Genomic DNA, 57,671 nt, shown 5'->3' with positions numbered 1-57,671 from the left:
TCGAGAGGAAAAGATAAAGGCCTTCTGCGATAAGGACCTCGATTTTCACAGGTCTCTCGCAGAGCTTTCCGGAAGGGTATGGACCGCCAAGGTTCTCGAGACCCTTTACTGTCAACTTCATCTGGCCCTCCTCAGAGAATTGGAGGAAGCGGAGACTTTAGCGGATCTGGTTAGACTCCATTATTCCATAGTGGAAAACCTCGCAGCTGGAGATCTGGAAAAACTGACCGTCGACCGCAGATACAGTTATTTCTCCCGTAGAAATACGGTTCTTAGCAAAAAAAAGGGGGTGAAAGGATAAACAAATTGCGCCCTAGGTCTGAGGTTTTGTGGACGTTATTTCGACGGAGGTAATACTATGAATGCACGGATACGTACGACCCTGTGTCTCGCAGTCACCGCGGTTATTCTAGCTATGCCCGTATCGTCCGCGGTCGCGGATGAGATAAAACTGTCCAACCAGCTGCCGCCTTCACATCACATATCAAAGGCATTGGATTTCTTTGCCGATAAGGTAGAGGAATATTCCGGAGGCAAGACGACGGTAAAGGTTTTCCATTCGGCCCAGCTCTTCAAGGATACCGAGGTTGTCGAAGCTCTTCAGGAGAACCTGGTACCTATAGCCCTAGTTCCGGTAAATAAATGGTCCGGCATGATCCCCGCTACCGACGTTTTCGAGATGCCCTTCGTATTCAAGGAGCTCGACTCTATAAAAAAATTCATAGAGGCAGGAGCTGGAGAACTGCTGAACGAGGAGTTCAATAAAAAAGGCGTTACCGATCTATTCTGGGCCGATTATGGCTTCGTACAGTTTTTCAACAGCAAACGGCCCCTTATGGCTCCCGCCGATTTCGAGGGACTCAAGATAAGGACCTTCAGCAACGGAACGGCCGAGACTGTCTCCGCCCTAGGAGGAACTCCGGTTGTTATGAGCTCTTCCGAGATGTATATGGCCCTCCAGCGTAAGACGGTGGACGGAGCTACTACCGGCATGCCCGCGGCGGTTTCCAGAAAGATCTTCGAGGTCCAGAACTACCTCACCGTGTGTAACTACACGACGGCTCAGTTCGTAGTCCAGTGTAACCTGGAATGGTGGGACAAGCTCGGCGACGAGGAAAAGGAGATGCTCAAAAAGGCCGGCGTCGAGGCAGAGGAATGGCTTCGCGGACAGATAGCCCAGTCGGAGAAAGACGCTCAGAAGGTCATAGCCGATGCTGGACTGGAGATTACCGTATTAAACGCCGACCAGAGAGATGCCTTTATAGAGGCTACCGAGCCGGTAAGATCCGGATTCATGAAAAAGACCCCTCTCTGTAAAAAGCTCGTCGAGATCGCCTTGGGATCGAATTAGGTGGTTGTTTGGAGGTAAGGCGGGAAGCTCTCTTCCCGCCTTATTTCGAAGTATCCTTTGGAGGGATTTGTGATGATCACATTATATAAAAAGACGATCAACGGTCTCAGTGCCGCGATGGGTTGGCTTTGCGGAATAGGGACTTTGGTTATGGGCTTGATCCTATTCTACGAGGTCGTGCGGAGATATTTCTTCAACTCTCCGACCATATGGACCCAGGAAGTCTCGGTCTATATCTTCATGTGGTGCATGTTCGGCGGAGCTTCCTACGCCCTTCAGAGGGGCAAACACGTCAACATCGATCTTCTCACCGTCAAGCTTTCTCCCAAGGCTCAGAGCAAGCTTAAAGTTATCACAAGCTTTTTCGGAGCTCTGTTCTGTTCGGAGATAGCCGTCCAGGGATGGAACATGATAGAGAGTGCGGTCAAGTACCAGAAACACTCTCCCACGCCTCTGCACGTACCCCTCTGGATTCCTCAATCCGCGCTGTTTCTCGGGTTCACCTTGCTCGCTCTTCAGTTCGTCGTCCTGATAATAGAGGAGATCGCTTTCATAAGGAGCGGCGAGAGAGATTCGGTTCAGGAGGTAAATCACTGATGGGTTCCTTCATGTTCGTGATCCTGCTTTTATTGGTGGTACTTTTCATGGGGATGCCGGTAGCCTTTTCCCTGGGAGCTACATCGGTGTTGCTGACCTTGATATACGATCTTCCCATGAAGATCCTGTCTCAGTCGATATTCACCTCTCTGGAGGGGTTCGTGCTTTTGTCGATTCCTCTCTTCGTGCTCATGAGTCAGGTCCTTTTGGACGGGCGGATAGGGGACGACCTCTTCGAGGTTATGAACGCCTGGGTTAGACATCTTCCTGGAGGATTGGCCATCGCGACCATACTCGCCTGTGCCTTCTTCGCCGCAATAACCGGATCCAGCGCCGCCACAGCGGCTACCATAGGGATGGTTGCCTACCCGGCCATGCTGGACAGGGGCTACGATAAAAAATTCACCCTCGGTTTGTTGGCGGCTGGGGGAACCCTTGGTATCCTCATTCCTCCCAGCATACCTCTCATACTCTATGGTGCCATCACGGAGGAGTCGGTAGGCAAGTTGTTTATCGCCGGAATAATCCCGGGGTTGATACTGACGGCAATATTCGTGGTCTATTCGGTGATAAAAAGCAAAAACGGCGGTTTTACACCTATGCCTAAGGCTTCCTGGAAAGAACGTCTTTCCATAACGGCCAGAAACATATGGGGCATCATATTGCCCATATTGGTGGTAGGCGGAATTTATTCCGGAGCATTTACCCCGACCGAGGCCGCTGCGGTAGGTCTGGTCTACAGTCTCTTCATAACGCTGGTTATATACAGGACCATCAAGTTCAAGGATATTCCCTCTATCTGCATGAAGGCCCTTGGAACATCCTGCATGATAGCCATGGTTATAGCCGGAGCCATATTGTTCGGCAGGGTTATGACCTTGCTTATGATCCCCCAAAAGCTTACTGAGCTGATCATAGAGAACAACCTTTCTCCGATGATGTTCATCATCGCGATGAACTTCCTGATGATAATTCTGGGCATGGTGCTGGAGACTGTGTCCATCGTCCTGTTGACCATGCCTCTGGTCACACCTATTCTGATGGCTCTTCATATAGATCCCATATGGTATGCCATCATATTGACGGTGAACATGACCATGGCCCTGATAACCCCGCCGGTAGGGATGAACCTCTACGTAATAAACGGGTTGCGAAAGGATATAACGATGGGAGAGATCATCTCCGGCGTGCTGCCCTTCATGCTGCTTCTGGTCTTTATGCTCGTCGTGGTAATGGCTTTCCCGTCTTTAAGTACCTGGTTGCCTTCCGTGATGCACTGACCCCCCTTTGCGAGTGGGGAGAAAGTCCGCTGCCGATATAAAGTTGTTCGCTGAAAAGGAGATGTGACGGTTTTGAATAAAGGAGCCTTGTCCAATTTGGTGGTTCTAGATCTTACCAGGGTCTTGGCTGGTCCTTTCTGTACCATGTTGCTGGCCGATATGGGGGCCGACGTCGTCAAGATAGAGCGTCCCGATACGGGGGACGATACCAGACAGATGGGGCCGTTCGTAAACGGCGAAAGCGCCTACTACATGAACCTGAACCGCAACAAACGGGGTGTCACCCTAAATCTTAAGTCCGAGAAAGGCAAGAAGATATTCCTGAATATGGTGAAGAAAGCCGATCTCGTGGTCGAAAATTATCGTCCCGGAACCATGGAGAAACTAGGCCTTGGATACGACGAGCTAAGGAAGGTCAACGACAGAATAATATATGCCGCGGTCTCCGGATTCGGTCACACCGGTCCCTATAAGATGAAACCGGGCTACGACATAATAGCTCAGGCCATGAGCGGTCTCATGAGCACTACCGGATGGCCCGGAGGGGAGCCCACGAGAACCGGAACCGCCATGGGAGACGTACTGGCTGGGCTTTCCTGCGCCATAGGGATTCTGGCGGCGGTAAACTCCAGGGAGATGACCGGTATGGGACAGAAGGTGGATGTCGCCCTGGTAGACTCTGCAGTTGCCAGCCTGGAGATAATAAACATGATTTATCTCGTTGAGGGAAGGGTTCCCCAGAGGATCGGAAACCGCTACGAATCGACCTATCCCTACGATTCCTTCAAGGCTATGGACGGAGGTTTGGTAATAGGAGCCGCTAACGACAAGCTGTGGCATAGTCTGTGCGAGGTCATGGAACGCCCCGATCTGGCGGAGGATTCCAGATATTTGAGGGTTCGGGACAGGGTGGCGCGTCATGAGGAGATAAAACCAGTAGTCGAGGAGTGGACCAAAAAACACACGGTGGAGGACGCCTGTCGGCTGATCGATCAGGCGGGGATACCCTGTGCTCCGATAATGTCCATCGACCAGGTGACCAGCGATCCTCACATTGCGGGAGATAGGGAGATGTTCGTGCCTGTAGAGCATCCGGTTGCTGGAAAGACTACCCTGACAGGCAATCACATAAAGCTTTCAGGGACGCCCGCCGGTATAAGGACCGCATCCCCGACCCTCGGAGAACACAATCGGGAGGTGTTTGGCGAAATGCTTGGAATAGGCGATACGGATCTCCAGTTGCTCCGTTCCGAGGGGGTTATGTGATGACCAGAGGAAGCCTACCGTGCAGGGTGGAGATAAGGGAGGTCTGTCCGAGAGACGGCTTCCAAAGCCTGAAGGACAGGATAGCCACGGAGGACAAGATCTCCTTGATCGACGCTATGGCCGAGACCGGCCTATCCGTTATGGAGGTCACCTCCTTCGTGAGTCCCAAGGCCATACCTCAGATGTCAGATGCCTCGGAGGTCATGACCCATTTCAACGAGAGATGGAGTGGAAAGGTAAAGTCCGTCGTTTTAGTTCCCAACGTGAGAGGAGCCGAGAACGCACTTAAGGTCTCTCCTGACTCGCTGAACTTCGTGCTCTCCGCCAGCGCCTCTCACAACAGGGCAAACACCAGGAGGACCATAGAGGAGTCGTTGGCCGAGTTGAAAGAGGTCAAGTCCCTCTGCGGAGATGTGGAGCTCGGACTTTCGGTGGCTACCTCCTTTCAGTGTCCCTTCGAGGGGGCTATCTCTCCTGATGCCGTAGTGGATATAGTCGAGAAGGCTATGGAGATCGGAGTGGGGTCTGTCACCCTTGCCGATACTATAGGCACCTGTGATCCGGTCTATCTGAGTTCGACTCTGTCGCAGATAAAAAAGGTCTTCGGTGACTATCCCTTCTTTCTTCACCTCCACGATACCCACGGCATGGCCATGGTCAACACTATGGCCGCTATGGAGATGGGGTTTTACCGTTTCGACTCGGCTACCGGCGGTCTCGGAGGATGTCCCTTCGCACCGGGCGCGGCGGGAAATTCTGCCACCGAGGACATGGTAAATTTCTTCGACCGTGTAGGTATCGCCAGTGGAGTGGATCTGGAAAGAGTCCTTGCCGTAGCCGATAGAATGAAGACCATGGGGCTTCCGGTGAACAGCCACATGTCCTCCTACAGGGCCGGGTGCAGCAGCCTTTCCTGCGAGAGGTGAGAGAGTCTTGGGGATGGGAAAAAGGCTCAGAGAGAGGCTGGAACGTCCCGGTATCATAGTAGCCCCCGGGGTGTTCGATGCATTGAGCGCCCGTATCTGCGAGATAGCCGGTTTCGAGGTCTTACAGCATACCGGCTATGGAACTGCGGCCTCTCTCCTTGCCAAACCGGACGTCGGACTCCTCAGTTTCGGTGAGATGAGGGATCAGCTTTATAGGATGGTCCATGCGGTCGATATACCGGTAATAGGAGACGGAGACAACGGTTTCGGCAACGCCGTAAACGTGGACAGGACCGTTAGAGAGTACATCTGGGCCGGAGCGGCCGGGCTGTTCGTGGAGGATCAGGTTATACCGAAGCGATGCGGGCATATGTCCGGAAAGGCGGTCATCTTGGAGGATGAGATGATGGGCAAGCTTCGGGCGGCTATGTCGGCCCGAGACCAGGAGGATAGATCTACTCTGATCGTCTACAGGACCGATGCCGTGGCGGTCAATGGCCTCGAGGATGCGCTTAGTCGTGCCAAAAGGGCGGCCGATCTCGGTGTGGACATGGTCTTCGTTGAGGCCTTGGAATCGTTGGATCAGATGGAGAGGGCGGTAGAGGAGGTCCCTGTTCCCCTGATGCTGAACCTGGTGGAGGGAGGCCGAACACCTCTCGTAAGTCCTTCCATGGCCGAGCAGATGGGGTTCAAGTATCTAATGTATCCTGTTACCCCCCTTTTCGCAGGGGCTAAGGCCATGCTGGACGTCATGTCCGATGTGAGAAAGAACGGGTTGTCCGACTCCAAGGTGTCCCTGTCCATGGACTTTGCCGAGTTCGCCGACGTGGTAAGGCTTGACCGTATAAGGGAGATCGAAGACGATTTCTTGCCAGAGGAAAGCCTGAACAGATACGGAGACAATAGGGGAATACTGTAGGGTACCTTTAAAAACCCACATCCGAGTCTCCTCGGAGAGATCGTTCCGACTTCGCCCTGTCTCGCCCAAACATATTTCCGACCGGCCTGTTTTGTACGGACCGCCTCGGAGGGCACGTCCTGTGCCCCTCGGCTTGGGGCGACGTCCTATCGCCCCATTGGTACTACACGACGGCAGGTCGGAAATATGGGCTCGAACGGGCTCCGTCGGAGCGACCTCTCCGAGGAGTAGCGTTTTTAGAGATGCCCTTTAGAGATTCTCTGTGATTGGTTGAAAGTCATGCGCTCTTTCAGGAGGGGCTCGAGTTTATCCTCGAGTTTCTCCTTTTCTTTGTCTGTGAGGCCCCTTGATATGCTATGATGTTTTTTGTCTGGCCTATTGATATGCTTCTGCTGTGTACAGGGACAGGCTAAAACTAAAAACAAGGAGAGGTTGTCTTTATGTTTGACAATAAAACCATGGAGATTGTTCTGTCTAAGGAGGTGAATAAAATATAGAAACCTATTCGCCTCCTTTCAGATTGAATCCGAGGAGGTAGCAAATATGAAAATAGATATGAAAGAATTGGGGCTCACCTCGAGCCTGATAGAGGAAGCGTCGAATTACCCGGGGCTTTTCGTAGGTAGAGTGACATCGCAATACAGGGATCTTTACAGAGTAGTCATGAAAAGAGGAGATATCAAGGGAGAAGTCTCCGGGAAGTTCCGCTTCGAGGTTAGATCTCAGAGAGATTACCCGGCGGTGGGGGATTTCGTCATGGTCGATCGTGATAACGACGACGCCGGAAACGGAATTATCCACGCCGTATTGACAAGAAAGAGCGTCTTCATAAGAAGAGCTGCCGGAACGTCCAATCAGGAGCAGGTAGTGGCCTCGAATATCGATATCGTATTCGTGTGTATGTCCCTGAACAACGACTATAACCTGAGACGCCTTGAGCGCTATCTGGGCGTCGCCTGGGATAGCGGAGCGATTCCAGTGGTCGTGTTGACCAAGGCGGATCTCTGTGAAGATCTATCAGGCAGGCTTTCCGATTTGAGATCGATCGTATGCGGCTGCGATGTTTTGGTCTCGTCCGGATTGACCGAGGAGGGCCTCGAATCGGTGAAGGGATATATGGCACCAGGCAAGACCGTAGCCTTGATAGGATCGTCGGGAGTGGGGAAGTCCACCTTGATAAACGGGTTGGCCGGTAGCGAACTCCTCCGGACTCGGGGTTTAAGAGGAGACCATAAGGGCAGACATACTACGACCAGACGGGATTTGGTGGTCTTGCCCGGTGGAGGTATCGTGATAGATACCCCTGGGATGAGGGAGCTTGGCATAGAGGGTCTAGATCTTTCAAGGGCTTTCGAGGACGTGGAGGATCTGGCCGTAAAGTGTAGATTTAGAGACTGTAGTCATAACGGAGAGCCGGGATGTGCCGTTCGTAGGGCCATGGACGAAGGTTCTCTTTCTCCCGATCGACTTGCCAGTTACATGAAGCTGAAGAGAGAGGCAAGATATGAAGGTTTGAATTCCAAACAGATAGAGGCGGAGAAAAACGCCTCCATGTACAAAGAGGTCGGAGGGATAAAGAACGCTCGAAAGTTAGCTAAATCCAAAAATAAATCTAGAGGTTGATGATCCGCTTGTCGGTGCGGATTGAATTGGGCCTCCATTCGCTCTTTCAATGGGCGGATGGGGGCCTTTTGTCTACCTCGTGGGTGTCGATTCAAGAAACATAAGTTTCTTTTATTAGGTCTTAGTGCTTGACAGTGCATTGCCTGGAGTGTATCATACCTGCCATGCTAAACAATATTTTATATTTCTCAGAAGGAGGAAACTAGGATGAAGGTATCTTGCGTAGTGTGCGAAGGCAGCGTGGCTCTTCCCGACGATGCCATGATAGGTGAATTGCTTATATGCGACGACTGTGGAACGGAGCTCGAACTGGTGAGTCTGGATCCTCTCAAGGTGGAGGAGGCTCCTGAGATCCAGGAGGACTGGGGCGAATAGCCTATGCACGAGCTTTGGATTCTGTACAGCCGTCTGAGAACGGAGGAGAAACTTCTCAAAAAGGCGGCGGATAAAACGGGAGTGCGGTGCAATTTTGTGGATTTGAGAGGAGTCTCCTGGCCGCATGGACTTAAGGTCGGTGAGAACGACGTCGTCCTCTGCCGTTGCGTCTCTCAGGCCCACAACCTCGCGATCGCACGCCTTCTAGAATCTCGAGGTATCCGTACGGTCAACCGTTCTTCGGTCATTGAGGCCTGTGGCGATAAGATCTTTACCGCCGGACTTCTCGATATGGCCGGTTTAAGACAACCTCGCTATTCAGTGGCTTTCTCTCCGGAGGAAGCGGTGAAGACATCGGAATCCATGGGGTTTCCCGTAGTTTTCAAGCCTCCCGTCGGCAGCTGGGGCAGGCTTCTTTCCAAGGTCAACGACGTGGATTCGGCTGAGACTGTAGTGGAACATAAGTCCTTCATGGGTCCTCAGCATCAGACTTTCTTCATTCAGGAATACGTAGAAAAGGATGGATACGATGTCAGGGCTCTGGTGTTGGGAGGAAAGCCTATAACGGCTATTAAGCGAAAGAGCCCTCACTGGATAACGAACACCGCAAGAGGCGGAGACGTAGAGGGAATGGAGATCGATCAAACCATGGCGGATGTGCTGAAAAAGGTCCACGACGTGTTCAAAGGTGATCTTTTGGCCGTGGATCTGTTTCACGACGATCAGGGATGGTCGGTAAACGAGGTCAACGGGCAGGCCGAGTTTCATGGGTCGGTCGAGGGTACCGAGGTGGACGTCGCCGGGATGTTGGTGGATCACTGCATCTCACTTATGGAAAGGAGCCTCTGATATGTTCGAGGTGATCGTATGGGGGGCCAGCGGAATGGCCGGAGGAGAGCTTTTGAGGATTCTCTCCGGTCACGACGGGATTACTGTGGTCGCTGCCGTGTCCAGAAGGTCTCCTGGAAAGACGGTCTGGCACGACCATCCTCATCTTAGAGGCTGCTATCCCGACATGGTCTACTCGTCTCCGGAGGAGGCGCTGAAGCTTAAGAGCGACTTGGTTTTTCTTGCACTGCCTCACGGAGGGGCCTGGAGAATTGCGGTCGACTATCGCGAGAAGGGTATACCTGTCGTCGATCTGTCCGGAGATTTCAGGCTCAAGGATCCTGCGGATTACTTTCGGTGGTATGGGTTGGAGCACGGGGCTCCCGAGTACCTTCAGGAAGCCGTGTACGGTCTTCCCGAGTTGCATAGAGAGGATTTGGTCGGGGCGTCCCTGGCCAGCGGCGTAGGATGCAATGCGTCATGTGCAATTCTCGGCCTGGCCCCTCTGGCCTCCACAGGTCTCGTCGAGTCGGTTCGAATGGAGATGAGGGTCGGTTCCTCCGAGGCCGGGGCATCTCCCAGCAAGGGTTCTCATCATCCCTATAGGACCAGGACCATGAGAGTGTTCGAGCCCTTCAGGCACAGACACCTGGCGGAGGTTATCCAGGAGACCGGATTGCCGGAGGAAAGGCTTTCCATGACCATGACCGCCGTCGAGATGGTAAGAGGAGTCCAGATGTTGGCTCAGGTTTCTCTGACCGAACCGATCAAGGAAGCGGTTTTGTGGAAGGCCTACAGAAAGGCGGTCGAAGGACATCCCTTTTGGTCCCTTTGTCCCGCCAGACCCAGCCATCTTCGTCTTCCCGATCCCAGATTCGTGTTGGGCAGCAACTCCGCTTCGGTGGGATTCGTTCTCCACGAGGACGGCCGGAGGCTCCTGATCGTGTCCGCTCTGGACAACCTGATGAAGGGAGCCTCCGGAACGGCGGTTCAGGCGGCCAACCTGATGTTGGGGCTCGACGAGACGACGGGGTTGCTTACATCGCCCCTCTATCCCGCCTAGGAGGCGATGCGGTTGAACTTCAAAGGAGTTGTCAAGATCGGTGGTGCCAGGGGGAACGACCCTACGCCGCTTCTGCGGGAGCTTTCCGAACGGGCGGCCTTGGGAGAAAAATGGTTGCTCGTTCACGGAGGTAGCGGAAAGATGGAGGAACTGTGTCTGTCGTCGGGCATAGAACCCAAGTACGTGTACAGCCCAAGCGGATTCAGGAGCCGTTTCACCGGTAAGAGGGAGATGGCGCTTTTCGAGGGAGCCTGTTCTTCCGTCTCCATTGATTTGATCTCGTCCCTCTGGTCCATGGGAACCCCCGCTTGTCCCGTGTGGCCCAGCGATGGTTTCGGTGCCACTGCAAAGGCGAAGGACGCCTTGAGAAGCGTGGAGGACGGTCGAGTAATGGTGTTGAGGGGGAACAGGAGCGGTTCGGTAAGACGGTTCTTCGGCGATGCCGTTGAGGCCGCCTGGAGAGCCCAGGCGATACCGGTGATGCCCCCTTTGGCGGTGGACGAGGATGACGGAGGTCTGCTGAACGTGGATGGCGATCGTTTAGCCGCTCTTGCCGCTGCGTCTTTGGGAGCTTCCGTTCTCGTGATACTGAGCAACGTTCCGGGGGTTCTCAAGGACGTCGAAGACCCCTCGTCTTTGATGCGCTCGGGAACCTTGGAGGAGTTGATGTCCCTGTCGAAGGGCAACATGAAGAGAAAAATGGTCGCAGTCCAGGAGGCTCTGGAGGGCGGAGTGGACAAGGTAATCCTATCGGACAGCCGGGTAGAATCTCCTTTGTCCGGAGCTTTGGAGGGAAGGGGGACGACCGTATGTCGGGCCTGTACGGCGGAAGAGGGTTGAGGATGGCCTCCGGCAAGGGGGCGGAACTCTTCGACGATGGGGGCAAGAGGTATGTGGATTTCATGGCCGGTCACGGATCGTCTCTTTTCGGGCACTGTCATCCAGATTTGATCGCCGCGGTTGAAAGTGCCTCTCGAAGTCCCTGGTCGATAGGGCTCGGGATCGACTCCCATTCCAGGGACCGTTTTCTGTCGGTTCTGAGGTCCCTGCTCCCCGATGGACGGGTTTTTATGTGCAACAGCGGAACCGAGGCAGTCGAGGCGGCCTTGAAGCTGGTGCTGGCCCATTCGGACAGGCCCAGGATATTGGCCTTGAAGATGGGTTTCCACGGTAGGACGTTGGGGGCCCTGGGACTGACCTTCAACCCCAAGTACAGAAAACCCTGGATGTCATCACTGCTTCCGGTGGAGCATCTTTCCGCCGAGGAGCTTCTGGACTCCGTCGATCAAAGGACGGCGGCGGTCTTCGTCGAGCCGGTCCAGGGTGAAGGAGGAGTCTACCCGATGGACCCCGATTACGGCAGGGCTCTGAGCGATCTATGCAAGGAAAACGGGGTTCTGCTCGTGGCGGACGAGATTCAGTCCGGATGGGGGCGTTGCGGTTCCGTCTTGGCCTCTACCTTGGTGGGGCTAGATCCGGACGTCGTGTGTCTCGCTAAGGGGTTGGCGGGAGGTCTTCCCGCCGGGGCGACAATATGGAAGGGATCGGTCGGGGATTTCCCCTCCGGGGGACATGGCACGACATACGGTGGCAATCCCTTCATCTCGGCGGTCGGATTGGCCGCCTGGAATCTTCTGGAGGAACGAAAATATCCCCTTCAGGCCGAGACCAAGGGAGTCGGTTTTATGGAGGCTCTCAAGGGCATAGATTCCCCTCAACTCAGAGATGTTCGGGGACTGGGGCTTTTAGTGGGGGTCGAGACGGCCAGGCGTTCCACCGAGTTTGTCAGAATGCTTCAGGACCGAGGGGTCCTGGCGCTTCCCGCCGGTCCCAAGGTGCTCCGCTTTCTGCCTCCGTTCGTGGCGGAGAGGAGCCATTTCGACGAAGTCGTCCATGCTTTGGAGGAGGTCTGCCGTGAGTTGGATCGAAGGTGACGGAGGCTTTCTCAGGGAGTTGGTCGAGTGCAGAAGCGAGAGCGGAGATGAAGAGAGTTGCTGTGTCCTTCTCTCCTCTCGACTTCCTGCATTGGGCTGGGAGTCGGTGGTACGGGACGAGGTAGGCAACGTCGTAGCGTCCAGAGGGGCCGGTCCCAGGGAGCTGTTGATGATGGGGCATATAGACACAGTGCCTGGAGGTCCGAAAACCGAGGTAGAAGGGGATGTCCTGTGGGGGAGGGGGTCGGTCGATGCCAAGGGGCCTCTGGCGTCGTTCTCCTTGGCAGGAGGTCGGGCCATCGTTCCAGACGGTTGGCGGTACACGTTGATCGCCGCGGTCGGAGAGGAAAGGGACTCCAGAGGTGCCAGATACGTAATGGATAGCAGAAAAGCTCCTATGGGCTGCATCATAGGAGAGCCCTCCGGAGGGGACGGCGTTACGTTGGCCTACCGGGGTTGCCTCTTCCTCAGCCTGGAGGCCTTCGACGGAGGAGCCCATAGGAGCGGAGGCTCCGGTCCTCTCACCGAGACCCTTTCGTCGGCGTCGGAGATCCTCAGGATGGTCGAGTCGATGGACGAGGATGGTCCGATCATTCGAAGATATTCAGCCGCCGTGGCCTCCATGTATGGGGTGGAGAAAGGTGAAAGGTGTGCCTCTATAGACCTTGACGTTCGTCTTCCATTGGGAGCCGATCCATCGTCGCTTGCTCGGAGTTTTCAAGAGATCTGCTCTGCCAGAGCGGTGGATATGTCGGTACGACAATCGGTGTCGGCCCATATGTCCGACAGGAGGGATCCCGTGGTAAGGGCCTTATCCACCTCCGTCAGGGAGGAGGGATTATCTCCCAGGCTACTTGCCAAGGGGGGAACCGCCGACTTCAACGTGGTGGCCCCGTGGGGAGTTCCGATGGCGGCCTACGGTCCGGGAGATTCAGGACTGGATCACGGTCCGGACGAGAGGCTTTCGATCGGCGAGCTGAAGACGGCGATAAGGGTGTTGGAGAGGGCGCTGCCGAGGGCCTGTATGCTTCTCGGTGGTTAGGCTTTTTTTATCACAGGAACGGCTATTTCCGTTCGGAGATCCGCAGGAGACGGCACCGTATCGGGGCAATTCAGGTATATCTCCCGATCCGGCCCCGTCTTCTCGTAGCCGTTCTCTCCTATCCAGTCGTACAGTGCTCCGTAGGCCGTCTGAATTCCCTCGTAGGGTCCGCAGTGAAGGACGCTCGCCGCGGTGCACCCCTCTAGTTTTCTGCACTTGAAGGGCTGGGCGGTCTCCACGATCCGGTCCGTCGTCATGGCCACCTCCACGTCCATGTGTTCCGGGTCGAATTCCTTGCAGTGGTAGAGAGCCACTCCTACGCCTTCGGTCGGTAACCCGAGGGAGTCCATATAGGAGCACACTTCCCCATAAGCGGCCATCATATCCTCCCCTATTCTTGGAAGAGCCGTCATGAGTCTCTTGGATATCACGATCATTTCCTCCATTTCCCTGACTATAACCTTGTAGTCCACGAAAATCTCCTCCTTTTTCATGGTAAGTTGGTCCAGCATGTCCAGCGTCCTCCTCATGGAGGATACCTTTCTTTCAAGTCTTCCCCGGTAGTTGTCGAGTCTTTCGGCTAGAACCTCGGGGTTTCTCTCGGCCAGAAATCCCCGGATCTCGTCCAGCGGCATGTCGAGAAGTCTCAGGACCCTTATTCGCTCCGATTCGACTACCTGTATAGGAGCGTAATATCGGTATCCGGTCATGGGATCCACCGAGACGGGGTTAAGCAATCCTTGCTCGTCATATATCCTGAGGGCTTTTTTCGACAGCCGGCTCAACCTGGAAAACTCTCCTATGGTCATTTTGTAGCTCATACAGCGCCCTCCCATTTATACAGAATGTTAGACCTTCCCCTAAGGGTAAGGTCAAGCCTAGTGAACGATTATGTCCGACTGGGCACCGCATTCGGAACATCGTCCGTCCTCAAGTAGCCCCATCGCGTCGACCCGATAGCCCGCCCTCGTGACCAGAGGCGCTCCGCAGCTCAGGCATCTGGTGATGGAGCCAAGGCCCCTGTTTCCCTGATAGACCCTCATGAGTTCCGAGGAGGCCAGGTCTGCCATCCGGTCCATCAGCCTTTCGTCTGTAGGAAGGGCGTCCCATCTGTGAGCTGGGTAGTACCGGTTTATATGAAGGGGAATGGCCGGGTCAAGGTGGTTCAACCATAGAAGCATTCTCTCGAATTCTTCCAGATCGTCGGAAATACCGGGAACCACCAGCCAGGAGATCTCCAGGTGTATTCCCCTTCCGTGGATGGTTTCTATAGTGGATTTCGTCGCATCGAGACTTCCCCCCATCTTGGTGTACGTGCTCTTGTCGAAGGCCTTAAGGTCCACGTTGGCGCAGTCGATCGATGGCAGGAGGGGTTCCAAGGGGGCTGGGGCGATCTGTCCGTTGGTGACCAGGACCGTTTTCTTGCCCTTTTCCCTAAGCATGGGCAGGACGTCGATGAGGAACTCGTAAGAGACAAGCGGTTCGTTGTAGGTGAAGGCCACCAGGTCGGTCCCGCTTCGGTCCGTCAGGTTCGATATGTCGGAGGGAGACATATCGGTCGTAAGGGGGGCACCGTCAAACCTAGTGAGTCGCCAGTTCTGACAGAACGGGCAGTTCATGGAGCACCCCACGCTTCCCAGAGAGAGTATAGGTTCTCCCGGGTGCCAGTGGAACAGGGGTTTTTTCTCCACTGGATCGATCGCTACGGAGGAGGTCTCTCCGTAGTTCAGCGTCATCAGTACCCCCCCCTCATTTTTTCTGACGGAGCAGAACCCGCTGTCGCCGGGTTTCAGGAAACAGCTGTGAGGACATAGATCGCATATGATGCCATCCCCCTCTGGATGCCACCATAGAGCCTCAGTCTTCATCGGATTCCCCGTGCCTCTCGACGGTAAACCTCTTTATATCCAGGTCGTCGGTGTATGCCAATCCGGCCTTGGCCGCGGCTATGGATAGTTGATCTTCGATTGAGTCCACTCCTTCGAGGTCCGGAAGCAGAACCCCCCGTCTGGAACCCTTGGAGACTATGACGCCGTAGATTCTCGGGTCCAGCTGCTCTTTATCCGCGACACTTTCGGGTTCGGAGAGTATGTCCACCGATATGGTTATCTCTTTGAGTTCTTTCGAGGTGACCGGGGGAAACCTCGGGTCCGATGTGGCGGCGGCTATGGCGTTGGACTCTATTTCCTCCGCCAGGGAAGCTCTCACGGGAGAGAGGGTTCCGATACATCCTCTCAACTGTCCTCTCTTTTTGAGCGACACAAAACAAGCCCTTGGTCGCGATAGTTCCTTGTTCGTCGTTTCGTTTGTTTTCCTGTTTTTCCCGTCGAGAAAGTTCTCGAGGACGGATCTTGCCAATTTTACCGCAGGGTGAGTTTTCGTCGTACCGGATTTCGGTTTATCGACCGTTCCCAATGCGATGCAGTAGCCGACGCCGTAGGGACCTTCGTATGAGATAACGTCCATAGGGGCTCCTATAAGTCCTATGAGGGCCATGGCGGAACGGAGGCCGCATTCCCCCGCTCGCGATATGGTCTCTGGGTCCAACCGATCTACGGGATCGGTTTTTCCCTTTATAAGGGATTCGACGATACGTTCGTCCAGTATTCTGCCGTCCGGGGAGTAACCCGCAGGAGCGTCCGGCGTCAGACGGTGAGAGAGGTCGCCGCTTGCTACCAATCCCCAGCTTCTTTTTCCCGTCATAGTCGAAAGAGCTTTTCCCATCTCGTAGGCCTCTTCCCGAGTCAGTCCTATAGGATTTGCCAGAACCACAGAGGGCATACTGGTCCATCTCTTTCTGAAAAACCATAAGGGGACGAATGCTCCGTGGTCGAGAGGGGTAATTTTGTTGTGGTACGTACGTATGGGTATCTTCCCGTCTAGGAACGAGACCAGTTCTTCGACGGCCTCTAGATTTCCGTCCAGGTTCATCGAGATCTCAGGATGGCCGAATCCTCCCATGTCTCCTTCATAGGTAGATCCGGTCGATATGGTCAATCCCCTGAACGAGAACGAGTGGGGCGATAGGATCAAGATCGCATCCGGCAAGTTATTCGAGAGCTTTTTCGCCAGACCTTCCATCGCTTCAATCGTGTCGATAGCCTCCATCTGTCTGCCTTCACCGATGTTATCCACTATTATGGGTGGATGAGGGGTAAGACATCCCCATCGCCACATGTACAGGACCTCCTCTTGGATGAATTTTGGAGCTCTGTATTTACTATACGCCAAAGGCCATTAGATGGGGAGTGTAGGGCTGAGTTGATAAGGGTGTTACAATTAAAAAAACGCTCTGCCGTTCATCTGGCAGAGGACGATAGAAGACGGAGGCTGACAATGTCCAAAACGAAGATCTTGATAGTCGAGGACGAGATCATCATCGCGATGGATCTCAGGGCTAGGTTGGAGCGAATGGGATACGAGGCCGTCGAGTTGAGCGATGTCCTGGATATCTCTCTCGGATCCGTCGCTTCTCACGATCCGGACGTGGTTTTGATGGATATCCGATTGGGAGAGGGAATGGACGGTATCTCTCTTGCCGGCGAGATAAGGAGGGATCTGGATATCCCTGTTATCTTCGTAACGGCCCATTCCGATAGTCTGACCTTGGATAGAGCTGGCCGTACAGATCCATACGGTTATCTCATAAAACCGGTAAAGGATAGAGAGCTTCAGGTGGCCATCTCCATGGCGATGCACAAACACCACACCGAGGGGCAGCTGCGCAAACTTTTCCATAACATACCGAACGGGGTTATGGTCTTGAGGTACGACGAGAGCGCTCACGATCTGATCGTAGAGTCGGTAAACCCGGCGGCGATGAAGATGGACGGAGTCGAGGAGGTCATGGTGGGAAGGCCTCTCTCCGCCTATCTGATGAGGTCCGTCTGTTACGATCTGGAGGGAAGCGGTTGTTTCGGTCTGATAGAGACGGTCTATCGGGTATGGAAGACCGGCGTATCGGAGCCCTACACGTTGACTTCCATAAGGGACGATTCGATTCTGGGATGGAGAGAATATTTCGTATACAGATCCTCTAAGGACGAGGTTACTTTCGTCTTCCAGGACGTGACGGAGAGAAAGCGGCTGGAGGAGACCCTGAAACTGAGAGCCAGCGACATGATGTACAGCATAGAACATCTGGAGGCTCTCAGGGCCTCTCTGGACGTGGCCTTGGAAAGCGATCTTTCGGTAGCTCAGAGGATATCCTATATCGCCGATTTCATGGCCAAGGCCGTGAGCGAGCCGGAAAGTATGTCCGTCAGAATCGTCTGGGAGGACAAGGAAGTCAGAAATTCTGGATTTCAGGGCATGAGGTGGATTTTCTCCCGTCCTCTGTTCAGAGGACGGCGAAAGATAGGTTCCGTGGAGTGGGGTTACTCGAAGGAAAGGCAGGATCTATTCGAGGGGCCTTTCTCGAGAAAAGAGGTCGACCTTTTCGAGTCATTAGTGCAGGTGATTTCCCATCTGGTAGAGGATAGCATGGTAGAGAGAGAGCTGCGAGGGCGGGTAGGGATTCTCCAGGATGTTCTGGATTCTTTCAACGTGCCGGTTCTATGTCTGGATAGAGATGGACGGATAGTCCACCTTAACGGATCTATGGAGGAATTGTTGGAGATGGGGAGGGAAGAGGTTTTGTCCCTGTCTCTGGACAGGATTCCTTCCGATATCGCGAGAGGGCTCTCTCCCGTATCCGCCAGGGTCTTGGAATCCGGGGTGGCGGAGAAGATGCGGTTGGAGGAGTTCTCGGTGGAGGTTCGGCCGACTTTGAACAGGGGGATAGTGTCAGGTGCGATGATTTTATTCCCCGTTTCCGGGAGGTGCTGCAATGACATCTCATGACGATCTGGAGGAGAGACGGATCGAGCTCGGCGTTGCGATGGCCGAATCGTCTTTGGATAAGCTTCTGGTCGATCTGGGAAAGCTCGTAGAGGAAGGTGAGCTTCCCGACAACGAGGTCTTGCACGGGTCCTTCTCCTATAGGGTGTCGGTAGATAGATTAACGGTTTTTTTGGATCTTTTCCCTCCGACGGAAGGCGGGGAGCCTCTGGAGTCGTTGTCTATATTCCAGGCCCTGAGGGAGCATGGTATAGACGAAATTCTGGAGGAAAACGTCATCTTCGCCGTATCCGAGTGCAACAGAGAGAGGAAGACCTTGCAGAGGGTGGTGGCAGCTCAAGGAATTCCTCCTAAGCCTTCCAAAAACGGGTCTATAAGATATAACATTCCCTTTCGAGAAAACGGTTCGGAGACGATAGACGAAGAAAAGAAAGTGGACTACAAGGATAGAGGAACCATATTGTTTGTCGATGTCGGGGAGGAACTGGCCTATGTGGATCCGCCGGAAGAGGGGGAACCCGGGAAGGATGTCTATGGCAGGCAGATTCCCGTAACCCCTCCGGAACGTCTTTTTCTATCCGCTGGCAAGGGGGTCGAATGCGTCGACGGAAGGGTCTTTAAAGCTACCGTTCAAGGGCAACCGGTATTAAGAGGCCAGGAAATATCGGTAAGAGAGGTTTATATCGTCTCCGGAGACGTGAATTTATCCACCGGGAACGTGGATTTCGCCGGATCTGTCGTGGTTCATGGAAATGTTGCGGAAGGGTTTTCCATCGTATGTGGAGGTGATCTTGAAATTCGAGGTACGGCAGAGTCGGCGTCTATATCGGTCGTTGGTAACGCTAAGATCAACTCCATAATAGGTGAAAACTCCAAGATAGACGTTAAGGGAAGTCTTGAAGCGCGCTTTATCCAAGGCGGTGAAGTCAAGGTAGGAGAGGATGTCGTGGTGGGATCCTATGTGCTTCACTCCTATCTACAGGCCGGAGGCTCGATCGTCGTTAAAGGACGTAAGGGGATAATCGGAGGACATCTCGTCGCTCTCGATAAAATAGAGACGACGGTGGCAGGTGCCCCGATGGGAACGGCCACCGTCTTGGAGGTGGGGGTGATGGCCCATCTAAAGGCAGAACTTGCGGATCTCGAGTCCAGGATAGATAAGGGGCAGGATGTGCTGAACAAGATATACCAAGTGGTGAAGGCCATATTGCCCAGATTCAAGGAGGGACATCCGGTTCCTTCCTCCATGAAGGAAAGGTTGAAGATAGTCCAGGATAAAAAGGAGGCCTTGACCGAGGCGATTCAGGGCTGGAAAGGTCGTGAGATGGTTATAAGGCGTCAGATGGCTCAGATGTCGGGTGCTTTCCCTACGGTCTCGGTAAGACAAAAGGTGTATCCCGGTGTAGAGGTAGTCATATATAACGTCAGAAAAGCCGTTCGGGAGGAGTTGCGCTTCGTTACGTTTTTCAGAGATGCTGACAATAATCAGATAAAAGAGAGCCCTTATTCGTGATTGGAATGTGTTTCGTATAATGTGTGCTATAATAATAAGATAGAACTGAGACGGTGATCTTCTTTTGGAGATGATATAAATTAAAAATCAAGGAGAGTGATGGAAAGTTGACAGCGATTATAGAGGTGAAAGACCTTTGGAAGGTCTACGGCAAGGATGCTATCGACGTCGACGTCGAGGACGAGGATCTCATAACCGAATTTGACGAATCGGAGGATACGGTGGTCGCCATAAGGGGCATTTCCTTCGAGGTCCAACGAGGAGAGGTTTTCGTGGTTATGGGGCTTTCTGGCAGTGGAAAATCCACTCTTATAAGGAGCATTCTGCGTCTTATAGACCCCACCTCGGGTTCCATAGTGGTCGATGGAGAAGACGTTACCCAACTTGACCGTGATGGATTGGTCCAGTTCAGGCGTGATCACGTGGCTATGGTGTTCCAGCATTACGGCCTGCTTCCCCATCGAACAGTCCTTCAAAACGTTGCTTTTGGTCTCAAATTAAAGGGAATTCCTCAAAAGGAGAGAATCGACAGAGCCATGATCGCTCTAGAGCGAGTCGGGCTTAAAGGGTGGGAAAATTACTATCCTTCTTCTTTGAGCGGCGGGATGAGACAGAGGGTCGGTATTGCCAGAGCGGTGGTGATGGATTCTCCGATTCTCCTGATGGACGAGCCTTTCAGTGGATTGGATCCTCTCATTCGCAGAGAGATGCAGGACGAACTCATCCGTTTGCAAGAGGAGATGCACAAGACTATATTCTTCGTCACACACGATTTGGACGAGGCTATGCGTCTCGGAGATCGAATGGCCGTTATGAAAAACGGCGATATAGTTCAACTGGGGCATCCTTCGGAGATTTTGGCCAACCCTGCCGATGAATACGTGGCTCGCTTCGTCCACGACAAGAGAGAACAGCTCAGGATGGCCGATGCCACCAAGAATTGCCCGGTTTCCGAGGAGGTGGTCTCCGATGTTTCCTGATGCATGGGAATTTCACGTAGCTCAATACGTAAACGACGGAGTCGATTGGCTTCTGGTTCGCTTTGCCCCGGCTTTCGACAGTATCTCCGTGTTCATTTCCTCCGTGCTTTCGGGAATACAGAGTTCTCTGGAGATGGTGCCTTGGTGGGCCTATGTCGTTGCGGTAGCCTTGGGTGTATGGTTGGCAACTGGCAAGAAGAAATCTGCTGTGATACTGGCTTCTTTGACTTTCTGTATCGGTCTTTTCGGCCTTTGGGGGTTGGCTCTCGAGACCCTCTCGATAATAATCACGTCCGTTCTGATCTCCCTTTTGTTGGGTATCCCCCTCGGAGTAATGACAGCCGAGTTCCCCAGAGGAACCGCCTTTATGAAGCCTCTTCTCGATGGAATGCAGACCATGCCCAGTTTCGTCTATCTCATACCGGCCATGATGTTCTTTGGACTGGGAAAAGTCCCCGCGGTTTTCGCCACGCTGATATACTCGATGCCTCCTGTCATACGACTGACCACACTGGGACTTCGACAGGTTCCCAAGCCTGCACAGGAAGCCGCTATCGCCTATGGTGCCACCAGATGGCAATTGCTCAAGGAGGTCCGTCTTCCTTTGGCCATGCCTGGGATAATGGCTGGTATCAATCAGACCACCATGATGGCGTTGGCCATGGTCGTGGTGTGTGCGATGATTGGCGCTAGGGGGCTCGGGCAGGAGGTTCTGTTATCTATAAACAGGATCGATATCGGCAGAGGGTTCGAGTCAGGGATAAGCATCGTCATAATGGCGATAGTCATAGATAGGATTACCCAGGGGTTGGGCAAGAGATGGGAGCCCAAGAAAAGACAATAGCGTCAACCTTTTATTTTTTTAAGTTGACATTCCTGGCGTAGCCGTGTATCCTCTCGTCGTGGTAAATAAAACTACGACGAGAGGATTTTTTTATGAAGATCAAAACGAGGGATATGGTTCTGGTTGCTCTTTTCGCAGGGCTTACCGCGGTAGGTGCATTCCTGAGAATTCCCATAGGTCCCGCCCCCATCTCGATGCAGAATTTTTTTACGGTGATGTCTGGCTGTCTCTTAGGAGCCAGGCTCGGAGCGGCCTCTCAGGGGCTGTACGTCTCTCTGGGATTGATAGGGGTCCCTGTCTTCACCTCCGGAGGTGGTCCGTCCTATCTGCTTAACCCGACCTTCGGTTTCTTGCTGGGTTTCATTTTTTGTGCCTGGATAATAGGGAGATTGATGGATGGCAAAAAGCCGTCGGTGTTTGGATTTTTCCTTGCCTCCTTAGTGGGATCCACGGTGGTTTACGCTATAGGGGTGCCGTGGCTTTACGTTATATTGACCAAAGTATCCGGGATGGATATAACGTTTATGGAGGCCGTTAAGATGGGGTGTCTGGTTTTTATTCCCGGAGATCTGGTTAAGATAGCCTTGGTCTCTTGGTTGTCCAGTAGGATAGTTCCTTTAATAGCTAAAGGGTAGGTGTTGGGGTTCACCGGATCGCTCAAAAAGAGCGATCCGGTTTATTTTTTTAGTTCAAAACGTGACATAAGTCTTCGTATGTGATATTAACGAAAAAATGTCTATCTTGTCGTCTTTCTGGTGAGTGTGAGATTTGACAACCTTGTGCGCAGTGTAATAAGGTGAATACGGTGCTTAGTGCCAAACTATCATTAAGGGGGCAAGTTTATGAAGAGGTACATCAGTTTATTGCTCAGCGTCTTTATGGTTGCGGTCTTAGCTTCGACCGCTCTCGCAGATGCCGCTTTCCATATCGGTATCTGTACCGGAACGGTGTCTCAGTCCGAGGACGATCTCAGAGGAGCCGAGGCCATGATCGCCAAATACGGCGACGTAGCCGACGGTGGAATGATCAAGCATATCACCTATCCGGATAACTTTATGCAGGAAATGGAGACGACGATTTCCCAGATAGCTTCCTTTGCCGACGATCCTCTGATGAAGGTCGTAGTGGTCAATCAGGCTATACCGGGGACTACCGAAGCCTTCCGTCGCATAAGAGAGAAGAGGGACGACATCCTCCTCTTCGCCGGTGAGGCTCACGAGGATCCCGGCGTCATCGAGTCCGTGGCGGACCTTGTTATTAATGCTGACAATATCGCCCGTGGTTACCTCATCATTGCCTCGGCTAAGAAGCTGGGAGCTACCGACTTTGTCCACATTTCCTTCCCCCGCCATATGAGTATTGAGTTGCTCTCCCGTCGTCGTAACATCATGGAGGCCGCCTGTAACGATCTGGGGATCAAGTTTCACTTCGAGACCGCTCCTGACCCCACCAGCGACGTGGGCGTGGCCGGAGCCCAGCAGTTCATCCTCGAGAAGGTTCCTGCCTGGCTAGATAAGTACGGCACCAAGACCGCTTTCTTCTGCACCAACGACGCCCACACCGAACCTCTCCTTAAGAGGGTTGCCGAGGGCGGCGGTTTCTTCATCGAGGCGGATCTTCCCTCTCCTCTCATGGGTTATCCCGGAGCCTTGGGAGTCGAGCTTGCCGACGTCAAGGGCGACTTTCCCGCTATCCTCAAGAGGGTAGAGGAAGCCGTTGTCGATCAGGGAGGCAAGGGGCGTATGGGAACCTGGGCCTATTCCTACGGCTACACCAACTCGGTGGCCCTGGCGGAGTTCGGTCGTCAGTGTGCGGATAACGGAATCGACCATAAGCACTTCCGCAGGAAGTTCAAGCTGGCCGACCTTTCCGCCGCTTACTCCGAGGCTACTCCCGGATCTCAGTGGAACGGTAACTTCTACACCGATATCCAGACCGGAGTCCAGAAGAAGAACCACGTCCTCATGTATCAGGACACCTATATGTTCGGCAGAGGATACCTCGACATGACCAGCGTGGAGGTTCCCGAGAAGTATTTCTCCGTTAAATAACCGCTATTGCGATATAACGGGAGGGGAGCGGATATTCGCCCCTCCCGGTTTTTAAGGTCCTTTCCCGTTGTTCCCGAATTTTATCTACTTGGATTTATTTTTTTGTTATTTTTTCGGGCAGATGGCTGGCTGACAGATGGTATGTGCCCGATTGACGAGGTGAGTTATATGGCATCAGAACCGCTCTTGAAAATGGAGGGAGTCGGCAAGGCCTACTTCAGCAACAGGGTTTTGAAGAACGTCAATTTTACCCTGGAAAAAGGCCAAATTCTAGGGCTTGTAGGCGAGAACGGAGCAGGCAAGTCCACGTTGATGAACATCCTTTTTGGCATGACAGTGATACATGAGACCGGAGGATACGAGGGAGATATATTCATAGACGGAGAGAGGATCGATTTCAACTCTCCTTTGGATGCCCTCAGGGCTGGAATAGGAATGGTCCATCAGGAGTTTTCCCTGATACCCGGTTTTTCCGTCTCCGAGAACGTGGTCTTGAACCGTGAGACCACCAAGTATAACCCTCTGGTGGAGGCTTTCGGCGATAGACTCAGGACTTTAGATAGGGTGACGATGGTTCAACGAGGCCGGAAGGCCATCGATAAGCTGAACGTCTCCCTGGATCCCGATACACTGGTGTCGGAGCTCCCCGTAGGCTATAAACAGTTTACCGAGATAGCCCGTGAGATAGACAAGGAAAATACCAGACTGTTGGTCCTGGACGAGCCCACCGCCGTGTTGACCGAGTCCGAGGCGGATATACTGTTGGCTTCCATGAAGAGATTGGCGTCTTTGGGTATCTCTATAATATTCATATCCCACAGGCTTCAGGAGGTCCTCGACGTCTGCGACAAGATCGTCATCCTGAGGGATGGCGAGGTCGTCTACGATACGGCTCCTGATCAGACCGACGTCATGTCCATAGCTTCCCATATGGTGGGCAGAGACGTAGCTACCGCATTCGCCCGAGATGAGGAGGAGCGTAATTTCGGCGAAACCCTCCTCTCTGTAGAGCACCTTTGGGTGGATATGCCGGGGGAGACGGTTCGAGACGTTTCCATGGAGATCAAAGAGGGCGAGATCTTTGGAATAGGTGGTCTAGCCGGACAGGGCAAACTAGGCATAGCCAATGGCATCATGGGTATGTTCCCCGCTGGCGGGAAGGTCGTCTTTCAGGGGAAGCCTATCGTTCTAAACGATCCCACTAGCGCTCTGGAGGCGGGAATGTCCGCTGTCTACGAGGATCGCCGCGGAGTGGGGCTGCTGTTGGAGGAGCCGATCTCCTGGAACATAATCTTTACCGCCCTTCAGATGCAGGGTAGATTCCTCAAGCCACTTCTTGGAGGTATCACCAAGATCAGGGACGAGGAGGCCATAGCTGAATGTGCCAGAGAATACGTAAAATCCCTGGAGATAAGATGCGTGAACGAGAGGCAGAGGGTTCAGGAGCTCTCCGGAGGCAACCAGCAGAAGGTCTGTCTTGCCAAGGCCTTCGAGACCAAACCTAAACTGCTTTTCGTGGCCGAGCCCACCAGAGGCATCGACGTAGGGGCTAAAAAGGTGGTTCTAGATACACTTAAGCTCTACAACAAGAAATACGGGACCACCGTCGTCATGGTTTCCTCGGAGTTGGAGGAACTTAGGTCGATCTGCGATAGGATCGCCATAGTCGATTCTGGGCGTATCGTCGGTACCCTCCCGGCTACCACGCCGTCCACCGAGTTCGGGGTCCTGATGCTGGGCGTGGCTAAAGAAAAAGAGAAGGTGGGTTCGTAGTGAATAAGGTCAACGAGTTTATCGAGCACGCCGGATGGCCCAGGATAATAATAGGTCTTTTTCTGCTCTCTCTCTTTGTCCTGGCTCCTTTCGTGGGAGTTCGGCTGGATGCCTCGATCAGCGATACTTTGGTCCGTTTCGGGATGAACGGAGTCATGGTCCTGGCTATGGTTCCTATGATACAGGCCGGTTGTGGTCTGAACTTCGGCCTTCCTCTCGGCATAATAGCCGGTCTCCTAGGAGCCGTAACCAGCATAGAGATGGGAGTGTATGGGCTTCTCGGTGCTTTGGTAGCCATGGCGGTAGCCATCCCCGTGGCTACCGTTCTCGGTGCTGCCTACGGACTGTTGCTTAACAAGGTGAAGGGCAGCGAGATGATGATCGCCACCTACGTGGGCTTCTCCTCGGTCGCCTTCATGTGCATAATGTGGCTGGTGCTTCCCTACAGGAGTTCCAACATGGTTTGGGGTTACGCCGGAAAGGGATTGCGTACGACCATATCGGTAGAGGGCTTCTGGCATCAGGCCATAAGCGACATAGCCTCCTTCCGTATAGGAGAGTTTTTCTACATTCCCACCGGAATATTTCTCTTTTTCGCCCTTCTTTGTTTCTTCATGTGGGTATTCATGAGGACCAGGACCGGCACTGCCATGACGACCGTGGGGTCCAACCCGGAATACGCCAGGGCCTCCGGGGTCAATATAGACAGGATGAGGATAGTCTCCGTAATTTTGTCCACGGTCCTCGGAGCGATCGGAATCATCGTGTACGAGCAGAGTTTCGGCTTTATTCAGCTCTACATGGGACCGTTCTACATGGCCTTTCCCGCGGTCTCTGCAATCCTCATAGGGGGAGCCTCGGTACATAAGGCGACCATAATGAACGTCATAGTAGGAACCATATTGTTTCAGGGGATACTCACGATGACCCCGTCGGTCATAAACAGCATGATACAGACCGATATGTCCGAGGTCATCCGTATAATAGTCTCCAACGGTATGATCCTATACGCTCTGACCCGAGTAGTGAAGGTGAAGTCATGAATAAGAAAACCGATAATCTGAAGCATATTCTCGTTCAAAACGCGGTTCCGATAGTTTTCTTGGTGGTTAGCGCTTTCGCCATACCTATTTCCCAGTTTTCCGGATCCTATCTTATTCAGGAGATGCTGATCCGTCTTTCCCGTAACTCTTTCCTGGTCCTGTCCCTGCTCATTCCAATAATGGCCGGAATGGGCCTGAACTTCGGTATGGTCCTGGGAGCCATGGCAGGTCAGATAGGGCTGATTTTCATCAGCGACTGGAACGTGGTGGGCGTCCCGGGAATGCTCCTGGCAGCCATAATCTCGACCCCCCTGGCCATGTTCCTGGGGTGGCTCTGTGGAGTCGTCTTGAACAAGGCCAAAGGCAGAGAGATGGTTACTTCCTTTATCTTGGGGTTTTTCATGAATGGTGTCTACCAGTTAATAGTTCTTTACGGGTTCGGCGGCATTGTGCCTGTTACCAGCCCTAAACTAGTACTTTCTAGGGGATATGGGATCAGAAACGTAACCAACCTGGAGGGGATAAGAAAGTGTCTGGATAACCTCCTTCCTATCTCTATCCAGGGGATAGAGATCCCTTTGGCGACCTTTATCGTAATAGCGTTGTTCTGCACCTTCGTGGTCTGGTTCCGTAGGACCAAGCTGGGGCAGGATATGAGAGCGGTGGGCCAGGATATGGACGTCGCCAGAGCCGCCGGGATACCGGTGGAGAGGACCAGGCTCCTCTCCATAGTAATCTCAACGGTCTTAGCCTGTTACGGTCAGATAATATTTCTTCAGAACATAGGGACCATGAACACCTACAACAGTCACGAACAGGCAGGCATGTTCGCCATAGCCGCTCTGTTGGTCGGAGGGGCCAGCGTGAGCAAGGCGTCCATCTTCAACGTGTTCTTAGGGGTAGTCCTGTTCCATCTGATGTTCGTCGTGTCTCCTATGGCCGGGAAATACCTGATCGGACAGGCTCAGTTGGGCGAGTACTTCCGGGTCTTCGTCTCCTATGGCATAATCTCCCTCGCTCTGGTGCTTCATGCCTGGCGACGTCAGAAGGAGAAGGACAGATCCCGTAGAGGCCTCCGTGGAACCGTAGCGGAATAGATGGAGGTGAAGAGATGAAGCCTAGACAGATAGTGGTCAACATACTGCTTTTGGCTGCTTTCGTAGGACTCGGTATGTATTGTTACAACGAGGGAAAAGCCTACGATATATTGATAGACAATGCGGCTTTTTCCCACGAAGGTACTACCTATGAGGCGTACGAGGCCATCTTGGTTACGGTGGACGGAGAAGGAGAACCGCTCTACCTGGTAGAAGGAGACAGAGGTGCTGCTACAATCTCCGGGAAAAAACACGTTATCCTGGTCGAGGAATTGGATATAGACGATAACGTGGAAAAATCTCATAAGGTATCATTTAAAAACAAGGAAATGAGGGGCAAGGTAGTGAATGTAGTTCCTTTGGTTAACGGAAAGCTTCCAGGGTGGAGCTATCCGCTCAAATAACTTTTAGGGGGCCTTTGGGCCCCCTTTTTTATACCGTGTTTTTATCTTCAGTTCTTTCGTAGTAGAATGTTCGAAGACAGAACGAAAAAAGGAGGTCGCTCCCTTGAAATCTAGGTTGTCGATAGCGAGTATAGTTCTTTTGATGGCGGTTCTTCTCTCCTTTTCTACTGCATATGCCGAGATAAGATCCTTTGTTGGCGGTATAGAGGGGAACGATCCCGAGGTTCGACTTTTCCGTTGGCTCGTTGACAGGGTAGCTCCCGAGAGTGCTTTGATGGTCTTGGATGGCCCTGTTGATAAAGACGGCAAGGTGCGTCATCTCTACTTCGAGGCGGTTGGGCCGTCCCTGGATGGCTTTAAAGTAGCGTCGATCAAGGTGGAGACGGTGTTCAACGACTTCGGGCCCTTAGAGTTATGGGGTGACGGAGGGCCAGCCGATGTAGATGAGATCGTTATGGGGTATTTTGACGCTGTCATCACCGACTCGGACGTCAACGATTTTCTCAAGGGACTCGTCGTGGAGGACGGTTCTGGGAGATGGGAAGAGCTCTCCGTCATGTTCTCTCCGTCGGGGATATCGGCTAAAGGCTATTACAGAGTAGAGGACCCGGTATCTGTGAGAATCAAGGTCGACCTTCAGGGCGAGTTGACGTTGAAGGAAGGGCGGGAGATCTGGATAGACCGCTATGTGTTCAAGATAAACAACGATGATCAGTCGTCTTTGGTGGAAAAGGCCCTGAGAGATGCCCAGCCTATAGTGGATATGGAGGACTTCGTCTTCCCCGTCCATCTGAAGAGCCTGGATCTGAAGAAGGGGCGAATGCGTCTCGCCACCAGAGTCCTTCCTGCTCCATTCGATGGGATTTCTCTATCCTACAAAGCGAGGTAACTTGGACGTGAAGATTATCGGTTTTTGCAACCTCAAGGGCGGTGTCGGCAAGACGACGTTGTGTCAGAACCTGGCTGTAGCCGTGTCCTCTATGGGCTATAGAGTTGCGGCGATAGATCTGGACCCTCAGAGCAATCTATCCGCAGGTTGGGGGATTGTGGTTGAGGAGGGAGCTTCTTACGTATACGATTATCTTATAGGTGAGGCGTCTATCTCTGATCTGGCGGTTCGAAGAGAGGGCGTCGATGTCGTCCCCAGTAGCCTGGATCTTGCCGTTGCGGAGTTGCAGCTGGAGCGGGAGCCCGGCAGAGATACTCTTTTGAAGTCCGCTTTGGACAGCGATGAGGTGCGGGAGTACGACTATATATTCTGTGATAGCCCTCCGCAGTTAGGTCTATTTACCAGAAACGTTTTGGCTGCTGCGGACGAGATAATGGTTCCCCTGGAGAGCGAGTTCTATAGTCTGGCGGGGGTCCGTCTGCTCGACTCCACGGTTAAGTTGTTTAAGAAGCGACTTAATCGAGATCTCTCAGTGGGCGGAGTGGTCCTTACCAGGCACAACCCCAAGGTGATAATGAACAGGGAGGTTCAGAGAGAGGTCTCCTCTTACTTCGGAGATTCGCTTTACCGTAGATATATAAGGCAGAATATCAGCGTGGTCGAGGCCAGCGGAGCGGGTATGTCAGTCCTAAGCTATGATGCTGGCTGTAACGGTGCCAGGGATTACCGTCTTCTGGCGAAGGAATTTATGGAGAGGCAGGAGAACAATGGGCAGAAAACGACCTAGCCTGCGTAACTATCTCACCGAAGGCGACGATGCCAGAGATCTCGATATCCTCGATGCCCCTCCTTATATAGATTCTTTATCGGAGGAGATGGCAGGATCTTTGCTTGAATCATGTCCTTCCGAGCCGCTGACCTCAAGCGAGTGGGCTGTGGCGGCGAGATGTGCGCTTTTAAATTCTAAGGGCACAAAACCCTCCGTGGAGCTGTTGGCCGGGATGTTCCGCTCCGACGATAGGGATTCGATCCTCTCCTCGGTCGAGGCTCTGACCGATCGGAACGTATTGTCCTTAGAGGACGGGGTTTTGACCGTTACGGATCCCTCCTTATGGCTTGCTTGCGATAGTGGGGAGTCCGATGAGATCCCTGAAGAGGACGATCGGATCGATGTAGATCCTATGGACATGCTTAAAGAGGAGGACCGGTCTCTTTGGGCTCCGATGTTGAGGTCCGTCGAACCATTGCCTCTGGTCCTTTCGGAGATAAAAAAACGATTCGACGAGGCCGATCCGGTTGTAACCCAGTTTTTCGTCCTGAGGAAAGTCGAGGAGAGTTTGGTTCCCGTCACCAGGTCAAGTCAGATAAGACCTCCCATAAAAGCCATGTTGATCTGGTCGGAGGGGGAGGGAGCCGATTTTTACCTTGAGTTTTGATGCTTGACAAAAGGGCAAAAATCCCGTAACTTGTGCAGGATGCATCAGGCTGCTGGACAATGCCGTCACGCAATCCATCTATAAGGAGAGCTCGGTATGTCAAAGAACACGAACAGAAAGACCGCCCCTAAGGGCAAGATGGTACGCCGTTTCGGAGTCAACGTTTTCGGTAACACCAAGTACGACAGACTTTTGGCCAAGAAGAGCAGTGCGAACAACAAGAATAGACGTCCGGCCAAGCAGTCGATCTACGGTCAGCAGTTGCTTGAGAAGCAGAAGATCCGTTTCGCATATGGCGTCAGCGAGAAGCAGCTCCGTGCGGCCTACGCCAAGGCCAAGAATCAGGGCGGTGTCGCTGGTCACAATATGTTGATACTTCTCGAGTCCCGTCTCGATAACGTGGTCTACCGTTTGGGGCTCTGCTCTACCAGGCCTCAGGCCAGACAGCTTGTCCGTCACGGTCACTTCACCCTCAACGACAGGAAGGTCGACATTCCCAGTGCGCTGGTCAAACCCGGCGATGTCATCGCCGTGGCCGAGAAGAGCAGGGAGATGAAGGTACTTCGGGAGAACGCCGAGGTCGCTTCCGCCGTTTCCAAGCCAGGCTGGTTGTCTCTCGACGGGATGTCCGGTAAGGTGGAGCGTCTGCCCGAGCGTCAGGAGATACCTACCATCGCCGACGAGCAGATCGTCGTCGAGTACTACTCCAGGTAGTCTTTTCGTACGGTAAAAGCCCGTCCAGAAGGACGGGCTTTTTTCGTAAGCTTTTACGGACGGTGGATTTATAGCAGAGTCGAGATTTTCTATCCGGGAGGGTTTTGCTGATGTCCTTTTCGCTTCCTGTATATCGGTCTCCAGATTTCGACGGAGACCGTTTTTTAGCCGCTCCGAATGCGGCTTTTGCCGAGGTAACAGTCTCTGGAGTGGCTCCGGAGGGTTTTCACGTTACGTCTATATATCCGGAATATTTCAAGATCCATGGACGATGGATACTGGCCTGTCCCTCAAGGATGGACGCCGTGCCGGTTCTTAGAGATGACGGAGCTCTCGATATCGTGGAGTTCAGGAATCTCGTGGCGGGGGATAGGGTCGTACTGGGCAGATCGGAGGATGGTTCGGAAGGGATTTTCGTTCATCCCGACGGTTTTATTACGGAGGATGAATCCGATGATGTCTTCGCATTTCGAACGGGACGTTCTAGGGAAACCGCCTACTCCTCTGACTACGACAAGCTGTACGAGCTCCTACGCCACGAGAGGGACCACGGTCGTATCGTGTGGGTATTGGGACCGGCGGTGGTGTTCGATTACGATTCGAAGCACGCTTTGGCTCAACTGATATCCCTAGGGTACGGACATACGGTTATGGCAGGAAACGCCATGGCCACCCATGATCTGGAGGGAAGCTTGATAGGAACCGCATTGGGGCAGGATATCTACACTCAGAAACCTCGTCCTTTAGGTCATTATAATCATCTGGACATCATAAACGATGTCAGGCGATCCGGTTCCCTAGAGTCCTTCATAGAGGATCGAGGTATTCAAGATGGCGTGGTACACGCCTGTATATCGGCCGGAATCCCCCTTATCCTTGCCGGCTCCATAAGGGACGATGGACCTCTTCCTCCTGTCTACTCGGATGTCTACGAGGCCCAGGACACTATGAGGGGCGTTATCGCTAATGCTACGACGGTTATCTGTCTGGCCACCCAACTGCATACCATCGCGACGGGGAACATGACTCCCTCTTATACCGTAAAGGAGGGGAGGGTCCGGCCGGTGTATCTCTACAATGTCGACGTGTCCGAATTTGCCGTCAACAAACTCAGAGACCGAGGGACCTTGGAGGCCACTACCATAGTGGCTAACGTCCAGGATTTTTTGGTTCTTCTTCGCAATGCCGTTTGTGGGAGGAGATAAAATGACGGAGAGAGAGCTTTTAAAGGCCCTCAGGGCTGTGAAATCCGGCGATATGACCCCGGAGAGTTTCGTGAAACAGGTAAAGTTGGAGCCTTTTCAGGATCTGGGCGAGATTAAGTTGGATCATCACAGGGCACTCAGAAGAGGGGTCCCGGAGATAATATACTGTCCCGGCAAGAGCGACGAACAGCTGAGAGCCATAGCGATGGCTTTGATAGGGAGAAGAGGGACATTCCTCTTTTCCCGAATAAATCCCTGCCAGGTCGATATAATGAGATCGATTTTTCCTGACGTAGTCCACCACGAGAAGGCCAGGATCGTCGCGATAGTCGATGGAGATGAAGAGAGAGGGCTTTACCCGGGCGTCACAGTGGTGGCTGCCGGTAGCAGCGATGTTCCGGTAGCGGAGGAAGCGGCGGTTACCGCCGAATATCTCGGCTGCGAGGTGCGTCGTATTTTCGATGTCGGAGTCGCGGGAATACATCGTCTGCTCTCCTACGCGGAGGTACTTATGTCGTCCAAGGTCGTAGTCGCGGTAGCTGGGATGGAGGGGGCTCTTCCCGGGGTGGTCGCCGGTTTGGTGGGATGCCCGGTAATAGCGGTTCCCACCAGCGTCGGGTACGGTGCCAACTTCGGGGGGCTTTCCGCTCTCCTTACAATGATAAACACCTGTGCTACAGGGGTCACTGTCGTGAATATAGACAACGGCTTGGGGGCGGGGTACACCGCAGGCACCATAGCCAGGCAGTCCAGATGAGACGAGGAGACGAGTCCTTACTTAGGGAGTTCTTCCCCTCCGAGGTAGCCGACAGGCTTTTAAAACTGTCCTCCGTTTTAGTCTCCTTTTCCGGAGGGGTCGATAGCTCGGCCATAGTGGCTTTGCTGGCTGGCATCATGCCCGATGGAACGGTTCACTCCGTTCTTTTCGATTCCTTTTTGCATCCCGAGAGGGAGAGAGGAAGAGCCGTCTCCATGTGTCGAGACCTGGGGGTCGATCTTAGGATAATCCCGGGGCCCGAGCTGTCGGACGATCGTGTTATGGGAAATCTCGAGGGACGTTGTGCTTTCTGCAAGGAGCTTCGAATACGCGAGATCCTCCGGTTGAGGGAGGAGATGGGGATAGATACGATAGTGGACGGAACGAACCACGATGACCTTCAGGATCCTACGAGATTGGGAAACTCCGTCCTGAATAGATATCCCGTATTCAGTCCTCTTGCCGAGGCGGGGCTTTCCAAACGGAGAGTCCGGGAGTTGGCGAAGGTGCTGGACATCCCATGGTGGAACGAAACGGCCACTGCCTGTATGGCGACCAGGTTTCCTCTCGGCACTACCTTAAGAGCTGATGAAGCCAAGCGGGCATACGACGCGGAGGAGTGTCTAAAGGAGCTTGGACTCACGGTTCGGGTGAGGGTTTGGGGTGACTCCATATGTCTGGAGTTATCTCCATATAGAGACGAGACGGTGGTAGCCTTCAGGGAGCCGATAGTTGAAGGTCTCAGGGGCCTAGGATTTAGTAGAATCATGGTGGATCTCGAAGGCTACAGTACCGGTCGTACATGGCCTTAGGTGTATAATATCGACGAGGTATAAGTTGTTTTAGAACGAGGAAAGGGGAGATCGCTGGTGCATAAGTTGGTTTTGCTTCGCCACGGCGAGAGCGTATGGAACAAGGAAAATCGCTTTACCGGTTGGACCGACGTCCCTCTGTCGGAGGATGGAGTTAAGGAAGCTCATCGTGCCGGAAGGCTTTTGGCCGGAGAGGGGTATTCCTTCGATTCGGCCTATACGTCGACGTTGAAAAGGGCCATAAAGACCCTGTGGATAGTCATGGAAGAGATGGATTTGATGTGGCTTCCCGTCTGTCGGTCGTGGAGACTAAACGAGAGGCACTATGGAGCGCTTCAGGGATATAACAAAGCGGAGATGGCGGCGGAGAGAGGCGAAGCCCAGGTTAAGCTGTGGCGAAGGAGTTACGATGTTCCACCACCTCCTCTTCAGGATGACGATCCTAGATATCCCGGTAACGATCCGAAATACGCCAAACTGTCCAAGGACGATATCCCTCGTTCCGAGTGTCTTAAAGATACGGTCGACCGCTTTCTCCCCTACTGGAACGACGTGATCGCTCCGGCTATAAGATCGGGAGAGAAGGTTCTCATCGTCGCACATGGCAACAGCCTTAGGGCCCTCGTCAAATATCTGGATCGTATTCCCGACGATGAGATCCCGGGGCTGAACATTCCGACGGGGATTCCTCTGGTTTACGATTTGGACGATGAGCTTAAACCTCAGAACCATTACTATCTGGGGGATGCGGATTCTGTCCTCAAGGCCCAACAGGCTGTGGCTAATCAGGGGAAAGCGAAATAGAGACCATGAGACTCCATCTCGGAAAGGGCGCTTCAATCCTTTTGGTCCTCTGTTCCCTGTGTCTTTTCCTGACTGCCGCCTACGGAGATCCCAGGTATCCTTCCGATCTTGTCCGAGAGGGTAGCTTCGTCCAGATACACTGCTTCGATGAAGACAAGGCTCCGGTGGTGCAGCAAGTCCTTCGAGATTACTTTGACGTTATCGACGATAGTATGTCACCTAAAAGACAGAGACTGTATTCCATCTAAGTGTCTCGCTCTTCCGTAAAATACGGGGTGGATCCCTTTATCCTGGCTTCTGTCATGATCCAAAGATCCGGGCTCTCTTGGGTCTTGGCGGAGGGAGGAGCCTATGGGCTGATGGCTCTAGATTGGGAGAAACACAGGAGATGGATCACGGAGGACCATCCTAGGGTTCAGTCCAGGAGGGTCCTCTGTAAACCGGTCATAAATGTCAGGATCGGAACTGATCTGATGTCACGTAATCTGAAACGAGGCGGCATGGACTACGATATGATGGTAAGGAACGAATATGACGATGTTCCCGGAGCGTACGAGGTCATTTGGGAGCACTACAGGAATATGGCCCGTCTTTTCAGGGAAAGGGTTGAGGCCGACGGTCTTTAATAACCTGCTACAGGTGACTTGCAGTCTACTCCGTAGGTATTATGAGTATAGGGCATCTGGTCCTTTCCACGAGGGCTTCCGCGGTGTTCCCGAGGATCAGCTGCCATATATCCGTTTTAAGAGGTAACCCAAGGACCAGGAGGGATGTTCCTAGGTCGACTATCGCCTTGGGTAGCTCCTCCTCCGTCTGACCTCCTACCAGTTTGGTCTCGACTAGATCGTTCCACTTTCCGACCTCCTCTTTTGCGGCTTCAATCGCTTTGGACGCCTGGTTGAAAAGGCCGTGGGCCATGGAGGCATCCTCCATGGGAACTCCGTGTAACAGGGTTATCTTTGTCTTTTTCTGTCGTCGGCCAAGAACCCTTTTCAGACCATCCAGGATGTTTTGCGTTCTGTTTACCTCCAGATCGGTAGCCACTACGACGTTTTTCAGTATATCTCCAGGTATCGTCGGAGGGGTGCTCCACCGGAGTATCAATTGAGGCAAGCCCAGAGATTGAACGAGAGGAACTACGGTGGTGTCAGGGGACACGGTTATCACCGCGACGGAACAAGCCTCTTTCTGAGCTATCGTAGAAAATATCTCGTCTTTCTCCCCTGCCTCCACGTAGAAGCGAAAGGGAATGCCGTTCGGGATGGATCTCTCGCACATTTCCTTCAGTATTTCCTGAGCTCCGGAGACGACAGACGGGGTATCGACGCCTATCGACGTGCTTACGGCGTGTACCGCTATGATCTCTTCCGACCTCTCTGTGAGATGTGTCGCCACCCACTTTAAATCCCTTTCGGATCTTTCCGATAGGTCGGAGGGGTACAGTATCTTTCTGAACATGAAGATCGCTCCTTCCGTCTTTAGGCTGGGGTATCTATTTCCATAATATCGAAATAATGCGTCTTGTCCATCTTGGATCTGACGAACGACGGGAGTGTTTTGCAATGGACAGGGACAGACAGTGGATGGCGATAGGATTTCTGAGTAGGATCTTTAAGTGGTTGCCCCATGGAATGGCACTTTGTCTAGGAGCCTCTCTGGGCTGGCTGTTGTGGCTTTTCAGTAAATCGAGGGTGGACAGGGCGGAAGCCCGTTGTGTCAGGGCTATAGGTGTTGGACCGACCGACGCTAGGCGCATAGTCCGGGAATCCTATATGAATCACGGTAGATGTGTAGCAGAGTTCGTGAGATTGCCGTCTCTGGGGCACGACTTAGAGAAGTTGATCACCGTAAGCGGTATGGAGAACCTCGAGAGAGCTTTCTCAAGGGGCAAGGGTGTTATCCTCCTTTCAGCTCATCTCGGGAACTGGGAGGTTGCCGCTGCCTTACTTGCTCGGAGAGGATTTCCTATGAACGCCATAGGAGCGGAGCAAAGGGATCCCAGGGTGACCGATTTGATAGTGTCCACCAGGGCCAAGTGTGGAATAAAGGGAATAGGCAAGGGATTCAGCCTGAAATCGGCTTTGTCTTGTCTTAAAAAAGGCGAGGTTCTCTGTATCTTGTTAGATCAGGACGCGAAAGACAAAGGGGTCGTCGTTCCTTTTCTGGGAGCTCCTGCTAGCACTCCCTACGGTCCGGTCAAGATCGCCTCTAAGCTTGGTGCCTCGGTGGTGCCCGTCTTCTCGATTCGAAAAGGTAAGTCCTCTTTGTTCGACCTGAGGATATTGCCTCACATAGAGATGCCTGAATCCGGAGCATCGGAAGAGTCTTTTTTGGAAGCCGTTACTAGGTGTAACGATTGTCTCAGTCAGGGAATATCGAAAAATCCGGAACAGTGGATGTGGTTGTATCCCCGTTGGGCAAGTACTTTGGGGGAGAGGTAAACTTGTTTCTCGCCATCGATCCGGGACGGTCCAAGTTCGGTTGGGCCTTGGTCGAGGAGAACGGACGATTTCTCTGTTCAGGCATCACAGGCCTTCCCTTGTTGGAGAGTTTTCTGTCGAAGCTGAAAAAAAAGCTCCCTCTTTCCCTTGACGAGATTCCGTTAGAGGGTAAACTTGAGACAAACTTGAGATGCGAGATAGACGGAGTTTTCATAGGAAACGGGACCGGAAGGGAGCTATTTATCGAAGAGGTAGAACGTTTTTTCCCTTGGTGTCATTTGATAGATGAAAGTAATTCGACCTTGGAAGCCAGGGAGATATATTGGACTTTTCACCCTCCCACGGGGTGGAGGCGTTTTTTGCCTTTGTCGCTTCAGACTCCACCTAGATCGGTCGACGATTTGGCAGCTTATTGTATCGCCATGAGAGGGATAAGAGAGTTTTACGATAAGGAGATCAGATAATGTCCAACCAGAAACTTACTACCCTGGTAAATACCTTCGGATCGTCGCTGATATCGGTGGCGGGAGAGGTTGGTGTGTCCGTAGAGCTTCTTAAATCCCAGATATCCAGAGGGGTCAAGGTCGAAAATGCCTGCTGTGCCTCTCTCATAGGGATAGTCGGGGACGGTATTCAGGGCACCATAGTGATAATGCTGGATGAAGGAGGATTCGCCTCCACCGTAACAGCCATGTCCGGAGGTATGATTCAACCTAACCTGGAGGACTCCATAGCCATGAGTGTCGTAGGAGAGCTTTCGAACATGGTAAGCGGAAGGGCTTTGACCCAGGCATCTCTACCAGGGGTGGATGTTACTCCGCCGCAGCTCATCACGGGAGCGAGCATAAAGACCGTGCCGTCTCAGTCGTCCGATATAATAAGTTTTACCCTTCCTTTCTCTGTAGTAGGAGGAGGATGGGCCTATCTGGTTTTATCTTTCAACAGCATATAGTCTGTTCGGTGTAGTAAGTCAGCGTAGCGTGAGTTAGGCTGCTCGTATCTCAGGATAGAGCAGCCTCTTTTTTCGTATGTTTAAACTTTATCATTGATTTGGAGTGGTTTGGGTGAAGAGTCGCGGATTTCGGGTTGTATGGGAAGAATCCATACTCGTCTATGCTCTGGCAAAGTGGTTTTTATTGGCTGTTCTTGCCGGTGCCGTGGTCGGATCGGTAACTACTTTTTTCGTCAATTCTCTCGAATGGGCTATATCGTGGACCGCCAAATTACCTCCGACCTTCTTGTGGTATTTGTTGCCTCTCGGTATCGTGGCCAGTACCATTATAATCAGATGTTTTGCACCCGACGCTCGAGGACACGGTACGGAAAAGGTAATAGAGGCCATTCACGAACGTTCCGGAAAGATATCCGTTAAGGTGATTCCCATAAAGCTCATAACTACGGTTATAACGGTGGCCGCAGGAGGATCGGCCGGTAAGGAGGGGCCTGCCGCTCAGATCGGTGCCGGTCTTACCTCGTCCTTGGCGAGTCTGTTGAGATTCAGCGATCTGGACAGAAAGAAACTCGTTATATGTGGTATCTCTGCTGGTTTTGCTGCCGTTTTCGGAACCCCCGTGGCAGGGGCCATCTTCGGTTTGGAGGTCCTTTATATAGGGCAGGTCTTTTACGATGTGCTGTTCCCATCGTTTATCAGCGGGGTCGTATCCCATCTCGTAGCGACCTCTTTGGGAATGTCCTACGGGTATTATCCTCTCTGCGATATTCCGGCCATGTCAGGAGGGCTTTTTTTGTGGATGGTCGTTGCAGGGGCTTTTTTTGGTTTTGTCTCTTTTCTTCACATCGAGATCATGTCCTTTTTCGAGAGGGCCTTTTCTAAGGTGAGAGGTGGTCTAGTCGTAAAGGCTATCTTAGGAGCCGTGTTGATACTTTTTTTGGCTCAAGCCGTAGGAGGGGAGTATTTCGGCCTCGGTACCGACGTGATAGACAGGGCTTTACACGGGGAAAAGCTGCCGGGACTGGCTTTTCTCTGGAAGTCCGTCTTCACCGCTATAACCTTGAGTTGCGGAGGCAGCGGAGGGGTCGTGACTCCTATCTTTTTCATAGGGGCTACCGCAGGTATCACCTTTGCCTCGCTTTTCGGGCTTAACGGAGCTCTTTTTGGCCCTATCGGTTTCGTCGCGGTTCTTGCTGGCTGCGCCAATGCCCCTATATCCGCGAGCATCATGGCGGTGGAGCTTTTCGGATCTTCCGTAGCCTCCTTTGCCGCCATAGCCTGTATCACGTCTTTTCTGCTTGTCGGGCATAGAAGCGTATATCCAAGTCAGATTTTGGCCAGGTCCAAATCTCCCTTGATACTGATAAGCGCCAAGCCGAGCAGGGTCGACTTGGCCAGGAGTCTTCCCAAGCCCGAGGATTCTCTATTCTCTCCTCTTATAAAAAGGGTTGCCATGTCCATGCAACGATCCTTCGGTATAAAGGCTCCTTGTCGTTTCAGAAAACCTTCCCGGAAAGACTTTCTCAGAAAGTAGATATAAAGAAGGGTCGAAGCTTTTTGAGCTTCGACCCTTCTTCAACTTAAAGGGATAATTCTCCCTCCGTCTTCGCTACTACCGTCGTTACACAGGCATCTCCCGTTACGTTTAGGGATGTACGAGCCATGTCTAGTACCGCGTCTATTCCCGCTACCATTGCGACTCCTTCCATCGGAAGTCCCGCCTGGGTGACCACTAGGGTCAACATTATAAGCCCCGCTCCGGGAACTCCCGCCGTTCCGATCGATGCTAGGGTGGCCGTAACTATTATCCCTACCTGAGCTCCCAAGGAGAGGTCTATCCCGAAGGCCTGGGCTATGAACAGGGCACATACGCCCTGATAAAGTGCCGTTCCGTCCATGTTGATGGTCGCTCCCAGAGGAAGTACGAAGGACGATATCTTTTCCGATACCCCCATGTTTTCCTGAGTGCAGGTCATGGTTACCGGAAGGGTGGCCGAGCTAGACCTTGTAACGAAGGCAGTTAAGCTGGCCTCTTTTATCCCGCTGAAAAACCACATCGGCGATTTTTTGGTAATTATACTTACCAATCCGGAGTATACAATTATTGCGTGGAGGAGACACCCCAGATAGACAGCTCCTATGACCTTTGCGAAAGGAGCCAACACGGAAATGCCGTATTTGGATACGGTCACGGCGATCAGTGCGAATACCCCGTATGGTGCCAATGACATGACCACCTCTGTGACCTTGTACATGGTTTCAGCTATGGAGTCCATGACGGATAGGATAGGTTTCCCCTTTTCTCCGGCTAAAATCGCCGCTATACCGAAGAATAGGGAAAAAACGATTATCTGAAGCATGTGTCCCTGAGCTAGAGCCTGGACGGGGTTGCTCGGGAACATCCCGATGATGACCTGGGCCAGTGTAGGGGCGGCCTTGCCGCTTGCCTCAGCCACGTTTTCGATGTTCATTCCCGCCCCGGGTTGAAAGAAGTGTCCCATGGACAGACCGATCACTATGGCGATCGCAGTCGTCCCCAGATAGAGTAGAATGGTCTTTATTCCTATTCTGCCCAGGGTTTTCGGATCTCCTATCGAGGAGACTCCCACTACCAAACTGGAGAAGACCAGAGGAACTATCAACATTTTCAACAATGTGATGAAGATCTTGCCTATCGGTTCGACGACGGCAACCTTGGGGCCTATCATCGCCCCTGCCACGATACCTAATACGAAGCCGATGGTTATCTTCCATATCAACGGTATTTTCTTCTTGGTCTGACTCATGAGACAATCCTCCTTAGAAAGATATTTGATATGGTGGAATCTTTCGCCACTCAATAACAGTATACCCCATGAGTTTCTCTATGGGCTATTGTATAGGCTGTATCTTTAGTATAATGAACCTCAGGTTTAAGTGGCTACTGTGACTGGCGCGGGGAGGTCTACGATGAAGAAAAAAGGGTTGGCTTTATTTTTAGCGATATGTTTCTGTCTTTCGATGTCCTCGTCCTCCATGGCTAAAACCGGAGCGATAGTGTTGGCTCTTTCCGGAGGGGGAACCAAGGGATTGGCCCATATCGGGGTTTTGAAAGCCCTCAAGGCGGAGGGCATTCCCGTAGCCGGAATAGTTGGCACAAGCATGGGGGCGATAATAGGGGGCCTTTCGGCGGCGGGGTACTCTCCTCAGGAGCTCGAGGATGTTCTGGAAAAGGTCGACATCGGAGGAATAATTCTAGGAAACGGAGATGGCAGGAGTTCCGAGCCCGGAAACAGGGAGATCTCTCCTCTCATGCCAAAATTGGAGCTGAACGCATTGGGACAGGTAGTGGGGCCCAAGGGACCTCTTTCAGGAGCAAGCGCGTTAAACCTCTTTCAGAAGCTTGCCTCCAGGGTTTCTGTGGTCCAGTTCGACGAGTTGCCCATACCCTTCGCAGCTGTAGCTACAGACCTGGAGACAGGCGAAAAGGTAGTATTGAGACATGGTTCCTTGGCCTCGGCTATGAGGGCCTCCATGTCGATCCCCGGATTGTTCGAGCCCTGGCCTGTTGAGGGCAGGTTGCTCGTTGACGGTGGTTTGGTGTCCAATATGCCTGTTTCCACCGCCAAGGATATGTTCCCCGATTATCCCGTCGTAGCGGTGAACGTCTGTAGCGAGCTCAGAATGTCGGACGAGATGAAGACGATGGTCGACGTGATCGATCAGACGATAACCATACTGACCAGCCAGAACGTGGATCGGGAGGAGTCGAAGGCGGATGTCATCATAAAACCCAAGGTGGGCAATCTAGCTACTTTGGGCAATGTGGAAATAGGAGATATGGTACGACTAGGAGTCATAGCCGCGGAAGAAAAAATGGTGGAAATCCGAAGGCTTGCGGCTCGGGCTCCATCGGCACCGGAGTATAGGCCGACCATTTTGCGGCTGGTTCGACGCATTTCCGTCGAAGGGGTTCCGGAGGATTTTGCCGATAACATAAAGGATAAATTCTCCAACTGGATCGATCGCCCGGTTCATCCGGAGGATATCGTATCCGCCGCCGAGTGGATTCGTTCCAGAGAGGACGTAAAAACCGTGGACTACCAGCTTATCGAGAAGGCAGACGGGGTGGACGTATTGCTTAAAATCCAGCGACAACCGGCCTATCGGTTTGCCCTCGATGGCTATGCCACCAACCTTTCAGGAGGAAGCTGGATAGGAATAAGAAGCAGGATGATGGATCTCGCCTACGATGGGGACTACCTAAATGTGGACGCTCTCTTAGGGGAAGACTGGGCGGCTAAAGTGGATTATCATTTTGTCGTGGATAAAGGCTCTTATGAGATGGGGCTAAAGGCCGGCAAGGTCTCGATGAAGCCGTATGGAAAATGGGACATGCTTACCTTCTCCCTTGGTAGGACCTTCGATACGGATGGATCCAGTCTCACCATAGGTGCCTTAGGCAGCCGAGTGGAGGGATTGGGACAGACCGTTGAAGCCTGGGGGCCTATCGTGAAATGGTATTCATCGGGCATAAAGGGGCAGGATGAGCCCGAGGACGAGTCCTATCTTTCGTTTGGTGCCTGGTATCCAAGCGAAGGGGAGGAGATGCTGTTTCGCGTCGAGGGAGGTGTGGATAAACCGCTATCCTCTCGTTGGAGAGGATATCTCAAAGCCGGCTTGATGGAGGGAAACAGCGACGGACGTTATGTCGGCCAAGGCGCTTATCTCGGCGCTCGTGAAGAGCTTTACAGCCTGGCTGACCGACCTGTATTAGGTGAGAGGTTCGCCTGGTGGCGACTGGGGTTCCGACGACGATTGGGTGAGAGCGGAGACTCCCCGTGGGAGGGCGAGTTTTTTGGAGGTCAGGGATACGTATGGGATAACGGAGGAGATCTGTTTGACGAACCATGGGAGGTCGGCATCGCTTTAACCGTTCCTTCCAGACTTCTGAAAGCCCGATTTTTAGCCATTTACGATGACGATAACGATTGGACTTTCGGATTCTCCATCGGTGACCCCATGTGGACTCTTCGGTACCCCTTCCCCTGATGGAAAGGACCGGATATGCTAGAATTAGTCGATCCTTTTAAGCGGGATACTTTTTTCAGCGGTTGGAGGCATGAGATATGGCTAGAAATATAACGTCACGGCAGCAGGATTATTCTCAGTGGTATCTGGACGTGATCAAGGTCGCCGAGTTGGCCGATTACGCTCCTGTAAGAGGGTGTATGGTCATAAGGCCCACCGGATATTCCGTCTGGGAGGAAATACAGCAGGTTTTCGACAGGGCTTTCAAGGAAACCGGTCACGTCAACGCATACTTTCCGGTTCTCATTCCCAACTCCTTTCTGGAGAAGGAGGCGAAACACGTAGAGGGATTTTCCCCCGAATGTGCCGTGGTGACCCACGCCGGAGGAGAGGAACTGGAGGAACCTCTGGTTGTTCGTCCCACCTCCGAGACAGTTATAGGCCATATGTACAGTAAATGGATTCAGTCTTGGAGGGACCTTCCTCTCCTGATAAACCAGTGGGCCAACGTTATGAGATGGGAGAAGCGCCCCAGGTTGTTTCTAAGGACCTCCGAGTTTCTCTGGCAGGAGGGGCATACGGCCCATGCCACCAAGGAAGAGGCGATCGGGGAGACCGAGAGGATGTTGGAAGTCTATCGTCGTATCATGACGGATTATCTGGCTCTTCCTGTCGTCCCCGGGGTGAAGTCCGAGGGCGAGCGTTTCCCCGGAGCGGAGGAGACCTACACCACCGAGACCATGATGAGCGACATGAAGGCCCTTCAGGCCGGGACCAGCCATTTCCTCGGCCAGAACTTCTCGAAGGCCTTCAATATACAATTTCAGAACAAGGAAGAGGCCATGGAGTACGCATGGACGACCAGCTGGGGCGTCTCTACCAGGCTTATCGGTGCGGTGATAATGACCCATTCCGACGACGACGGCTTGATACTTCCTCCCCGCATCGCTCCTACCAAGGTGGCGTTGCTGCCCATAAGCAAGGACGAAACCATGGCTACCGGTCCTCTCCTTTCGAAGGCCAGAGAGCTCGCCGGCAAAATTGAGTCGATAATAGGGGCCAGGACGATCGCGGTCGATGACCAGTTTCACATGAGGCCGGGAGACAGGTTTTTCTATCATCTTCAAAAAGGAGTCCCTCTGAGACTGGAGCTGGGCGAGAAGGAATTCGAGAAAGGAACGGTCAGAGCCGTCAGAAGAGACACGGGAGAGAAGATAGACCTGCCTTGGGACGGAATAGAGACCAAGGTGCACGAGCTTTTGGAGAACATACAGGAGGATCTCTTGAATAAGGCCAGATCCTTTCGGGAGACGAATACCCACGAGGTCTCCGATTTCGATGGTTTAAAGAACGCCCTGGAGGAAAAAGGCGGGTTCATAAAAGCTTACTTCGCTGGAACCGAGGAGGACGAGAAGGCAATAAAGGAGGCCACCGGGGCAACCGTCCGCTGCTTCCCCCTGGAAGATAAAGACGCTAGGGGAAAGTGTTTCTTCACCGGAAAAGACGGCGCTCGAATGGCCATATTCGCCAAGTCCTACTGATAAAGGGCCGCCTTGAGGGCGGCTCTTCGCTTAAATGGGGAGGGATTCTCCGTGGTGGAAAAACTGTTGTCTTTCAAGGAGGTAGCTGCCAGAGCGGGTTTAGGCGAGTCCAGGGCCAGAACCCTGAGGGAGCGATACTTGAAAGCCGTCCCTTCTGTAGGGGAGGGACGGAGTCGTCGTTATGCCGAGGCTGCCGCATCGGTGCTGTCCAGGGCGAACGAGCTTGAAAAACAGGGGAAGAAAGATCGGGAAATTTTGGAGGAACTTCTCAGGGGCAGGGATTGTGGTAATTCCCATGAATTGGATGAGGTCCTAAATAGGCTTGATTCAGAGGTTATTGCCCTTCGGAGACAGTTGAAACTGTTGAGACAGGAATCATCCTCGCTTAAAAGGAAAGTAGACTATCTGGAGAAGAAATTATGTCGCGTAGAGAAGTCTAGTTGGGGTTTTCGTGAATTTTTAGAACATATTGTTTTATTTGTAGAGGATATTCTGGATTTTTAAACCCTTGGAATGGGACTCCGTCTTAGAAGGAGTCCCATTCCTTTTTTTTTGCGTCTTTTTGGAGGGGCTCTAAAGTTGCCATCGTACGTTATCGGTAACTTATCGACTGATCCACTTTATATAAGGCTTTTAGGACTTCAAGTAGACAAAAGCGTTCTTCTGAAGTATGATCCTTTTCGTTATAAAAATAATTCCTTGGAGGGTTTTAAGATGTCTCGTAAAGCTGTTCTATCGATTTTAGCGTCTCTATCAGCTGTTTTTGTCATAGCTGGATCCGCTTTTGCGGTCCAGTTCGTCAATATCACCACGGCCAGCACGAAGGGAACCTACTATCCTGTTGGTGTAGCGATGGCGAAGATATGGAACGACAATATATCGGATTTCAAAGCGGGAGTTCAGACCTCCGGTGGCACGGTCCACAATATTCAGCTTATGGAGAGCAAAGAGGCTGACGTGGCCTTTATGGACGGGGTCTCATATCCCGCTTTTATGGGGACCGGTAGCTACGAGGGAACCCCCAAGAAGTTCATCCGCGCCATGGTTCCACTCTTTCCTGAGGTAGTTCAGCTGATAGTAGCTAAAGACAGCGGCATAAACTCTCTTGAAGATTTCAGAGGGAAGAAGATATCTATAGGAGCTGTCGCCAGCGGCACGGAGGTTATGGCCAGACAGCTTTTGTCCGTCGCCGGTATCGATCCCGACAAGGATATCTCCCCAGAAAGACTTAGCATAGCCGATACAGCCAAGGCCTTTGCGGATAAACGGATCGACGGTGCGGTTTTCGTGGGATCCTTGGGTGTCCCAGGGGTGGTGGAGATGACGACCTTGGGGTTGGTCAGGTTCATAGACGTGCCAGAGGAACATCTTAAAAAAGTTTTGGCAGACCTCCCGGCATGGACTGCCTTCCAGATTCCCTCTGATACCTATCCCAATCAGAACGAGCCTGTTCAAGGGTACGCCAGCTGGAACATGTTGACAGTGAGGGACGATGTACCCGATGATCTCGTCTACGAGATGACCAAACTTCTCTACGATAATAAGGACGATCTGGTTATGGTGGCGGAGAAGATGAAGCTCATGGACCCCAAAAACCTGGATCAGGTTGTCCTTCCCCTTCATCCTGGGGCAAAGAGATATTACGACGAGATAGAAGCCTCGAAATAGGCGGTAAGAGCCATATAAAAGGGAGCTTTCGGGCTCTCTTTTTTATTCTATCTTTATAGGGGGATATTTAGTTGAAGTCCTTGTTGGATAAGTATGGCCCTTTTAGGGGACGCTTTCTTTTCTTGCTGTTGGTATCCATGTCAACCTATCATCTTTACTCTGCCGGATTTGGACTTCTGCCCACTGAGATACACCACGCTATTCATCTGACCTTTGCCCTGGTGGCGGTTTATATAGCTTTTCCCTTTAGCGGTCGTCCAAGCTGGATAGACTGGCCTATGGCCTTTGTGGCTGGATCGGTATCAGGCTATATCGCCCTCTTTCACGATGTTATCGCTCAAAGAGGAGCTATGGTTCAGTCCTATGAGATAATATTAGGATTGGTCATGATAGTAGTCGTGCTTGAGGCTGGCAGGAGGGTTGCAGGTAGGGTGTTACCCTGTCTGGGAATATTATTTCTAGTCTATGCTCTTTGGGGTAGGTATGCTCCCGGGATTTTTATGCATAGAGGATTCTCCTTAAGTAGAGTTATTCAGCAGATGTATCTCACCACCGAGGGCATATACGGAGTAGCCATCGGGGTGTCGGCTACCTATGTATTCGTATTCATATTGTTCGGTTCTTTTCTCGCTGCAGGAGGAGGTATAAGGCTTTTCAACGATCTTTCTATGGCCTTGGCCGGATCCGCTCCAGGGGGACCTGCTAAGGTGGCTGTGCTGGCGTCGGCCCTTTTGGGCACTATAAGCGGATCCTCTGTGGGCAACGTCGCCACGACAGGGGCCATGACTATCCCTATGATGAAGAGGGTCGGCTATGAGGGGCGCTTTGCCGGGGCGGTGGAGGCCTGTGCGTCAACCGGTGGACAGCTCATGCCTCCTATAATGGGGGCCGGAGCCTTTGTGATGACCCAGTTTCTCGGTATCCCTTATTTGGAGATCGCCAAAGCGGCGATCTTCCCCGCACTCCTTTACTATGGAGCCGTTCTATCGAACGTACACTTGAGGGCCAAGAAGAAAGACCTTGCCGGGGTCAGTAGCGAGGAGATTCCAAAGTTAAAAGACGTGTTCTTGCGAGACGGTCACTTATTGATACCTATAGTGGTCATAATAGCGATGTTGTTGAAAAACTATACCCCTTTGGCAGCTGCCTTTTGGGGAACTGTGACGGTGGTTCTCTCCGCATCTCTCAGGTCTCACACCAGGATGTCTCTGGGGCATATTCTCGACGCCATGGCCGATGGGGCTTACAATGCTCTTTCGGTGGCTATTGCCTGTGGAGTTGTGGGCATAGTCGTCGGTGTGGCTACCTTGACGGCTCTAGGTATGACAGTATCGGTTAACATAATGGAACTGGCTGGTGGCAGTTTGTTCCTCACTCTGATGGTGGCGATGGCGGCCTGTCTGGTCATGGGAATGGGGCTCCCGACCACGGCCAACTACATAGTTACCAGCACGGTGATAGCTCCGGCGTTGATGAAACTGGGGGTGCTCCCATTAGCTGCCCATATGTTCGTCTTCTATTTTGGGATAATGGCGGATATAACTCCCCCAGTGTGTCTTGCATCCTTTACTGCTGCTGGGATTGCTAAATCCGACCCGCTCAAGACGGGATTAACCGCCACCTCAATTGGAATCGTGGCCTATATACTTCCCTTTGCTTTCGTTTACGATCCTGTGTTTCTGTTGAGAGGAGAGGCAGTGGATTTTTTGCTGGCATTCGTAACGGCTTTTTTAGGGGTGCTGAGCATGGCCTCGGCGATCCAGGGGTGGGCCATAGGCCATATAGGAACTTGTACGAGGGCAATTTTCTTTGTGTCTGGCCTTGTGGCTTTTTACCCCAGTGTTGCCGTAAGGTCTTTGGGGGCAGCGATAATTCTAGCGGTATGGAGTATCAGAGGTATTAGATCGTTAAAAATAGAGACCTGCTAGCGTCCTAGACGTAAAAAAGGAGACCTTAGACTAAGGTCTCCTCTTTTCTTAATCTTTGTCGTATATGTAGACCTTGGGAGGTTTGAAGCCGTTGAAGCTCTCCAGAGAGCAGGAATTGACGTAAGCTCCGGTGGAGAAAAAGTAGAGCCTGTCCCCTTCTTCCAGATTCTTCGGCAGCATATATTTATCCCTCTCGTAAAGGACGTCAAGGCTGTCGCAGGTCGGTCCGGCGATGATGTATTCCTCCACAGGGCCCTGCTTTTCCGAGTATATGGGGTATTTGATCGATTCGTCTATGGTCTCGTAGAGACCTCCGAATTTACCGGCGTCTATGTAAAGCCAGCTGTAAGGGTTATAGCTTTCCTTCTTCGACTTCAGCACCACCTGGGTGGTCAAGATTCCGCAATCTCCGACCAAAGAACGGCCCGGTTCGATGATTATATCCGGTATGCCCTCGGGAAAGTCCTCGGTGAGAAAACGGGTTACCTCCTTTGCATATATCTCCAGAGGGACCGTCGGCTGTATGTACTTGGCGGGGAAACCGCCCCCCAGGTTGATAAGCTTCAGCTGGATCCCCAGTTCCTTTGCCGAGTCGAATAGATACCGGCAACTGGCGATGGCGTTTCCCCACTGCCCGATGTCTCGTTGCTGGGATCCTACGTGGAACGACAGTCCCCAGGGTATGACGTCGAGCTCTTTTGATAGTCGAATCAGTTTGAATATAGTATCGGGATGAGCGCCGAACTTTCGAGACAATGACCAGTCCGCTCCGCTGCATTCCATGAAAAGTCTGAAGAAGACTCGCGAGCCGGGGGCGTTCTTGGCTATTCGTCTAAGGTCGTCCTCCGAATCCGTGGCGAAAAGACGAACTCCCTTTTCGTAGGCGTAGGCTATATGCTCGGATTTTTTGATCGTGTGTCCGTAACTGAGCCTATCCGGTGATGCATCTAGGGCCAGCATGGTGTCGAGTTCGTTCATAGAGGCGAAGTCGAAATTGCACCCCTTGCGGATCAACATTCTCAGTATAGCCTCGTGGGGATTGGCCTTAACCGCATAGTGTATCTTGGCGTAGGGCATGGTCCTGGTGAGATCGTCGAAGTTCCGTTCCACGTTCTTGAGGTCCAGCAGGAGGCAGGGCGTCTCCTTGTCCTTTAGAAAGTCCTTTATTCCCTCGAACCTTTCCTTTGTGACGAATCTCTCCATGTCGAAACTGTAACTGGCTGGTACGCCTAACATCGGATCACCCTCTTTTTTGCGAATTCGCGGCTGTTCACCGTGGCCGAGGTATTGTACCTTATTTCTCCTCGATACGATAGCATCCTTCAAACTACATTATAATGTAAATCAGATGTCCTAGAACATACGATATATCGCTGGGAGGATCATACCTTGGATAACGAGATAAACGACGTTACGGTAGGAAGAGACGAATCCATAATGGGAGATTCCCTCTATTCTTGGCAGAGAAAGGCTATAGATCGCATAGGAGGCGATAGTGCCGTTCTCTCCGCCCCTACGGGATCCGGTAAGACGTGGGTTGCCTACATATGGGCAGGCCTCTACGACCTGGAGGGCGGAAAGCTTGACATTCCGTCGGGGGAGAGGGTGATTTTTACCGCTCCCATAAAGGCGTTGAGCAACGAAAGATACATGGACCTGATCTCCATGGGGTTCGATGTCGGTATAGAGACCGGTGATTTCAAGAAAAATCCCCAGGCCTCGGTTATATGCTGTACTCAGGAGATCTACGCTCTTAAATACGCTGGACGGTCGGGGATCAAGCTCGTAATAGACGAGTTCCACTATATCTTCGGCGAAAACGACAGAAGCAGGGCCTACATAGACGGGATAAGAAAAACCTCTCCCGATGTGCCTATGTTGGTGATGTCGGCTACTTTCGGAGGGGCCTCCAAGGTTCAGGCCTATCTCGAGAGAATCACAGACCGTCCCTTCGTCTTGTTCGAGTCGTCCGAAAGGGTAACGGATCTGGTCTTTTGTGACGAACCGGTTACACCCAGGGAGATCAGGGATGCATTGATCTTCGTGTTCTCACAGAAAGGAGCTCAGCAGGTCGCCGATATGATCGCCGACGAGAGGCTTCGGTTCGACGACAGCAGGAAGCGCAGACTTGAGGATCTTGCCTGGATTTTGGAGGTCTCCGGTATCAGACGGTGTATGTTCAAGGGAGTAGGGATCTACCATGGGAGCCTGCTCCCGAAGGAAAAGCTTCTGGTCGAGAGGGCCTACAGGGAAAGGATCATCGATGTGGTCGTCGGTACAGATGCTCTCGCCCTTGGAGTCAACCTACCGGCCGAGCGGGCGGTGTTCGCCCAGCTGGTGAAGTTTCACGATCGTTGTCCCATCTCCAAGAACGCTTTCCTTCAGATGTCGGGAAGAGCGGGCAGAAAAGGGCTGTTCGAAAAGGGCTATGTAACGTGGATCGATAAATCTCCGGCGGAGGCTTTCGGGGTTAGAACCGAGGAGGTATTCCGCTCTCTCGTCTCCGCTCCCTCCGAGGAGGCCCGGGTCGAGCTTCGTCCTGATTTCGGAGCTATCCTGAAAGGCCGAAGTTCGGTCGAGAACGAGGCGGATATAGTGGCGTCCGGTTCTTTGCCCGAGCTCAGCTACAGGAGGGTGTTGGCCGATATACGACAGGCCATGGAAATAATAGACGGAAGCCTCGATAAAATCGTTCCGGACGAGAAGACCAGGTTCAGAGCCATTCTGGCCGACGTATGGTATGGCGAGATGGAAGTGGAGCAGAATTTGGACATGGCGGAACTCTTCTTTTGGGGAATAGGCAAAGATGACTACGTTCATCCCGATGGATTGACCGCGGCGGAGCTGCTTCTTAAACACGAAAGGAACGAACTGCAATCGTTGCTTAAGGTGAAGAGGTTTAACAACTCTCTGCCGGAAGATTACAAGCTCTCCCGAATGGACGAGGTCGACGAGGCCGTAATGGAGATAGACCCTACGGTCTTCGGATTCGAGGAAAAGATTTACGAGATGGATACGACCAAGGTGGAACTTCCGGCCCTTAAACACAGGGTTACCGATAGATCGAAAGAGGGGAAAAAACGCAGCGGGAGACGACGCAGGAGGGACTTCGGAAAAAGAGGGCGAAGACGGTGAGCTCTGTTTGCAGAAAGGCGTTGATCGAGATAGGCACCAACTCGGTCAAATTCCTGATCGCCGAGAAAGATGGGCATCTCGGCAAGCCGACCTACATAGAGGATAGCAACAAGATAACCAGAATAGGAGAGGGGCTGGCTGGATCAGGTCGACTGGGGAAGACCCCGATGGACAGGACCCTAGACTGTGTTCGACGATTTATCGCCAAGGCAGATGCTCTCGGGATTCGAGATGTTTCGGCAGTGGCGACTATGGCTCTTAGGAGAGCGTCGAACTCCAAGATATTCGTGGATCGTCTGAAGGCGGAAACAGGGTTGTCCTTGAGGGTCTTATCCGGTGAGGAGGAAGCCATATACTCCTTTTACGGTATAGCTCCTCTTCTGCCAGGAGGAAGCGACGGATGGTATTTCGATACAGGAGGAGGAAGCACCGAGTTCGTTTGCTTCGAGAATGGAAGAGTTATCCGTGCCTTTAGCCTAGAGGTCGGGGCTGTCTCCGTTACGGAAAAATTCATGCTTTCTCAGGATAGCTGTGGAGAGTGCGTCGAAACGGCTCTCCAATGGATAGAGGGATCCCTAGAGGAGGGTGGTCTTCCCTCCGAAAAAGGGGGGAGCTTTTTGGTCGGATCCGGAGGGAACGTGATCACCATGGCTGCCGTTAGTCTAGCTCCTGAGAGATTGTCATCTTCGAAAACAGTCAGGCTCTCTTTATCCGAGCTAGATAGGCAGATAGATCTCTACGGTTCCATCTCTCTCCAGGAACGACGACTCATCCCGGGTATGGATTCCGACAGAGCTCCGATAATACTGGCAGGAGCATGTATAGTGCGATCTATCTTCTGTATTCTGGAGGTCAAGGAAATGTTGGTCTCTTCCTTAGGGTTACGTCATGGCTTTCTGAACACGCTTTTCGACGGAGATCTTTTCGTGTAATATGAGGGTTGTAACATGGTCGTTACTTTTCATATCTCAGATGGGAGTGGTGTAACGTGAAACGCGGTATAGCTTTAGGGGTTTTAGTGGGGATTCTGTGTCTGGTAGGGACGGCTTGGGCAGCCTATCCGGAGAAACCGGTGACTGTTATAGTCCCTTCCAACGCCGGAGGGGGAACGGACACTATGGCCAGGCTGGTTGCCAAATTTGCTGAAAAATACCTTGGACAGCCTATGGTCATAGTCAATAAACCCGGTGCCGGAGGCCAGATAGGATTCGAGTCCATCGCAAGGGCCAAGAAGGATGGTTACACAATAGGTTGTATATACACGCCTCACGTGGCTGCTCACGTATCGGCCGGTAGGGCTAAATATACTCTCGATAGCTTTGCTCCCATAGCCAACGTGGTTACCGATCCCGGAGTCTTGGTGGTCAAGGCCGACAGTCCCTTCAATACGGTGGAGGAGTTAATAGCTTTCGCCAAGGAGAATCCGGGAAAACTCAACGGTTCCACCTCGGGCCCTGGAGGCGACGATGACTTTGCCCTTCGACAGTTGGAGAAGGCCGCCGGAATATCCATAAACGCCGTCCCCTCTAAGGGCTCTTCCGGTCAGAAGGCTGCGGTTATGGGCGGACATGTCGATCTGGCTTTCATGAACGCCTCTCAGGTCGAAGCCCAGGTCGATTCCGGAGAGCTTCGATTGCTTGGGATAATGACGGTGAAAAGACGCTCTTATCTTCCCGAATTACCGACGTTTAAAGAGATGGGCTACGAGGTGTACTCCGATTCCTCCAGGGGGTTCGCCGCTCCGGCGGGCGTTCCCGAGGATGTCATGGCTAAACTCATGGAGGTTTTCGACAAGGTGCTCAACGACCCTGAGTTCATCTCTGCATCTCAAGGTCAGCTTTTGCTGGACATATTGAACGCAGACGAATATACGATATATCTCAAGAGCCTCCAGAACACCACCGACGAAGCTTTCAAGGTGGCTCCCTGGTAGGGCCTTGGGTTAGGACATGAATAGAAAATTCTTAAATATTCTCTGTGCCGCCGCCGGGTTAGTCCTGGCGGCAGCCATGTTTTTTTCTGCCGGTACTTTCCCGGACAGGGCGGAGGCAGCCACGAGATATGTCGTTTTTCTCTCCGGCCTACTGGCCTGTCTTTCCCTGGCGCTGATGGCTCAGTTTGCGTTTAAGGACAGCGATGGAGAGACGATACGGTGGGTGGTGAACAGAAGGACCTTTCTCTTTACTGTCGTGGCATCCGTACTGTTCGTCCTCCTGCTGAATTTAGTCGGCTTTTTCCCGGCCAGTGGATTTTATATGTTCGTTCTAGGGTGGATCTTGGGATTTAGAGATAAGACGTGGCTTTTGATCGGCACGTTGGGATTACTTGGATTCGTCTACATCGTTTTCGTCCGATTCCTGGCTGTGCCTGTTCCATCTGGATTCTGGGGGGCTTGATCCATGATCGATATGCTTTTGTCAGCGGCTTCCTCTTTAGCTCGTCCCGAGGTGCTTCTCTCTGTATTGGGAGGAACAGCCGGTGGAATGGTTATAGGTGCCATACCTGGCCTGACCGCGACCATGGCGGTGGCTCTCCTGATCCCGGTCACGTTCGGCATGGACCCGGTGGTGGGGCTTGCCATGATGGGTGGCGTATACAGCGGAGGGATGTACGGAGGGGCCATATCGTCGATCCTTTTATCCACCCCTGGCACTCCCGCTGCGGCAGCGACGGCTTTCGACGGTTATCCCATGACCAGACAGGGTAAGGGAGGAGTCGCTATCGCGGTCGCAACGATAGGAAGCTTCTGGGGTGGAATCATCTCTACCTTCGCTCTGTTGTCGCTTGCTCCTGTTTTGGCCAATTTTGCTCTGAGGTTCGGTCCTCCCGAATACTTTCTTCTATCCCTTTTGGGCTTGGCCAGCATAGTTACACTGACCTCGGGGAATCTACTCAAAGGGCTGATATCTGGTGTCATAGGCTTGATAATAGCCTCCATCGGAATGGACCCGATAGATGGATTTATACGTTTCACCGGAGGCATCGTAGACCTCTTCGAGGGAGTTTCCTTTATGCCCGCTCTGATAGGGTTGTTTTCCGTTAGCCAGGTGCTGGAGTTGACCGCGGAGAGCCATATAGTCCAGGAGCTCGGTGCCGATCCGGAGTCCTTGAAGAGATCCTCCATCCCTAAGGGGTTGGCTAGTACCATCGCCAGAGGAGGCTTTATCGGCACGGTGGTCGGAATTCTCCCTGGAGCTGGAGCCACTATAGCGTCCTTCATCTCCTATAACTTCGCCAAGCAGGTATCTAAAAATCCCGGTTCCTTCGGGAAGGGAAATCCCGAAGGGGTGGCCGCTGCGGAAAGCGCCAACAACGGTTGTGTTGGAGGTTCTCTCGTTCCCTTGCTTACCTTGGGGATTCCCGGAAACTCCGTTGCAGCTGCCTTGATGGGGGGGCTGATGATACAGGGGCTTATCCCTGGCCCGGAGCTCTTCACCCGCTTTGGCACTGTGACCTACGCGTTTATACTGTCTCTTTTCCTTGCCAATATCTGTTTTCTCGTCTTGGGGCTTTATTTTGCGCCCTTCTTCGCAAGGGTAGCGACGGTGCCGAACTCCATCCTCATTCCGTCTATCACGATACTGTCTGTTATCGGAAGTTACGCTATAAATAACAGTATATTCGACGTGTGGTTGATGTTGGGGTTTGGAATCGGAGGGTATTTTCTTCACAGAGCAGGGTTTTCCCTGGGAGCAGTGGTGTTAGGCCTGATCCTGGGGCCGATCGCCGAGCTGGGATTCGGGCAATCTCTGATAATATCCCACGGTTCACCGATGATTTTTTTCGAAAGGCCTATCTGTCTGGTTCTATGGGGCTTGATCTTGCTTTTGCTTCTTCCCGCTTTTAAGAAGAAAAAGAAGGATGTTCCTGTGTAAATATTCAAGGAGGTGTTTTCTCGGTGGCTTCCCCTTTTTTCTCATGGGCTCAGATAGCAGGAGGGCTCGCTCTCTTCCTGATGGGTGTCACCGCGACCTCCGATGGCTTTCGTCGCTTTATGGGGCGTTCCGCCAGGCAGAGAATGGCAGAGGTCACGGATAAAAAACCGATGGCTTTCGTCTTTGGTCTTATCCTCTCAGCCGTCACCCAGAGCAGCTCCGTAGCAACGTCTTTCGCGGTTGGCTTGGTCGACGTGGGAATGCTTTCCCTGTCAGGTTCGTTGGTCGTTATGATCGGAGCAAGCGTAGGAGGAACGTTCGTAACGTTGCTTCTTGGTCTGCCCGTCGTGCAGTTAGCGCCGGGAGTTTTGGCTATATCCCATTTTTCCGTCGATCTCCTTAAGGGGAAGGGACGGAACGGGGCTCTGGTAATCAGAGGGATTTCCTTGGTGTTGACGGGTATGTTCGTCATAAAAACCGGGGTCTCTCCTCTCATGGAGGATCCCGGCTTTGCCGAAATATTGTTGGCTTTGAGCGCCCGACCGTTGATAATGGGGTTCGTGGCCGTAACGGCGGCGGCGGTGCTGCAAAGCAGCGCCGCCGTTATGGCATTGGCAATAGCCTTGGTGGGGGCCGGTTCGTTGCCTCTTGAGGCTGTATATCCCATCGTTTTGGGATCTCACGTCGGATCGTCGGCTATGGTCTTGATGGCCAGCCTGTCAGGTAAAAGGAACGCTCGTTTGCTGGGGATAGGGTCGGCCTTGTACAAGGTAATAGGCATCGCTTTGGTTCTTCCCTTTTCGCCTCTCGTGCCCGGGTTTCTTTCAAAGCTGTCCTTCCTCTCCCCGGAGCTCCGTTGCGTAGTGCTTCAATTTGCCGTGGTCTGGTACAACGCTTTGGTCGTTCTTCCCTTTACTCCCATCTTAGACAGGCTTTTGCGGGCTTGTTTCGTATCCGACAGTCAGCCAATAGAGGAACCGGCCTACCTGGACAACAAACTGGTGGAGTTTCCCGCATTGGCCTTGCCTCTTTTGGACAAAGAGTTGACCAGGTTGGCGGGTTTTTTGGAAGTGGAGACCAAGTTGCTTCTCTTCCCCGGAGGAACCCTGGAGGATATAGGGAAGCTGAGGGAGGGGACCGACGAGCTCTGGGACGTCGTTGCCGATTATTTCGAGTCCATGGAGATATCTCCTAAGGACGGTAAAAACGAAGCCTATGCGAGAGTGGCCTACGCACTGGGGGCCATCAAGGGAATTAAAGAGTCCATAAACGACTGGCTTTATCCTTTGATCGTCACGGAGGGCAAAAAAAAGCGATTTCCCTCCGTGTCGGCCGATATGGGCTATGAATACGAAAGCGTTCTTTTCGAGTTGCTAAGGTCTGCTATGGGATCTTTCGCCTTGGGGGATCTCGGGTTGGCTAAAGACGTCGATCGTTGGTACGAGAGATTGAAGGAAATAGACGAGCTTATACGTAGGGACATATTTCGTAGAGGGGACTACGGAAGAAAGGGGGGACTGGAGCTTCTTGCACGAGGAACCCAGCTTGCTAAAGCCTGTATGGAGATGACCAGAGGAGAGAAGATGGCTTTTGAGATGGGGCGCGTAAGCGATGGGAGGGGTCCCAATGTTGAAATGGTTCGCGAGTATGATGAACAAAAGTCTCAGTGATGGGGGCAGGCGAGATGTCTCCTACGGAGACGACAGAGAGAGGATACTTTCATTGGTCCGTTTGATGGGAGATGAGGTCTGCATCGCTCTATCGGATTCAGTGATATCCCTTAAAGAGGGTAACGTCGAGCTTGCTCGAAAAGTAATAGATAGAGACGACCTGATCGACGGAATGGAGACCGACGTAAACAGGGAATGCCTCGCATCGATCGCAATAAGAAAACCAGTGAGGGAGGATCTCCGTTTTGTGTTTGCGGTCTTGAAGATAGCCACAGACCTTGAACGCATAGGAGATCAGGCGGTCAACGTAGCGGAGAGGGCTCTCACCGTATCTAAGTATCCGATGTTGAAGCCTCTTGTCGATATTTCCAAGATGACCGAGATATCCATAAATATGGTAAAAAAGGCCCTGAGGTCCTTCTTCGATAGAGATACGGATTTGGCCGTTCACGTGTTCAGGGAAGATAAACAGCTGGACAGAATCGCCGTGGACCTCTCGGAAGAACTGATAGAGATGATGGCGGAAATGGAAAAGGGAGATAAAGACGGAATAACCGTAGCAACCGAACTTCTGCTCACAGCGAGACATCTTGAGAGGGTGGGAGACCACGCCAGCAACGTGTCGGAAAGGGTTTTTTTCATGGTAAGAGGCGAGAGGCTGAAAGAAGTCGTCTTAGGAAAGGTGCCGGAAACGGCCAGGGAGGAATTGCTCACTAAAAACCTGATGGATTTAACCGATAAAAAATAACATTTGGTAGTTGACGACCTAGGTCTCTTGATGTATTATTCCTTCTGCGCCGCTGAGCCGGCCGCCTAGTAAGGCAGCCGTAACGTAGTGAGCGCGAACCTTGACAGCCGAAAATGGGGAAACAGAAAAGCGAAGCCAAGTGAATTTTATGGAGAGTTTGATCCTGGCTCAGGACGAACGCTGGCGGCGTGCTTAACACATGCAAGTGGGACGAAGGTATATATTTGAAGGCTTCGGTCGGACGATATATATACTGAGTCGCGGACGGGTGAGTAATGCGTGAGGACCTGTCCATCAGAGGGGGATAGCCCCGGGAAACCGGGATTAAAACCCCATAA

At 52.6% G+C, this 57,671-nt stretch carries 56 protein-coding genes and 1 rRNA gene (1 of these 57 running past the window's edge); 51 read left to right on the top strand and 6 right to left on the bottom strand.

Annotation, left to right across the window (positions count from 1 at the left end; all coding sequences use genetic code 11):
- From L2W58_RS06340 to L2W58_RS06275, 14 genes are all read left to right on the top strand, one after another.
- Positions 1-301, top strand: partial view of a GntR family transcriptional regulator gene (locus L2W58_RS06340; protein WP_236102509.1) — the 3' end only. 389 nt of this gene lie to the left of the window's left edge; 301 of the gene's 690 nt are visible here — the last part of the coding sequence; the start codon falls outside the window, past its left edge; its stop codon occupies positions 299-301.
- Positions 302-358: 57 nt separating this feature from the next.
- The gene (locus L2W58_RS06335) at positions 359-1,351 is read left to right on the top strand and encodes a DctP family TRAP transporter solute-binding subunit (protein WP_236102508.1); all 993 of its coding nucleotides are present in this window, start codon (positions 359-361) and stop codon (positions 1,349-1,351) included.
- A gap of 72 nt (positions 1,352-1,423) precedes the next feature.
- A complete protein-coding gene (locus L2W58_RS06330; RefSeq protein ID WP_236102507.1) occupies positions 1,424-1,948 on the top strand; it encodes a TRAP transporter small permease subunit in 525 nt (174 codons plus the stop codon).
- Positions 1,948-3,228, top strand: a complete 1,281-nt coding sequence (locus tag L2W58_RS06325) for a TRAP transporter large permease (RefSeq protein ID WP_236099664.1) — start codon at positions 1,948-1,950, stop codon at positions 3,226-3,228. Before L2W58_RS06330 ends, L2W58_RS06325 begins: the two co-directional genes overlap by 1 nt.
- Before the next feature lie 72 nt (positions 3,229-3,300).
- Positions 3,301-4,494 (top strand): CaiB/BaiF CoA transferase family protein, encoded by a 1,194-nt coding sequence (locus L2W58_RS06320; RefSeq protein WP_255700422.1) that lies wholly within the window; start codon positions 3,301-3,303, stop codon positions 4,492-4,494.
- Positions 4,494-5,420: a hydroxymethylglutaryl-CoA lyase gene (locus L2W58_RS06315; protein WP_236102505.1), complete on the top strand. Its 927-nt coding sequence runs from the start codon at positions 4,494-4,496 to the stop codon at positions 5,418-5,420. Before L2W58_RS06320 ends, L2W58_RS06315 begins: the two co-directional genes overlap by 1 nt.
- Positions 5,421-5,433: 13 nt before the next feature.
- Positions 5,434-6,339 (top strand): isocitrate lyase/PEP mutase family protein, encoded by a 906-nt coding sequence (locus L2W58_RS06310; RefSeq protein WP_236102560.1) that lies wholly within the window; start codon positions 5,434-5,436, stop codon positions 6,337-6,339.
- Between the two features lie 543 nt (positions 6,340-6,882).
- Positions 6,883-7,962, top strand: coding sequence for a ribosome small subunit-dependent GTPase A (gene rsgA / locus L2W58_RS06305; RefSeq protein WP_236102504.1), 1,080 nt, complete (start codon positions 6,883-6,885; stop codon positions 7,960-7,962).
- Positions 7,963-8,169: 207 nt separating this feature from the next.
- Positions 8,170-8,337 (top strand): lysine biosynthesis protein LysW, encoded by a 168-nt coding sequence (gene lysW / locus L2W58_RS06300; protein WP_005661171.1) that lies wholly within the window; start codon positions 8,170-8,172, stop codon positions 8,335-8,337.
- A 3-nt stretch (positions 8,338-8,340) separates the two neighbouring features.
- Entirely contained in the window at positions 8,341-9,186 is an 846-nt protein-coding gene (gene lysX / locus L2W58_RS06295) for a lysine biosynthesis protein LysX (protein WP_236102503.1), read from the top strand.
- 1 nt (position 9,187) lies between these two features.
- Positions 9,188-10,228: an N-acetyl-gamma-glutamyl-phosphate reductase gene (argC, locus tag L2W58_RS06290; protein WP_236102502.1), complete on the top strand. Its 1,041-nt coding sequence runs from the start codon at positions 9,188-9,190 to the stop codon at positions 10,226-10,228.
- A 12-nt stretch (positions 10,229-10,240) separates the two neighbouring features.
- Positions 10,241-11,068: an amino acid kinase family protein gene (locus L2W58_RS06285; protein ID WP_236102501.1), complete on the top strand. Its 828-nt coding sequence runs from the start codon at positions 10,241-10,243 to the stop codon at positions 11,066-11,068.
- Entirely contained in the window at positions 11,038-12,162 is a 1,125-nt protein-coding gene (locus L2W58_RS06280; protein WP_236102500.1) for an aspartate aminotransferase family protein, read from the top strand. The genes L2W58_RS06285 and L2W58_RS06280 overlap by 31 nt, the downstream gene beginning before the upstream one ends.
- Positions 12,143-13,204: a M20/M25/M40 family metallo-hydrolase gene (locus tag L2W58_RS06275; RefSeq protein ID WP_236102499.1), complete on the top strand. Its 1,062-nt coding sequence runs from the start codon at positions 12,143-12,145 to the stop codon at positions 13,202-13,204. The genes L2W58_RS06280 and L2W58_RS06275 overlap by 20 nt, the downstream gene beginning before the upstream one ends.
- Here L2W58_RS06275 and L2W58_RS06270 read toward each other — a convergent pair.
- Genes L2W58_RS06270 through amrA form a run of 3 tightly spaced genes read right to left on the bottom strand, consistent with a single transcriptional unit; the run spans position 13,201 to position 16,381 of the window.
- On the bottom strand, positions 13,201-14,025 hold the full coding sequence (locus tag L2W58_RS06270; protein WP_236102498.1) for a MerR family transcriptional regulator: 825 nt from the start codon (positions 14,023-14,025) through the stop codon (positions 13,201-13,203). The two genes, L2W58_RS06275 and L2W58_RS06270, sit on opposite strands and share 4 nt — an antisense overlap.
- 57 nt (positions 14,026-14,082) lie before the next feature.
- Positions 14,083-15,072, bottom strand: coding sequence for an AmmeMemoRadiSam system radical SAM enzyme (amrS, locus tag L2W58_RS06265; protein WP_236102497.1), 990 nt, complete (start codon positions 15,070-15,072; stop codon positions 14,083-14,085).
- On the bottom strand, positions 15,062-16,381 hold the full coding sequence (gene amrA, locus L2W58_RS06260) for an AmmeMemoRadiSam system protein A (RefSeq protein ID WP_236102496.1): 1,320 nt from the start codon (positions 16,379-16,381) through the stop codon (positions 15,062-15,064). The genes amrS and amrA overlap by 11 nt, the downstream gene beginning before the upstream one ends.
- Positions 16,382-16,540: 159 nt before the next feature.
- Between amrA and L2W58_RS06255 the strand changes: the two genes are divergently transcribed.
- The 20 genes from L2W58_RS06255 to L2W58_RS06160 all read left to right on the top strand — a co-directional run bounded on the left by L2W58_RS06255 (position 16,541) and on the right by L2W58_RS06160 (position 34,991).
- Positions 16,541-18,046: a response regulator gene (locus tag L2W58_RS06255; RefSeq protein WP_236102495.1), complete on the top strand. Its 1,506-nt coding sequence runs from the start codon at positions 16,541-16,543 to the stop codon at positions 18,044-18,046.
- Positions 18,033-19,556 carry a DUF342 domain-containing protein gene (locus tag L2W58_RS06250; protein ID WP_236102494.1) on the top strand — a complete coding sequence of 508 codons (1,524 nt, stop codon included), beginning with the start codon at positions 18,033-18,035 and terminating at the stop codon, positions 19,554-19,556. Before L2W58_RS06255 ends, L2W58_RS06250 begins: the two co-directional genes overlap by 14 nt.
- Positions 19,557-19,663: 107 nt before the next feature.
- Positions 19,664-20,536 (top strand): betaine/proline/choline family ABC transporter ATP-binding protein, encoded by an 873-nt coding sequence (locus L2W58_RS06245; RefSeq protein WP_236102493.1) that lies wholly within the window; start codon positions 19,664-19,666, stop codon positions 20,534-20,536.
- Positions 20,526-21,380 carry an ABC transporter permease gene (locus tag L2W58_RS06240; RefSeq protein ID WP_236102492.1) on the top strand — a complete coding sequence of 285 codons (855 nt, stop codon included), beginning with the start codon at positions 20,526-20,528 and terminating at the stop codon, positions 21,378-21,380. The genes L2W58_RS06245 and L2W58_RS06240 overlap by 11 nt, the downstream gene beginning before the upstream one ends.
- Positions 21,381-21,472: 92 nt before the next feature.
- A complete protein-coding gene (locus L2W58_RS06235) occupies positions 21,473-22,015 on the top strand; it encodes a biotin transporter BioY (RefSeq protein WP_236102491.1) in 543 nt (180 codons plus the stop codon).
- Between the two features lie 207 nt (positions 22,016-22,222).
- The gene (locus tag L2W58_RS06230) at positions 22,223-23,431 is read left to right on the top strand and encodes a DUF3798 domain-containing protein (protein WP_236102490.1); all 1,209 of its coding nucleotides are present in this window, start codon (positions 22,223-22,225) and stop codon (positions 23,429-23,431) included.
- A 168-nt stretch (positions 23,432-23,599) separates the two neighbouring features.
- Positions 23,600-25,204 (top strand): sugar ABC transporter ATP-binding protein, encoded by a 1,605-nt coding sequence (locus tag L2W58_RS06225; protein WP_236102489.1) that lies wholly within the window; start codon positions 23,600-23,602, stop codon positions 25,202-25,204.
- Entirely contained in the window at positions 25,204-26,247 is a 1,044-nt protein-coding gene (locus L2W58_RS06220) for an ABC transporter permease subunit (RefSeq protein ID WP_236102488.1), read from the top strand. The genes L2W58_RS06225 and L2W58_RS06220 overlap by 1 nt, the downstream gene beginning before the upstream one ends.
- Positions 26,244-27,344, top strand: a complete 1,101-nt coding sequence (locus L2W58_RS06215) for an ABC transporter permease (RefSeq protein WP_236102486.1) — start codon at positions 26,244-26,246, stop codon at positions 27,342-27,344. The genes L2W58_RS06220 and L2W58_RS06215 overlap by 4 nt, the downstream gene beginning before the upstream one ends.
- A gap of 14 nt (positions 27,345-27,358) precedes the next feature.
- The gene (locus L2W58_RS06210; RefSeq protein WP_236102484.1) at positions 27,359-27,748 is read left to right on the top strand and encodes a DUF6672 family protein; all 390 of its coding nucleotides are present in this window, start codon (positions 27,359-27,361) and stop codon (positions 27,746-27,748) included.
- Positions 27,749-27,851: 103 nt separating this feature from the next.
- Positions 27,852-28,637 carry a DUF2993 domain-containing protein gene (locus L2W58_RS06205; protein ID WP_236102482.1) on the top strand — a complete coding sequence of 262 codons (786 nt, stop codon included), beginning with the start codon at positions 27,852-27,854 and terminating at the stop codon, positions 28,635-28,637.
- A 7-nt stretch (positions 28,638-28,644) separates the two neighbouring features.
- Positions 28,645-29,424, top strand: a complete 780-nt coding sequence (locus L2W58_RS06200) for a ParA family protein (RefSeq protein WP_236102481.1) — start codon at positions 28,645-28,647, stop codon at positions 29,422-29,424.
- Positions 29,405-30,073, top strand: coding sequence for a hypothetical protein (locus L2W58_RS06195; protein ID WP_236102479.1), 669 nt, complete (start codon positions 29,405-29,407; stop codon positions 30,071-30,073). Before L2W58_RS06200 ends, L2W58_RS06195 begins: the two co-directional genes overlap by 20 nt.
- A 96-nt stretch (positions 30,074-30,169) precedes the next feature.
- Positions 30,170-30,787 (top strand): 30S ribosomal protein S4, encoded by a 618-nt coding sequence (gene rpsD / locus L2W58_RS06190; protein WP_236102477.1) that lies wholly within the window; start codon positions 30,170-30,172, stop codon positions 30,785-30,787.
- A 110-nt stretch (positions 30,788-30,897) separates the two neighbouring features.
- A complete protein-coding gene (locus L2W58_RS06185) occupies positions 30,898-31,992 on the top strand; it encodes a putative NPN-dependent ornithine cyclodeaminase (protein WP_236102475.1) in 1,095 nt (364 codons plus the stop codon).
- 1 nt (position 31,993) lies between these two features.
- Positions 31,994-32,749, top strand: coding sequence for a nickel pincer cofactor biosynthesis protein LarB (gene larB / locus L2W58_RS06180; protein WP_236102473.1), 756 nt, complete (start codon positions 31,994-31,996; stop codon positions 32,747-32,749).
- Positions 32,746-33,561 carry an ATP-dependent sacrificial sulfur transferase LarE gene (larE, locus tag L2W58_RS06175; protein ID WP_236102471.1) on the top strand — a complete coding sequence of 272 codons (816 nt, stop codon included), beginning with the start codon at positions 32,746-32,748 and terminating at the stop codon, positions 33,559-33,561. The genes larB and larE overlap by 4 nt, the downstream gene beginning before the upstream one ends.
- 57 nt (positions 33,562-33,618) lie before the next feature.
- The gene (gene gpmA, locus L2W58_RS06170) at positions 33,619-34,365 is read left to right on the top strand and encodes a 2,3-diphosphoglycerate-dependent phosphoglycerate mutase (protein WP_236102469.1); all 747 of its coding nucleotides are present in this window, start codon (positions 33,619-33,621) and stop codon (positions 34,363-34,365) included.
- Positions 34,366-34,370: 5 nt separating this feature from the next.
- Complete coding sequence (locus tag L2W58_RS06165) at positions 34,371-34,613, top strand: hypothetical protein (RefSeq protein ID WP_236102467.1); 243 nt, start codon at positions 34,371-34,373, stop codon at positions 34,611-34,613.
- On the top strand, positions 34,614-34,991 hold the full coding sequence (locus tag L2W58_RS06160) for a transglycosylase SLT domain-containing protein (RefSeq protein WP_338033074.1): 378 nt from the start codon (positions 34,614-34,616) through the stop codon (positions 34,989-34,991).
- A gap of 25 nt (positions 34,992-35,016) precedes the next feature.
- Here L2W58_RS06160 and L2W58_RS06155 read toward each other — a convergent pair whose 3' ends face one another.
- Positions 35,017-35,823 (bottom strand): universal stress protein, encoded by an 807-nt coding sequence (locus L2W58_RS06155; RefSeq protein ID WP_236102464.1) that lies wholly within the window; start codon positions 35,821-35,823, stop codon positions 35,017-35,019.
- Between the two features lie 104 nt (positions 35,824-35,927).
- Here L2W58_RS06155 and L2W58_RS06150 point away from each other — a divergent pair, with 104 nt between their 5' ends.
- The 4 genes from L2W58_RS06150 (at position 35,928) to L2W58_RS06135 (ending at position 39,292) form a co-directional block, all read left to right on the top strand.
- Positions 35,928-36,806, top strand: a complete 879-nt coding sequence (locus L2W58_RS06150; protein ID WP_236102462.1) for a lysophospholipid acyltransferase family protein — start codon at positions 35,928-35,930, stop codon at positions 36,804-36,806.
- Positions 36,779-37,270 carry an endonuclease gene (locus L2W58_RS06145; RefSeq protein ID WP_236102460.1) on the top strand — a complete coding sequence of 164 codons (492 nt, stop codon included), beginning with the start codon at positions 36,779-36,781 and terminating at the stop codon, positions 37,268-37,270. The genes L2W58_RS06150 and L2W58_RS06145 overlap by 28 nt, the downstream gene beginning before the upstream one ends.
- Positions 37,270-37,758, top strand: coding sequence for a chemotaxis protein CheX (locus L2W58_RS06140; RefSeq protein WP_236102458.1), 489 nt, complete (start codon positions 37,270-37,272; stop codon positions 37,756-37,758). Before L2W58_RS06145 ends, L2W58_RS06140 begins: the two co-directional genes overlap by 1 nt.
- Positions 37,759-37,870: 112 nt before the next feature.
- Complete coding sequence (locus L2W58_RS06135; protein WP_236102456.1) at positions 37,871-39,292, top strand: chloride channel protein; 1,422 nt, start codon at positions 37,871-37,873, stop codon at positions 39,290-39,292.
- A gap of 46 nt (positions 39,293-39,338) precedes the next feature.
- On the opposite strand, the gene L2W58_RS06130 is transcribed toward L2W58_RS06135, so the two are convergent.
- Positions 39,339-40,544 (bottom strand): dicarboxylate/amino acid:cation symporter, encoded by a 1,206-nt coding sequence (locus L2W58_RS06130; RefSeq protein WP_236102454.1) that lies wholly within the window; start codon positions 40,542-40,544, stop codon positions 39,339-39,341.
- A 163-nt stretch (positions 40,545-40,707) separates the two neighbouring features.
- Here L2W58_RS06130 and L2W58_RS06125 point away from each other — a divergent pair, with 163 nt between their 5' ends.
- The 5 genes from L2W58_RS06125 to L2W58_RS06105 all read left to right on the top strand — a co-directional run bounded on the left by L2W58_RS06125 (position 40,708) and on the right by L2W58_RS06105 (position 47,905).
- Complete coding sequence (locus L2W58_RS06125; RefSeq protein WP_236102453.1) at positions 40,708-42,789, top strand: patatin-like phospholipase family protein; 2,082 nt, start codon at positions 40,708-40,710, stop codon at positions 42,787-42,789.
- A gap of 77 nt (positions 42,790-42,866) precedes the next feature.
- The gene (gene proS / locus L2W58_RS06120) at positions 42,867-44,309 is read left to right on the top strand and encodes a proline--tRNA ligase (protein ID WP_236102451.1); all 1,443 of its coding nucleotides are present in this window, start codon (positions 42,867-42,869) and stop codon (positions 44,307-44,309) included.
- Between the two features lie 54 nt (positions 44,310-44,363).
- Positions 44,364-44,813 carry a hypothetical protein gene (locus L2W58_RS06115; protein WP_236102449.1) on the top strand — a complete coding sequence of 150 codons (450 nt, stop codon included), beginning with the start codon at positions 44,364-44,366 and terminating at the stop codon, positions 44,811-44,813.
- A gap of 210 nt (positions 44,814-45,023) precedes the next feature.
- Entirely contained in the window at positions 45,024-45,977 is a 954-nt protein-coding gene (locus L2W58_RS06110; protein WP_236102447.1) for a TAXI family TRAP transporter solute-binding subunit, read from the top strand.
- Between the two features lie 71 nt (positions 45,978-46,048).
- Positions 46,049-47,905: a TRAP transporter permease gene (locus L2W58_RS06105; protein WP_236102445.1), complete on the top strand. Its 1,857-nt coding sequence runs from the start codon at positions 46,049-46,051 to the stop codon at positions 47,903-47,905.
- Between the two features lie 48 nt (positions 47,906-47,953).
- Here L2W58_RS06105 and L2W58_RS06100 read toward each other — a convergent pair whose 3' ends face one another.
- Positions 47,954-49,141 (bottom strand): type III PLP-dependent enzyme, encoded by a 1,188-nt coding sequence (locus L2W58_RS06100; RefSeq protein ID WP_236102444.1) that lies wholly within the window; start codon positions 49,139-49,141, stop codon positions 47,954-47,956.
- 201 nt (positions 49,142-49,342) lie between these two features.
- Between L2W58_RS06100 and L2W58_RS06095 the strand changes: the two genes are divergently transcribed.
- The 8 genes from L2W58_RS06095 to L2W58_RS06060 form a co-directional block, all read left to right on the top strand.
- A complete protein-coding gene (locus L2W58_RS06095) occupies positions 49,343-51,040 on the top strand; it encodes a DEAD/DEAH box helicase (RefSeq protein ID WP_236102559.1) in 1,698 nt (565 codons plus the stop codon).
- Positions 51,037-51,972 carry a Ppx/GppA phosphatase family protein gene (locus L2W58_RS06090; RefSeq protein WP_236102442.1) on the top strand — a complete coding sequence of 312 codons (936 nt, stop codon included), beginning with the start codon at positions 51,037-51,039 and terminating at the stop codon, positions 51,970-51,972. Before L2W58_RS06095 ends, L2W58_RS06090 begins: the two co-directional genes overlap by 4 nt.
- Positions 51,973-52,028: 56 nt before the next feature.
- The gene (locus L2W58_RS06085; RefSeq protein WP_236102440.1) at positions 52,029-52,973 is read left to right on the top strand and encodes a tripartite tricarboxylate transporter substrate binding protein; all 945 of its coding nucleotides are present in this window, start codon (positions 52,029-52,031) and stop codon (positions 52,971-52,973) included.
- Positions 52,974-52,989: 16 nt separating this feature from the next.
- Positions 52,990-53,436, top strand: coding sequence for a tripartite tricarboxylate transporter TctB family protein (locus tag L2W58_RS06080; RefSeq protein ID WP_236102438.1), 447 nt, complete (start codon positions 52,990-52,992; stop codon positions 53,434-53,436).
- 3 nt (positions 53,437-53,439) lie between these two features.
- Entirely contained in the window at positions 53,440-54,915 is a 1,476-nt protein-coding gene (locus L2W58_RS06075; protein ID WP_236102436.1) for a tripartite tricarboxylate transporter permease, read from the top strand.
- Between the two features lie 23 nt (positions 54,916-54,938).
- Positions 54,939-56,585, top strand: a complete 1,647-nt coding sequence (locus L2W58_RS06070) for a Na/Pi cotransporter family protein (RefSeq protein WP_236102434.1) — start codon at positions 54,939-54,941, stop codon at positions 56,583-56,585.
- Positions 56,542-57,333 (top strand): phosphate signaling complex protein PhoU, encoded by a 792-nt coding sequence (gene phoU / locus L2W58_RS06065; protein WP_236102432.1) that lies wholly within the window; start codon positions 56,542-56,544, stop codon positions 57,331-57,333. Before L2W58_RS06070 ends, phoU begins: the two co-directional genes overlap by 44 nt.
- Positions 57,334-57,478: 145 nt before the next feature.
- Positions 57,479-57,671, top strand: a 16S ribosomal RNA gene (locus L2W58_RS06060); the annotation flags it as partial.

This window comes from Dethiosulfovibrio faecalis (assembly GCF_021568795.1).
Classification (GTDB): Bacteria; Synergistota; Synergistia; order Synergistales; family Dethiosulfovibrionaceae; genus Dethiosulfovibrio; species Dethiosulfovibrio faecalis.
This window is presented reverse-complemented; position numbering and strand designations above follow the sequence as displayed.

Excerpts from the sequence above, each read along its gene's own strand:
- L2W58_RS06335 (WP_236102508.1), top strand. The coding sequence starts at position 359 with ATGAATGCACGGATACGTACGACCCTGTGTCTCGCAGTCACCGCGGTT.
- L2W58_RS06330 (WP_236102507.1), top strand. The coding sequence starts at position 1,424 with ATGATCACATTATATAAAAAGACGATCAACGGTCTCAGTGCCGCGATG.
- L2W58_RS06325 (WP_236099664.1), top strand. The coding sequence starts at position 1,948 with ATGGGTTCCTTCATGTTCGTGATCCTGCTTTTATTGGTGGTACTTTTC.
- L2W58_RS06315 (WP_236102505.1), top strand. The coding sequence starts at position 4,494 with ATGACCAGAGGAAGCCTACCGTGCAGGGTGGAGATAAGGGAGGTCTGT.
- L2W58_RS06310 (WP_236102560.1), top strand. The coding sequence starts at position 5,434 with ATGGGAAAAAGGCTCAGAGAGAGGCTGGAACGTCCCGGTATCATAGTA.
- rsgA (WP_236102504.1), top strand. The coding sequence starts at position 6,883 with ATGAAAATAGATATGAAAGAATTGGGGCTCACCTCGAGCCTGATAGAG.
- lysW (WP_005661171.1), top strand. The coding sequence starts at position 8,170 with ATGAAGGTATCTTGCGTAGTGTGCGAAGGCAGCGTGGCTCTTCCCGAC.
- lysX (WP_236102503.1), top strand. The coding sequence starts at position 8,341 with ATGCACGAGCTTTGGATTCTGTACAGCCGTCTGAGAACGGAGGAGAAA.
- argC (WP_236102502.1), top strand. The coding sequence starts at position 9,188 with ATGTTCGAGGTGATCGTATGGGGGGCCAGCGGAATGGCCGGAGGAGAG.
- L2W58_RS06280 (WP_236102500.1), top strand. The coding sequence starts at position 11,038 with ATGTCGGGCCTGTACGGCGGAAGAGGGTTGAGGATGGCCTCCGGCAAG.
- L2W58_RS06270 (WP_236102498.1), bottom strand. The coding sequence starts at position 14,025 with ATGAGCTACAAAATGACCATAGGAGAGTTTTCCAGGTTGAGCCGGCTG.
- amrS (WP_236102497.1), bottom strand. The coding sequence starts at position 15,072 with ATGAAGACTGAGGCTCTATGGTGGCATCCAGAGGGGGATGGCATCATA.
- amrA (WP_236102496.1), bottom strand. The coding sequence starts at position 16,381 with ATGTGGCGATGGGGATGTCTTACCCCTCATCCACCCATAATAGTGGAT.
- L2W58_RS06255 (WP_236102495.1), top strand. The coding sequence starts at position 16,541 with ATGTCCAAAACGAAGATCTTGATAGTCGAGGACGAGATCATCATCGCG.
- L2W58_RS06250 (WP_236102494.1), top strand. The coding sequence starts at position 18,033 with ATGACATCTCATGACGATCTGGAGGAGAGACGGATCGAGCTCGGCGTT.
- L2W58_RS06240 (WP_236102492.1), top strand. The coding sequence starts at position 20,526 with ATGTTTCCTGATGCATGGGAATTTCACGTAGCTCAATACGTAAACGAC.
- L2W58_RS06235 (WP_236102491.1), top strand. The coding sequence starts at position 21,473 with ATGAAGATCAAAACGAGGGATATGGTTCTGGTTGCTCTTTTCGCAGGG.
- L2W58_RS06230 (WP_236102490.1), top strand. The coding sequence starts at position 22,223 with ATGAAGAGGTACATCAGTTTATTGCTCAGCGTCTTTATGGTTGCGGTC.
- L2W58_RS06225 (WP_236102489.1), top strand. The coding sequence starts at position 23,600 with ATGGCATCAGAACCGCTCTTGAAAATGGAGGGAGTCGGCAAGGCCTAC.
- L2W58_RS06215 (WP_236102486.1), top strand. The coding sequence starts at position 26,244 with ATGAATAAGAAAACCGATAATCTGAAGCATATTCTCGTTCAAAACGCG.
- L2W58_RS06210 (WP_236102484.1), top strand. The coding sequence starts at position 27,359 with ATGAAGCCTAGACAGATAGTGGTCAACATACTGCTTTTGGCTGCTTTC.
- L2W58_RS06195 (WP_236102479.1), top strand. The coding sequence starts at position 29,405 with ATGGGCAGAAAACGACCTAGCCTGCGTAACTATCTCACCGAAGGCGAC.
- rpsD (WP_236102477.1), top strand. The coding sequence starts at position 30,170 with ATGTCAAAGAACACGAACAGAAAGACCGCCCCTAAGGGCAAGATGGTA.
- L2W58_RS06185 (WP_236102475.1), top strand. The coding sequence starts at position 30,898 with ATGTCCTTTTCGCTTCCTGTATATCGGTCTCCAGATTTCGACGGAGAC.
- larB (WP_236102473.1), top strand. The coding sequence starts at position 31,994 with ATGACGGAGAGAGAGCTTTTAAAGGCCCTCAGGGCTGTGAAATCCGGC.
- larE (WP_236102471.1), top strand. The coding sequence starts at position 32,746 with ATGAGACGAGGAGACGAGTCCTTACTTAGGGAGTTCTTCCCCTCCGAG.
- L2W58_RS06165 (WP_236102467.1), top strand. The coding sequence starts at position 34,371 with ATGAGACTCCATCTCGGAAAGGGCGCTTCAATCCTTTTGGTCCTCTGT.
- L2W58_RS06155 (WP_236102464.1), bottom strand. The coding sequence starts at position 35,823 with ATGTTCAGAAAGATACTGTACCCCTCCGACCTATCGGAAAGATCCGAA.
- L2W58_RS06150 (WP_236102462.1), top strand. The coding sequence starts at position 35,928 with ATGGACAGGGACAGACAGTGGATGGCGATAGGATTTCTGAGTAGGATC.
- L2W58_RS06140 (WP_236102458.1), top strand. The coding sequence starts at position 37,270 with ATGTCCAACCAGAAACTTACTACCCTGGTAAATACCTTCGGATCGTCG.
- L2W58_RS06130 (WP_236102454.1), bottom strand. The coding sequence starts at position 40,544 with ATGAGTCAGACCAAGAAGAAAATACCGTTGATATGGAAGATAACCATC.
- L2W58_RS06125 (WP_236102453.1), top strand. The coding sequence starts at position 40,708 with ATGAAGAAAAAAGGGTTGGCTTTATTTTTAGCGATATGTTTCTGTCTT.
- proS (WP_236102451.1), top strand. The coding sequence starts at position 42,867 with ATGGCTAGAAATATAACGTCACGGCAGCAGGATTATTCTCAGTGGTAT.
- L2W58_RS06110 (WP_236102447.1), top strand. The coding sequence starts at position 45,024 with ATGTCTCGTAAAGCTGTTCTATCGATTTTAGCGTCTCTATCAGCTGTT.
- L2W58_RS06100 (WP_236102444.1), bottom strand. The coding sequence starts at position 49,141 with ATGTTAGGCGTACCAGCCAGTTACAGTTTCGACATGGAGAGATTCGTC.
- L2W58_RS06095 (WP_236102559.1), top strand. The coding sequence starts at position 49,343 with ATGGGAGATTCCCTCTATTCTTGGCAGAGAAAGGCTATAGATCGCATA.
- L2W58_RS06080 (WP_236102438.1), top strand. The coding sequence starts at position 52,990 with ATGAATAGAAAATTCTTAAATATTCTCTGTGCCGCCGCCGGGTTAGTC.
- L2W58_RS06075 (WP_236102436.1), top strand. The coding sequence starts at position 53,440 with ATGATCGATATGCTTTTGTCAGCGGCTTCCTCTTTAGCTCGTCCCGAG.
- phoU (WP_236102432.1), top strand. The coding sequence starts at position 56,542 with ATGTTGAAATGGTTCGCGAGTATGATGAACAAAAGTCTCAGTGATGGG.